Genomic DNA, 54,962 nt, shown 5'->3' on the forward strand with positions numbered 1-54,962 from the left:
CGGCGGGCGGTCAGGGGAGACGGGACCGGACGACCTTGCCGGCCGCGTTGCGGGGCAGGTCGGCGACGAAGACGACCTCGCGGGGCACCTTGAAGCCGGCGAGCCTGCTCCGGCAGTGCGCGATGAGGTCCTCGGGCGTCGCCGCGGCGCCGGGGCGGGCCCGCACGTAGGCCCGTCCCACCTCGCCGAGCCGCCGGTCGGGGATCCCCACCACGACGGCCTCGGCGACCGCCTCGTGCCCGGCGAGCACGTGCTCCACCTCCGCCGGGTACACGTTGAACCCGCCGACGGTGAACATGTCGGTGGACCTGCCGGTCACGGTGAGGTGGCCGCGCGCGTCGAGGCGGCCGCGGTCGCCGGTGGCGAGCCAGCCGTCCCGCACGGCCGCGGCCGTCGCCTCCTCATCGCCGAGATAGCCCTTCATGACGTTGTGGCCGCGGACGAGGATCTCTCCGTCCTCCCCCGGCGGGACCGGCTCGCCACGGCCGTCGACCACGGCGACCTCCACGCCGTCGATCGGGCGTCCTGAGGTGGCGGCCACGGTCGCGTCGTCGTCCCCCACCGAGCAGGACGTGACCGTCCCGCAGGCCTCCGTCAGCCCGTACGCCGTGACGACCTGCGGGAACAGCTCAAACCGCAGGCGCCGGACGAGCTCGATCGGCACGACGGCGGCGCCGGTCACCGCGAGCCGCAGCGAGGACAGGTCGTGACGGTCGCGGCCGGGCGCGTCGAGCAGGGAGACGTAGACCGTGGGCGGCCCGGGCAGGACGGTGATCCTCTCGGCCTCGACGAGCCGCATCGTCTCACCCGCGTCGAACACCTTCTGCAGGACCATCGTGGCCCCGCGCAGCAGGCAGGCGAGGATGCCCGCCTTGTAGCCGAAGCAGTGGAAGAACGGGTTGACCACGAGGTAGCGGTCGCCGCGGCGCAGGCCGGTCCGGTCGCACCACGCCTCGTAGGTCCGCACGTCCTGCGCGTGGGTGCACATCACCCCCTTCGACCTGCCGGTCGTGCCCGAGGTGAACAGCACGTCGGCCACGTCGTCCCCGGTCACCGAGCTCCATCGGGAGCGCGCCTCGTCCTCCGGCACGGCGTGCACGCCCTCCAGGAACCGGGTCCAGCCGATCACCCCCGGGCCCTCCGCCTCGTCGTACGTGATGACCGTCCGGAGGGCCGGCAGTCCCGGCACCCCGGGCGCCTGGGCGGACTCCTCCCCGGTCCCGGCGCCGAGCATCGCCAGGTAGCCGTTGCCGAGGAAGCCGTCCTCGACGAACAGCACGCCCGCCCCGCTCCGGGCGAGGGGCCACCGGGCCTCGTCCCCCTTGTACCGGGTGTTGAGCGGCACCAGCACCGCCCCCGCGCCGAGGGCGCCGAGCGCGGTCAGCACCCAGCGGACGCCGTTCGGCGCCCAGATCGCGACCGGGTCCCCCCGCCCGACGCCGAGGGCGGCGAAGGCCCGCGCCACCGTGCGGACCCGGTCCCGCAGCTCGCCGAAGGTCAGCCGTACCGGCCCGTCCACGACGGCCTCGACGTGGGGGAAGTCGCGCGCGGCGCGGTCCAGGGCGGCCGGAATCGTCGGTGCGTCGATCTCGCTCATCGCTGCCTGCCTGCGGCCGGGGGTGCGTGACGGTCCGGCCATCGTGCCGCCGTACGGCGGCCGGGCGCCGGGGCGGGTCCCGGTCATCGGTACGGCGCGCCCGGCGCCGGGCCGCCGGCCCCTACCCTCCCTGGGGCCGGCCGTCGGAGGGAGCGGGATGGGCATCGACCTCACCGGGCGCGCGGCGCTCGTCACCGGGGGCACCCGGGGCATCGGGTTCGCGATCGCCGAGCGGCTCCTCGCGGCGGGCGCCGAGGTGGTGGTCGGCGGACGGACCGAGCCGGCCGCGCTCCCGAGCGCGGGCGGCAGGACGGCCGGGTTCGTCGCGGCCGACATCCGGGACGCGGCCGCGGCGGCCGGGCTGGTGGAGGCGGCGGCCGCCCGTCTCGGACGGCTCGACGTGCTGGTGAACAACGCGGGCGGGTCCCCTTCCGCCGACGCGGCGGCCGTCTCCCCGCGGTTCGTCGCGAGGATCGTCGACCTCAACCTGCTGGCGCCCTTCTACGTGGCCCAGCCGGCCAACAGGATCATGCAGGCTCAGGAGGGCGGCGGCTCGATCGTCAACATCGGCAGCGTCGCCGCCCACGATCCGCAACCGGGCGTCGCCGCCTACTCCGCCGCCAAGGCGGGGCTGCTCGCGCTGACCCGGGCGCTGGCCCTGGAGTGGGCGCCCCGGGTGCGGGTCAACCACATCACGACCGGCCTCGTCCTCACCGAGGCGGCGGCGGGCGTGTACGGCGAGGACGGCGGCGCCGCGGTCGCCGGGGTCGTCCCCCTGGGCCGGCTCGCCGCTCCCGGCGACGTGGCGGACGCGTGCCTGTTCCTCGCGAGCGACCTCGCGTCGTACGTCACGGGCGCGGACCTGGCCGTGCACGGCGGGGGCGAGGTGCCGGCCCGCTACCTGGTGACGCGCCCGCCACCGGGCTGACGGGGCTCACCGGCCGGCCCCCTCACGGGCGATGGCCGTGAGCGGTCCGCGCGCGGGCGGCGAGCACGGCGCCGAGGCGGTCGAGCCCGGCGGCGGCCCCGCCGAGGGTGCCGGCGATCTGCCTGCCCCACAGCAGGTGGCGGTGCACGGGGTGGGAGACGTCGACCCCCGAGCCGCCGTGGAGGTGCTGCACGCGGTGCACCACGCCGGGCCCGGCCTCGTCGGCCCACCATTTCGCCACGAGGACGGCCGCGTCCGCGTCCCCCTCCTCGATCGCGCACACGGCCTGCCACAGGCACGCCCGCAGGGCCTCGATCTCGATGAAGCAGTCCGCGACCTGGTGCCGCACGGCCTGGAACGCCCCCAGCGGACGGCCGAACTGCACCCGCTCGCGCACGTGGGCGACCGCGTGGTCCAGCGCGCCCTCGGCCACCCCGAGCTGGAGCGCCGCCAGCGCGACCGACGCGACCTCCAGGGTCCGGGCGAGCGCCTCCCCTCCCGGGACGCCGACCGCGGAGGCCGGAGCCCCGGACAGGACGAGGGTGCCCGCCAGGTCGCGGGTCGTGGTCTCGGCCCGCTCCCACGCCGCGCCCTCCGCGCCCGACGCGACCAGAAAGAGCCCGGGGCCCGCCTCCGTACGGGCCGAGACCAGCACGTGGCCGGCCCCGGACGGCGCCGGGACGACGGCCTTGGTCCCGGTGAGCCGCCACCGGCCGCCGTCGTGCTCGGCGCGGCAGGCGGGCGAGCCCGGGTCGTCCGGGCCGAACTCCTCCAGCGCCACGGTAAGCCGCGACGAGCCGTCCGCGAGGGCGGGCAGCAGGCCGCGCCGCTGCTCCTCGTCGCCGTGGCCGGCCACCGCGAGCGCCCCCACGACGGCGGGCCACACCGGCACCGGCGCGACCCGGCGTCCCTGCTCCTCCAGCAGCACGCACAGGCCGGCCGGGCCGAGCCCGGCGCCGCCGTGCCGTCCGGGGAGCGCGACGCCGAGCAGGCCCGTCCTGCCCAGGTCGGCCCACAGGCCGGCGTCGATCCGGTCCGCGGAGGCGTCCACCGCGTCGAGCCGTTCCGGCCGGGTGTGGCCGGCGAAGACCTTCCGGGCCAGGTCGCGCACCGCCTCCAGCTCCTCGCCGAGCGTGAAGTCCACGGTCACCTGTCCGTCCGGGGCAGGCCGAGCCCCTGGGTGGCGATCATGTCGCGGAGGACCTCGTTCACCCCGCCGCCGAACGTGTTCACGACGCCCTGCCGGGACAGCTGCTCGAGCTGCCCGCCCAGCACGGCCCCCGGGGACTCGGGGCGGATCCGCCCGGCGGCCCCGAGCACGCCGGTCAGGACCCTCTGCACGTGGATGTGCGTCTCGGTGCCGTACACCTTGGCAGCGGCGGCGCCGGCGCCGGTCAGCTCGCCGCGGGCGGCCGCGCCGGCCATCTTCCAGTTGAGCAGCCGCATGGCCTCCAGCCGGACGTGGCAGAGGGCGAGCTCGCGCCGGACCCAGGGCAGGTCGAGCCGGCCGTCGGCGACGGCCCAGTCGAGCACGCCCTCCCACAGCTCGATCATGCGGCCGCCGAGCGCCGCGAGGCCGACGCGCTCGTGGTTGAGCTGGGTGGTGATGAGCCGCCAGCCGCCGTTCACCTCGCCGACCACGTCGCGGGCGGGCACGCGCACGCCGCTGTAGTACGTGGCGGTCACGACCGTGCCGCCCACCGTCCTGATGGGGCTCCAGGAGAAGCCGGAAGCGCCTGTGGAGACGATGAGGATCGAGATGCCGCGGTGCCTCGGGGCACCGGGGTCGGTCCGGCAGGCGAGCCAGACGAAGTCGGCGGTGTTCGCGCCGCTCGTGAAGATCTTCGCGCCGTCGACCACGAACTCGTCCCCCTCCCGTACGGCGCGGGTGGTCAGGGACGCCAGGTCGGTGCCCGCGCCGGGCTCGGTGTAGCCGATCGCGAAGACGATCTCCCCGGCGAGGATCCCGGGCAGGAACCGTCGCCTCTGCTCCTCGGTGCCGTGGCTCATCAGCGTCGGGCCGACGGTGTTGACGGTGACGAACGGGAACGGCAGGCCGGCCCGCTGCACCTCGTCGAAGAACACGTACTGGTCCTCCAGGGAGCGTCCCCGGCCGCCGTACTCGACCGGCCACCCGAGCCCGAGCCAGCCGTCCGCGCCGAGCCTGCGGACGATCTCCCGGAACCGGTCGCCGCCCACCCCCGCCTCGCCCGCCCGCCGCCGCTCCTCCTCGGGGAGCAGGTCCGCGAAGTACGCGCGGAGCTCGACGCGCAGGCGCCGCTGGTCCGGGGTCTCCCGCAGGTCCACGTCGCCTCCGCTCAGCCGAAGTTCGCCTGGCCGCCGTCGAGCGGGACGGTGGCGCCGGTCAGGTACCTCAGATCGGGGCCGACCAGCGCGACCACGGCCCGCCCGATGTCCTCCTCGCAGTCGCCGACGTACCCGAGGGGGATCGTCCTGCGGAACTCCTCGGCCCGCGCCGGGTCGGCCTCGGCCCATCGCCTGAGCGACGGCGACAGCGCGTGGGGGGCGACGCAGTTGGCCCGGATGCCGTCCCGGCCCCACTCCGCCGCCGCCGTCCGGGTCAGCGAGCGCAGCGCCTGCTTCGCCGCGGCGTAGGCGCCGTACGTGCTGGGGTCCCAGCGGACCATGGCCGAGGTCACGAGGTTGACGATGCTGCCGCCGCCCCGGGCCTTCATGTGCGGGTGACAGGCCTTCATGAACGCGAACGCCGCGAACGGGCCGCTGAGGAAGCCCCGGCGGAAGTCGGCGTCGCTCATCGACAGCAGCGGCCCGAACGCCCCGGAGTAGGCGTTGTTGACCAGCACGTCCACGCCGCCGAGCCGGGCCGCGACCTCCTCGACCACGGCGGGCACCGCGTCGGTGTCGGCGACGTCGCACAGGAACGGCTCGGCCCGGCCGCCCCGGTCGCGGATCATGCCGCACGTGGCCTCCAGCTTCCGCATGGTGCGGCCGAGGACGGCGACGTCCGCGCCCTCGGCGGCGAGGGCGAGCGCGATGCCCTGCCCCACGCCCTGGCCTGCGCCGGTCACGATCGCGGCCTTCGAGGCGAGCGTTCCCATCGGTCTCCCCTGGCGAGCGGTGCGGTGACGGCCATGATCGGCACGGGGGGCGTGACGCGGAAGGGGCGTCCCGCTCACCGGGAGCCCGCGGCCGGCGGAGGCGGTCCCGATCACCGGGAGACGCACGCCGCGCGGCGGGCGTCGCGGCCGAGAATGGCCCCCGGTGGAGACGGGAGGGGCGCGATGGCCACGTCCACGGATCCGGCGGCGACGGCGGCCGCTGTGATGGCCCGCCTGACCGGGCCCGGCGGGGAGTTCGAGATCGCCGAGGAGGACGTGCTCGGCGCGCGGACGCCCGTCTTCCGGCGCCGCCGCCACCGGAACCTGGGCGAGATCCTGGCCCGGTCCGCCGCGTACGGCGAGCGCGACTACGTCGTCACGGCGTCCGAGCGGCTCAGCTTCGCCGGGCACGCCGCGCTGGTCGCGTCGCTCGCGGCGGCCCTGCGCGACGACTTCGGGGTGCGGCCCGGCGACCGCGTGGCCGTCAACGCGGCCAACTCCCCCGGGTGGATCGCCGCGTTCTGGGCGGCGGTGGCGGCGGGCGCGGTGGCGGTCGGATACAACGCCTGGTGGTCCCGGCGCGAGGTCGGGTACGCGCTCGGCCACACGACGCCCGCGGTCGTCGTGGCCGACGCCGAACGGGCGGAGCGGTCGTCCGGCGCCGCGCGGGTCCTCACGATCGAGGAGGACCTGCCGCGCCTGGCCCGGCGGCACGAGGGGGCGCCGCTGCGGGTGCACGACGCCGGGGAGGACGACCCCGCCGTCATCCTCTACACGAGCGGGACGTCCGGACGGCCGAAGGGGGCGGTCCACTCCCACCGCAACCTCACGTCGGTCGTGGAGTACCACCGGCTGAACGACGCGCTCGCCCGCGGCCTGGGCGACCCGCTGGAGCCGGCCGGCCGCCGCCACCTTCTGGCGCTGCCGCTGTTCCACATCGCGGGCCTGCACAACCTCGCCGTCCCCCGCCTGGCCACCGGCGGCGCCGTCGTCATGCACCAGGGCGCCTTCGACGTGGACGCGGTGCTGGGCCTGATCGAGCGCGAGCGGGTGACGAACTGGGGCGCCGTGCCCACCATGGCCCACCGCCTGGTCGAGCGCGGCGACCTGTCGTCGTACGACCTGTCGTCACTGACCGCGTTCTCGCTGGCGTCGGCGCCGTCCTCGCCCGCGTTCAAGGAGCGGCTGCGGCGGGCGCTCCCGGCCGCCCGTCGTGCGCTCGTGGACAGCTACGGCCTGACCGAGTCGTGCACGGGCATCACGGTGGCCTCTCCGGCCGACCTCGCCGAGGCTCCGGACAGCGTCGGCCGGCCGATCCCGGCCGTTCGGGTGGAGATCCGCGATCCCGAGGGCAGGGCGCTGCCGCCGGGCGAGGAGGGCGAGATCTGCGCCCGCGGCCCGTACACGATGCTCGGCTACTGGGACGACCCCGAGGCCTCGGCCCGGGCCCTCGACGCCGGCCGGTGGCTGCGCACCGGCGACATCGGGACGCTCGACGGGCAGGGGCGGCTGCGGCTGACCAGCCGCAGGACCGACCTCATCCTGCGCGGCGGCGAGAACGTCTACCCGGCCGAGGTGGAGGCCGTGCTGGCCGAGCACCGGGGCGTGCTGGAGTGCGCGGTCGTCGGCGTCCCCCATCCCGACCTCGGCCAGGAGGTCGCCGCGGTGGTGGTGACCGCCCCCGGCCGCCCGGTCGGCGAGGGCGACCTGCGGGCGCACGCCGCGGAGGCGCTCGCGTACTACAAGGTCCCGTCGCGGTGGCGCCTCACGACCGAGCCGCTGCCCCGCAACGCGACCGGCAAGGTGGTGCGTCCCGAGGTGCTGCGGGCGCTGGGCGACCCCGCTCACCGGGACACGCGCTGATCCGGACGGGCCACCCGTACTAGTTTCACCGATCCGGACCATGATCCGGACCATGGGAGCGGGGAGCGAGCCGATGAGCGGACACACCGGCCTGGACGGCAGGGCGGCGATCGTGACCGGCGCGGGCGGCGGCATCGGCCGCGCCGAGGCGCTGGCGCTCGCCGCCAGCGGCGCGGGCGTCGTCGTGAACGACGTGGGCCCGGCGGCGGGCGAGGTCGCGGCCGAGATCGGGAAGCTGGGCGGCACGGCGGTCGCCGTCACCGGGGACGTCGGCGACTGGACCACCGGCGACCTGCTCGTCCGGGCCGCCGTCGACACGTTCGGCCGGCTCGACGTCGTGGTGAACAACGCGGGCGTGCTGCGCGACCGGATGGTGTTCAACCTGGGCGAGGACGACTGGGACACGGTCGTCCGGGTCCACCTCAAGGGACACGCGGCGCTGTCCCGCGCCGCCACGGCGTACTGGCGGGGCGCGAGCAAGGCCGCCGGCGGGCCCGTCTACGGCCGGATCGTCAACACGTCGTCCGAGGCGTTCCTGTTCGGCTCGCCCGGCCAGCCCAACTACGCCGCGGCCAAGGCGGGGATCGTCGCGCTGACGCTCGCGACCGCCCAGAGCACCGCGAAGTACGGCGTGACGGCCAACGCCATCTGCCCGCGGGCGCGCACGGCCATGACGGCCCGCGTGTTCGGCGAGAGCCCCGCGTCCGGCGGCTCCCCCGGGTCCACCGGCGGCACCGAGGGCTCCTCCGGCGGCTCCTCCGGGGGGCTCGACGCCCTCGCCCCGGAACGGGTCGCCACGTTCGTGAGCTACCTCGCCTCCCCCGCCTCGGCCCGGATCACCGGCCAGGTGTTCGTCGTGTACGCCGACCTGGTGGCGCTGATGGCCGCGCCCGCCGTGGAGCGGACCTTCCGGGCGGAGGGCGGGGCGTTCGACGTCGCGGAGATCGACGCGCTGCTCACGCCGTACTTCGGCGGGCGCGACCCCCGGCGCGGGTACGCGGCGCACGCGGTGGCCGCCCTCGACACGACCGGCGTGCCCAACGCCGCCCTCGACGTCACGGGCGTGCCCGGCGCCGCCCTCGACGTCACGGGCGTGCCCGGCGCCGCGCAGGACGGGTGAGCCTCAGCCGGGGACGGCGTTCGAGCGGGGCGCGAGCAGGAGGCGGCACGCCGTGCGGATGTCGTGCTCGGCGTCCTCGATCGGGACCCGGCCGTTCAGGCTCGACTGCAGCAGGCCGTACCAGCACTGCAGGAGCAGCCGCACGAGGGTCAGGTCCTGCGCGGTGGGGGTCTCGATGCCGAGCGTGTCGAGGACGATGCCGCTGAAGGTGGCGTCGATCCTGATCGCGTCGGCCACCGCCGCGGCGTGGGCCGCGCTCATCGACTGGATCATGGCGACGGCCAGCGCGGGGCGGCGCACCAGCTCGCGGCTGGCCCGCACCATCAGGTCGGAGACCGCGTCCTCGGGAGCGGTGCCGGGCCGCGGGCGGGGCGCGCCCTCCCTGAACCTGTCGATCTGCTCGGCCATCACCGCCGTGAACAGGTGGATCTTCGAGGGGAAGTAGCGGTAGAGCGTGGCGATGGCCACACCGGCCTCCTTGGCCACGTCGTGCATCTGGACCCGCTCGAGCCCCTTCTCGGCCCCCATGCGCGCGGCGGCCCTGAGGATGCGCAGGTGCCGGGCCCGCTGCTCCGGCGAGCTGGGCTCGGCCGGCGACCTCGCCTCGGCGATTCTCGGCACTGTCCCCCCTGGTCGTTGCGCGTCTCCACGACGATACACACGGGCCCGGGGCGGCCCGCGAGGCCCGATACCGGTGGCCGGGACCACGTCCGGCTCACACGAGGTTGTCCTCGACCGTCAGGCCGAACTCGCCCCTGCCGTACATCGCGAGGGCCCGCTCGACGTCGTTGGCGACGTGCACGCTGCCCGCGTGCGCGTCCCGCCAGGCCCGTTCGATCGGGTTGCCCCGGCTCAGCGAGTTGCCCCCGGCCGTCTTGAAGAGGATGTCGATGGCCGAAAGGGCCCGCTCGGTCCCGCGCACCTGGTCGCGGCGCACCCGCAGCCGCAGCTCCATCGGGATCCGGTCGCCCCGTACGGCGTGCTCGTACACCTCGCGGACGTTGCGGTCGGTCTGCAGGATCGCCGCGTCGATCTCGGAGGCCGCCCGGGCCACCGCCACCTGCGCGAACTGGTCCTCCGCGAACCGGCCGCCGCCGAGGCTGAGCCGTACGCGCTCGCGCATGGCGGAGATGTACGACCGGTAGCACCCGGCCACCGCCCCGATCACGGGGGCGGTGATGGCCGTCGTGAAGACCGTCGCGAACGGCATCCGGTAGAGCGGGCCCGGGTTGACCTTCTGGCCGGGGCCACGCAGATGGGCCTGGTCGTAGTTGCGCACGACCCGGTGGTCCGGCACGAACGCGCGCTCGACGACGATGTCGTTGCTGGCCGTGCCGCGCAGGCCGATGACGTCCCAGACGTCCTCGATGCGGTAGTCGGCGCGCGGGACGAGCACCGTCATGAAGTCCACCGGGCGGCCCCTGGCGCCGACGACGAGGGCGCCCACCAGCGCCCACGACGCGTGCTCGCAGCCGGAGGAGAACCGCCACCGGCCCGACAGCTCCCAGCCCCCCTCGGCCGGGGCCAGCCGTCCCGCCGGGGCGTAGGAGGACGAGACGAGCGCGCCGGGGTCGCCGCCCCAGACCTCGTCCTGGGCCTCCTCCGCGAACAGCGCGACGTGCCAGGGGTGCACGCCGAGCACCGACGCCACCCAGCCGGTCGAGCCGCAGACGCCGGAGATCTCCCGCACGGCCTCGAAGAACGCCACGGGCTCGCTCTCCGCGCCGCCGTACCTCTTGGGCTGGAGCATCCGGAAGACCCCCGCGGCGGCGAGCTCCCCGATCGACTCGGCGGGCACCCGGGCGCTCTCGTCGGCGAGCGCGGCCCGCTCCGCGATGGCGGGCAGCAGCCTCCGGACGCGCTCCAGGACGTCGTCGCTCATCGTGGGGCCGCTCCGTTCCTCGGGTCCTCGGGTCCTCGGGGGTGCGCCTCCCGGGGGCCGGCGGTCGCCGCTCCCCCGCCCGGGACCGATGGTGCGCCGGCAGGGCCGGCCGCCGCCGGGGACATCCCGGCCACCGGGACTCGCGGTCCCCGGCCGGGCCGACCCGCCTACCGTTGCGCCGGAGGGAACGCGCCTGCGAAGGGACGGGTCGAGGTGACTGCGGTCGATGCGGAGCGCGGCGGAGTCCGCGCCATCGAGGCGGAGGCGGCGCCCACGCGGTTCGCCCGGGGGTGGCACTGCCTGGGGCTGTCGGAGCGGTTCCGGGACGGCCGCCCGCACGCGGTCGACGCCTTCGGGCAGCGGCTGGTGGTGTTCGAGAGCGGCGACGGCCGGCTCAACGTCCTCGACGCCTACTGCCGCCACATGGGCGGCAACCTCGCCGAGGGCACGGTCAAGGGCGACGAGATCGCCTGCCCCTTCCACGACTGGCGGTGGGGCGGCGACGGCCGCTGCAAGAAGATCCCGTACGCGCGCCGGGTCCCGCTGCGGGCCCGTACGGCGTCGTGGACGACCCTCGACCAGGACGGCCTGCTCCTGGTGTGGAACGACCCCGAGGGCAACCCGCCGCCGCCGGAGGTGGCGATCCCCCGGATCGAGGGCGCCACCCGCGACGACTGGACCGACTGGGTGTGGGGTGAGACCGTCGTCCACGCCAACTGCCGCGAGGTCATCGACAACGTGGTCGACATGGCGCACTTCTTCTACGTGCACTACTCGTTCCCGACGTACTTCAAGAACATCTTCGAGGGGCACGTGGCGACGCAGGTGATGCGGGGCGTGCGGCGGCCCGACGTCCGGCCGCCGAAGGCCGGGGAGGGCGGCCGGGTCATGACGGGCAACTCGTCCGTCGCCTCCTACCACGGGCCGTCCTTCATGATCGACGACCTGACGTACCACTACGACACGATGGACGTCGAGTGCGTGCTGATCAACTGCCACTACCCGGTCGACGCGAACTCGTTCGTGCTGCAGTCCGGCATCATCGTGAGGCGCGGGGAGGGCATGGAGGGCACGGCGGCGGACGAGACGGCCGCCAAGCTCGCCAACTTCATCGCGATGGGCTTCGAGCAGGACGTGCGGATCTGGAAGAGCAAGACCCGCATCGACAACCCGCTGCTGTGCGAGGAGGACGGCCCGGTCTACCAGCTGCGCCGCTGGTACGAGCAGTTCTACGTCGACGTGGCGGACGTCCGGCCCGAGATGGTGGAGCGGTTCGAGTTCGAGCTGGACACGTCCCGGACGACCGAGGCGTGGCAGGCCGAGGTCGAGGCGAACATCGCCCGCAGGGCGGCCGGAGGCCGGCCGGCATGACGGTCCGGAGGGACGAGCGCCTGGTCGACGGGCCCGGCATGCGCCCCGTGCGCTGCGACCGGTGCGGCGCGGGCGTCGAGGCGCGCAAGGCGAGCTGGCAGCAGACCAGCGTGCAGTGGACCGCCGCCGCCGCGGCCGCCTGCGCCGAGCGCCGCGCGGCGCTCGGCGACGGCCAGGACAGCGGGCTGTTCCTCGGCTGCGAGGCCCTGCGCGCGTCGATCACACGGGCGGCGCTCGACGGCGCCCTCGTGGTCCCCGACCCCTGACGGGCCGGCGTCAGCTGTGCGAGCCGCCGTCGACGCGCAGCTCGACGCCGTTCAGGTACGCCCCGTCTGACGAGGCGGCGAAGGCGATCGCCCCGGCCACGTCCTCCGGCCTGCCCTGCGCGCCCCACAGCGGGTGGATGCGGGCGAACCACCGGACGTCGATGCCGGCGAAGGTCTGCCTGTCGCGGGTGAGCGGCGTCGCGACGCCGCCGGGCGAGACCGGGACGACCCGGATGCGGCGCGGCGCGAGCTCGGCGGCCAGGCTGATCGAGAACGCCAGCAGCGCGCCCTTCGACGCGGCGTAGCCCGTCATGCCGGGGTGCGCCCGGGTCGCGGCCGTGGAGGTGACGTTCACGATCACCCCGGTGCCCTCCGGGATGTGCGGCAGCAGCTCGCGCACCAGCGTGACGGGGGCGAACAGGTTGACCGCGAGCAGGTCGCGGTAGTCGTCGAGCCGGAGCGTGGCGACCGGGGTGGTCCGCAGGAACCCCGCCACGTTGACCAGGGCGTCGATCCGGCCGAGCGCGGCGACGGCGGCCGCCGCGGCCCCGGCCGCGCCCTCCTCCGACGACAGGTCGGCGACGTGCGCGAGGAGGCGCTTGGGGTCGTCCACGATCTCGCCGGTCGCGGCCAGCCCGGCCTCGTCCCTGTCCACGGCGAACACCGTGGCCCCCTCGGCCACCAGCCGCGCCGCCGTCGCCCGGCCGATGCCCGACCCGGCGCCGGTCACCAGCGCCCGCTTGTCCTCGAAACGGTTCATCGGCCCTCCACTGCCGCCGCCCGGCCGGCTCTCCGGCCGAAGAACGTGCCGTCGCCCAGCGACGTCCCGCTGACGTACCCCTCACCGTGCAGCCCGGCCGCGGTCCGGCCCGCGGCGTACAGCCCGCCGATCGGCCGCCCGGAGTGGCGCAGGACGGCGCCGTCCGGGGTGGTGCGCAGCCCGCCCAGGGTGAAGCCGGACACCCCGGTCCCCCGGCCGGCCGACCAGAACCCGTCCCGGGGGTCCAGGGCGGCGAACGGCGGCGCCAGCGGCCTGAGCCACCGGGCGTCCTTGTGGAAGAGGGGGTCCTCGCCGCGCGCGGCGTGCCGGTTGTACAGCTCGACGGTGGCGGCGAGCGCCCCCGCCGGCATGCCGAGGGCGGACTCCAGCTCGGCGACCGTCCCGGCGACGTGACGGGGGCGGACGCCCCAGCGCTCGGGCTCGGGGACGGCCTCGTAGCCCTCCTCGTCCACGATCGCCCACAGCGGCGCGGGCTGCCGCAGCACGGCCGCGGCGCTCAGCAGGCCGGGGTACACGTCCTCGTTGAGGAACCGCTGGCCGGCGGCGTTGACCAGCATGCCGCGCACGACGACGCCGGGCACCACGGCCAGCGCGACCTCGACGGACGACATGCGCCGGGTGGCCGCCCCGAGGGCCGCCGCCATCCGGATGCCGCCGCCGTCGTCGCCGCCCGACGTCAGCCGGGCGTGACCGAGCAGCGCGGGGGCGTGCTGCTCCAGCATCTCGTCGGAGTCGGCGAAGCCGCCTGTTGCGAGCACGACCCCGCGGCGGGCGCGGTAGGCCACCCGCTCGCCGTACCGGGTGGCCAGGACGCCGGTCACCCGGCCGCCGCCGTCCAGCACCAGGTTCACGGCCTTCGTGCCGGTGTGGCAGGTCGCGCCCGCCGACGTCGCGGCGGCCACGAGGGCGTCCATGAGCAGCCGCCCGGCGAAGCCCGGCGCGGGCGGGCGGTGGCCGCGCGGCGCCGGGCGGGCGAGGGTGCGGTACGGCCAGGCGTTCTCCCCCAGCCACATCAGCCCGTCGTCGGTCGGCGGCATCCAGCAGGGCTCGCCGTACAGCCGCTCGGTGAACGTCACGCCCCGGTCGGTCAACCAGCGGAAGTGCTCCAGGCTGCCGTCGCAGTACAGGCGCAGCTTCTCCTCGTCGGCGTGGGGGCCGAGCGCGGCCCGCAGGTAGGCGAACATGTCGTCCGGCGTGTCGTCGAAGCCGCACGCCTTCTGCACGGAGGTGCCGCCGCCGAGGTAGATCTCTCCGCCGGACAGCGCGGACGTGCCGCCGGGGGCGTCCGCCCGCTCCAGCACGATCACGCGGGCTCCGGAGGCCGCCGCCTCGTACGCCGCCGCCGCGCCGGCGCATCCGAAGCCCACGACGAGCACGTCGCACTCGTGGTCGAACCGCCGGGGGGCCACGACCGGCTCACCCGGGGGGACGTCCGCCGGCGGGGTGGGAGGGCCGGCGGTCACGGGCGCGGGGAGAACGCGGCCAGCGGCTCGGAGCCGGACCAGTCGTGACCCCAGTAGCTGTCGCTGGTGATCTCCTCGGCCGTGTAGTAGGCCTCGTCGACGAGGGCGCCGTCGGTGCCGTACTCGACGTCCCAGCCGCCGGGGGCGCGGACGTAGAAGGACACCATCTTGTCGTTGGTGTGCCGTCCGAGCGTCGAGGAGATCGAGAACCCCAGGTCGCGGACCCGGTCGTAGGCCATGCCCACGGCGTCCAGGGTGTCGACCTCCACCATCAGGTGCACCAGGCCCGGGTCCCCGCCCCGGGGGGCCGGGCAGATGGCCAGGCTGTGGTGGCGGCGGTTCACGCCGAGGAAGCGCACGCGCGGCGCCCGTCCCCGGCCGGCCGCGGGCCGGAACGCGCCGCGCGGCAGGAACCCCAGCACCTCGGTGTAGAAGGCCACGGTCTCGTCGATCGCGGGGGCGGGCAGGACGACGTGGCCCATCCCCTGGACGCCCGTGACGAACCGCTGCCCCCTGCCGGTCAGGACCGGGCGGTGGTCGAGGACGGGCCCGAAGAAGACCTCGACCGGGGTGCCGGCGGGGTCGGCGAAGGCGATGACCTGCTCGGCGTCGCGCTCGGCGGCCTCGGCCTCCGACAGCACCTTCACCGGCGTGCCCGACGCCTCGACCGTGCGGCCGACGGCGGCAAGGGCGAACTGGTCGCGGACCTCCCAGCCCACGGCGAGCACCCGGTCCGCGTCGCCGGGCAGCACGGCGAGCCGGGCCCGCCGCTCGTCCATGCGCAGGTAGAGGCCGTCCGGGTCGGGTCCCGATCCCTCGGCGAACCCGAGCCCGTCGAGGACGAGGTCGCGCCAGCGGGGGAGGTCGCTCGTCTGGATCTTCAGGTAGCCGAGGCCGCGGATCTGCGTCACAGTCGTCCGTCCCATCTTCCGCCCGCCGAGAACGGTCGCACGGGCGCGGAGGCGGGCGCCCGCGGTCTCCCGCTCAGTGAGAGTCCCGCGCGGCCTCTGGGGGACGCCCGCGCCCTCGTAAAGGCGACGGCTTCGGCGGGACGCCCGCGCTCTCGCCTCGGCGCCGGTGATCGAGGGGCGTCACGGGGACGGGGGTTTCGTACCATCGTGTCGTGCCGGGCCTTCTTCGCTCCATGTGGAACGAGCCGCCTCCCCCGCACCCGCCGCGGCGGGTGTGGCGTGACTGGGCGCTCGTGGGCGTTCTCGTGCCGCTCGCGATCCTCGAAGGGGTCCTGCGGCCGGATCTCCCCTGGCGGACGGTCTCGACGGCCGTGACCGCCGCGCTCGTGCCCATGCTGCTGTGGCGCCGGACGCGGCCCCTGCCCATGGTCGCGATCTGCTTCGTCGTCACCGGCCTCGTCCCGCTCCTGCTGGGCGGCGGCCCGCTCGGCAACTACACCCTCGCGTTCCTGCTGCTCCTGCCGTACGCGTTGTTCCGCTGGGGGTCGGGGCGCGACGTGGTGACGGGGACGGCGCTCATGCTCGCCGCGGTCTGCCTGTCGGTGACCGTCGACCACGCCACCGCCGGCGACGTAATTGGCCCGTTCGCCGTGCTGTTCGCGTCCACCGCCCTCGGCGGGGCGTTCCGGTACCGGGCCGGGGAGCGGATGCGCGAGCTCGACCGGATCAAGCTGCTCGAACGGGAGCAGCTCGCCCGCGACCTGCACGACACGGTCGCCCACCACGTGTCGGCCATGGCCGTGCGCGCGCAGGCGGGCCTCGCCATGTCGGCGTCCCGGCCGGACTCGGCGGTGGAGGCGCTGCGGGTGATCGAGGCGGAGGCCGCGCGCGCCCTCGACGAGATGCGCGCCATGGTCCGCGTGCTGCGCAGGAACGAGCCCGCGGAGCTGACGCCCGGCCGGCAGATCGCCGACCTCGGGGAGCTGGCGAACGACGGCCGCTCCGGCCCGCCGGTCGACGTGGAGATCGCGGGCGACCTCGACCGGCTGCCTCCGGCGGTCGGCGCGGCGGTCTACCGCATCGCCCAGGAGTCGGTCACCAACGCGATCCGGCACGCGCGGCACGCCACCCGCATCGAGGTCCGGGTCAGCGCAGGCGAGAGGTCGGTGCGGCTGCGCGTGAGCGACGACGGGGACGGCGGCCTCATCCGCCCGGCCGGGGCGCCGGGGTACGGCATCGCCGGCATGGTCGAACGCGCCGGGCTGCTGGGCGGCACCTGCGTGGCCGGTCCGGACCCGCAGCGGGGGTGGACGGTGAGCGCCGAGCTGCCGCTGACCGGGGGCGCCTCATGACCGTCCGGGTGCTCGTCGCCGACGACCAGGAGATCGTCCGCACCGGGCTCGCGATGATCCTCGACGCCCAGCCGGACATCGAGGTCGTGGGCCAGGCCCCCGACGGGCGGCGGGCGGTGGAGCTCGCCCGCCGGCTGCGGCCCGACGTCTGCCTGTTCGACATCCGCATGCCCGGTCTCGACGGCATCGAGGCCACCCGGCTCCTCGCGGGGCCCGGCGTGCCCGACCCCCTCGCCGTGGTCGTCATCACGACCTTCGACCTCGACGAGTACGTCTACGCCGCGCTGCGGGCGGGCGCCCGGGGCTTCCTGCTCAAGAACGCCGGGGCGCAGATGCTCTCCCAGGCCGTCCACGCCGCGGCCGAGGGCGACGCGCTCATCGCGCCCAGCGTCACCGCGCGGCTGCTCGGGGCCTTCGCCCGCACCGGACCGGCCGCGCCCCCGGCCCACCCCGTGGAGGCGCTGACGTACCGGGAGGAGGAGATCCTGCTCACCGTCGCCCGCGGGCGGACCAACAGCGAGATCGCCGACGAGCTGCACATCTCGCTGAGCACGGTCAAGACCCACATCGCGAGCCTCATGGCCAAGCTCGGCGCCCGCAACCGGGTCGAGATCGCGATGTGGGCCTACGAGACCAACCGCGTCAGGGCCTCCGGATGACCCACTCCGCCACGGCGAGGTTGAGAATCCAGGCGGCGGCCATGAGGAACGCCCGGGTGGTCTCGCCGGGCAGGCCGGCGACGAGGATCCAGGGCAGCTGGGTGAGCGCCTGCGTGCCCGCCCCCTGCCCGATCGCGTAGCCGCGCATCATCCACGCGCGGTGCCGCCGGACGTCCCGCCGCAGGATCGCGACGAGGCCGAGGACGATCGACGCGGCCATGGCCGTGCCGAACACGAGCCGGAACACCTCGGTCAGGTCGCCGTCGCCCACCGGGCGGGGATAGTAGACGGCCATCCACAGGCCGCTCAGCGCCGCCGTGAGCCCGCACGGCACCAGGACCCGCCCGGCGACGCGGTGCCACCCCGGCCTGCGGCGGCGGAAGCCGGGCGCGAACTGGAAGGCGCCCGCCACGGTGTAGAGGGAGGCGCCGACGATGTGCAGCACCACGGGCAGCGGCACGGCGAAGAACCGCGCGTTCTCCGGCGTGACGGCGGCGCCGCCGGCGAGCTGGGTCAGGCGGAAGGCGCCGGCCGCGACGGGCACGGCGCCGAGCGCGATCAGCGCGGCGGGCACGAACCGGGCTCGGGAGCCCTTCGGGTGCGGCGGGACGGGCCGCCGCGTTCGGGGGAGGCGCCGCACGGCGCTCTCGTCGGTCATGCCCCGATCGTGGCGCGCGGCCCGGCCCCGGCTCATCGGGAAGAGGGCCGGACCCGCACCGGCCGATCGACCGGCAAACGGGCGTACTTTCGGCCGATGAGCCCGCGGGTCCCCCCTTCTACGCTCCTGCTCCATCGGCCCCCACCGGATCGGGAGGAACGTGATGAAGGCGTTCGTCTTGCGCTCGTACGGCTCACCGGAGGTCCTGGAGCTCAGGGAGGTGCCCATGCCCGTGCCCCGTCGTGACGAGGTCCTGGTCCGGGTGCGCGCCACCTCCGTCCAGCCCTACGACTGGCACCTCATGCGCGGGCAGCCGTACGTCGCGCGGCTTATGGGCGACCCCGCCGGCGTGCGCGCGCCGCGGCGCCGCGTCCTGGGCGCCGACGTCGCCGGGCAGGTGGAGGAGGTCGGCACGGACGTGACGAGGTACCGGCCCGGCGACGAGGTGTACGCCATGCCGAAGCAGGGCGGCTTCGGCGAGTACGTGTGCGTCCCGGAGAGCGAGCTGGCGCGCAAGCCGCGGAACCTCTCGTTCGAGGAGGCGGCCGCGGTCCCGCTGGCGGCGAACACCGCCCTGCTGGCCCTGCGCGACCGGGGGCGGATCGAGGCGGGCCAGAGCGTGCTCGTCGACGGGGCGTCGGGAGGCGTCGGCACGTTCGCCGTCCAGCTCGCCAAGGCGTTCGGCGCCAAGGTCACCGGCGTGTGCAGCGGACGCAACGCGGACCTGGTCCGGTCGATCGGCGCGGACGAGGTCGTCGACTACACCCGCGAGGACGTCACCGCGTCCGGGCGGCGGCACGACCTGCTGATCGACATCTGGGGCGGCCGCTCCCTGCGGACGTGCCGGCGGGCGCTGGTCCGCGGGGGGACGCACGTCCTGGTCGGCGGGCCGGGCGGCCGGTGGCTGCAGCCCGTCGGCCGCATCGCCGCGGCGCTCGCCACCGCGCCGTTCGCGTCCTGCAGGACGGTGACGGCGAACGTGGTCGGCTGCGCGGAGAACGGGCGCAACCTCGCCACGTTGACCGGGCTCATCGAGGACGGCCTGGTCAGGCCGATCGTCGACCGGTGCCATCGGTTCGAGGAGATCCCGGAGGCCGTGCGGTACCAGGAGGAGGGCCGGTCCCGCGGCAAGGTCGTCGTCACCGTCTGGGACGGCACGCTCCCCTAGCCGCGGCGACGGCCGGACCGGCGGGCGTCAGATCATGGCGCGTCCGGCGCCGGGCGGCGGGTCCATCCCGAGCTGTGCGGACGCGGCGATGTGGAACACCGCGCCGGGCACGTGGATGGCGTGCGCGAGCCCCATGTGGGCGTCCCGCCAGAACCGCTGGATGGGGTTGGCGGACCGCATCGCGTTGCCGCCCGACCGGGCCATGATCTCGTCGACCGCCCGGACCGCCCGCCAGGCGGCCCGCACCTGTGTGCGGCGGCCCACGGCCCGCTCCTCGAACGTGACCTCCCGCCCGGCCGCCACCGCGTCGTACATGCGGCAGGCGTTGTCGAGCAGCGCCGCCCGCGCCGCGCCGATCTCGGCGGCCGCCTCGCTGATCGCGTACAGCGCGTACGGGTCGTCCGCGGCCCGGGTGCCGGTGATCTGCACCCGGTCGCGCTGGTAGGCCAGGTGGTGCGCGAGGGCGCCCTCGGCGATGCCGACGACGGCCGCGGTGATGCCGAGGGGGAAGGCGCAGGAGAACGGCACGTGGTAGAGCGGGTTGGTGAGGCCCGCCTCCCGCGCGGCCGTCCCGTCGGCGACCTTCGCGAACGGGATGACCCGGTAGCCGGGGACGAACGCCCTCGCGACCACGATGTCCTTGCTGCCCGTGCCGCGCAGGCCGACCACGTCCCAGGAGTCCTCCACGATCTCGTAGTCGGACCTCGGGAGGATCAGGTGCAGGGAGGTCGCCGGCTGGACCGGCCGCCCCTCGGCGTCGCCGAGCAGGCCGCCGAGGAAGATCCAGTCGCAGTGGTCGGTCCCGGACGAGAACTGCCAGCGGCCGGTGAGGACGTAGCCCCCGTCGACCGGCCGGGCCACGCCCATCGGCGCGTACGGCGAGGCGACCCAGGTGTCCCGGCTGCCGCCCCAGACCTCCTCCCGGACCCGGGGGTCGGCGAACGCCATCTCCCACGGGTGCACCCCGACGATGCCGGCGACCCACCCGGTCGAGCCGTCCAGGGCGGCCAGGGCCATGACGGCCTCGGCGAACTCCCGGGGGTGGGCCTCGAAGCCGCCGTACGCCGCGGGCTGCAGCAGCCGGACGGCCCCCGACTCCCGCAGAACCTTGGCCGCCTGGTCGTCGAGCCGGCCGAGCGTCTCGTTCACCGGCCCGAGCGCGCGGATCTCCTCCGCCCGCCTGCCGATCGCGTCGAGCACCTCGTGCGCCATGGGCGCCGTCACCTCCCCGCCAGTTCGACGGCGATCTCGATGAGCTGGTCCTCCTGGCCGCCGACGAGCTTGCGCCGCCCGGCCTCGACGAGGATCTCGACGCCGGACACGCCGTACCTGGCGGCCTGCCGCTCGGCGTGCCGGAGGAAGCTGGAGTAGACGCCCGCGTAGCCCATGGTGAGGGCCATGCGGTCGAGCAGGCACTCGCCGTCCATGATCGGGCGGACCACGTCCTCGGCGGCGTCGATGATCTTCACGACGTCGATGCCGGTGCGGATGCCGAGCCGGTCGGCGACCGCGGCGAACGCCTCGACGGGGGTGTTGCCCGCCCCCGCGCCGAACCGGCGGGTCGAGCCGTCGATCTGCAGGGCGCCGGCCCGGACCGCGATGACGGAGTTGGCCACGCCGAGCCCGAGGTTCTCGTGGCCGTGGAAGCCGACCTGGGCGTCGCCGCCGAGTTCGGCCACGAGCGCGGCGACCCGGTCGGCGACCTGGTCCATGACGAGCGCGCCCGCCGAGTCGACGACGTACACGCACTGGCACCCGGCGTCGGCCATGATCCGGGCCTGCCGGGCGAGGGCCTCGGGCGGGCTGCTGTGGGCCATCATGAGGAACCCGACGGTCTCCAGGCCGAGGTCCCGGGCCAGCCCGAAGTGCTGGACCGCGATGTCCGCCTCGGTGCAGTGGGTGGCGATCCGGCAGACGGACGCGCCGTTCCCGGCGGCCTCCCGGATGTCGTCCCGCACGCCGACGCCGGGGAGCATGAGGAAGGCGATCCTCGCCCGCTTCGCGGTCTCGACGGCCGTCCTGATGAGGGTCTGCTCGGGTGTGCGGCTGAAGCCGTACGTGAACGACGAGCCGCCGAGCCCGTCGCCGTGGGCGACCTCGACGACGGGGACGCCGGCGTCGTCGAGGGCGGCGACGACGGCCCGCACGTCCTCGGCGGTGAAGCGGTGCCGCTTGGCGTGCGACCCGTCCCGCAGGGAGGAGTCGGTGACCCGTACGTCGAGGCCGGCGCTGTGGGGCATGGGCAGGTCTCCTGTCATCGGGCGGCGAGCAGGCGGCGGGCGAAGCCCTCGCCGACCCGGGCGGCGGCGGCCGTCATGATGTCGAGGTTGCCCGCGTACGGCGGCAGGAAGTCGCCGGCCCCCTCGACCTCCAGCAGCACGGCCACGCGGGCCGCGCCGCCGGTCGCGGCCGACGGCTCGTCGAACTGGGGCTCGGCGCGCAGCCGGTAGCCCGGCACGTACGCCGCGACGGCGGCGGCCACCTCCTTGATCGAGGCCGCGACCGCCGCCCGGTCGGCGTCCGCGGGGATCGAGCAGAACACGGTGTCCCGCATGATCATGGGCGGCTCCGCCGGGTTGAGGATGATGATGGCCTTGCCCCGGCCCGCTCCCCCGACCGTCTCCAGGCCGCGGCTCGTGGTGAGGGTGAACTCGTCGATGTTGGCCCGCGTCCCCGGGCCCGCCGACGGCGAGGCGACGCTGGCGACGATCTCGGCGTACGCGACCTCGGTCACCCGGGAGACGGCGTGCACCATCGGGATCGTGGCCTGTCCGCCGCAGCTGACGAGGCTGACGTTCGGCTCGTCGAGGTGGGCGCCGAGGTTGACCGCGGGCACGACCGGCGGCCCGAGCGCGGCCGGGGTGAGGTCGACGGCCCGGATGCCGAGCGCGGCGTAACGCGGCGCGTTCTCCCGGTGCACCCGCGCCGAGGTGGCCTCGAAGACGATGTCGGGACGCTCGTCCAGCCCGAGCAGCCAGTCGACGCCCCCGGCGGAGACGGCCAGCCCGGCGGCCGCGGCCCGGGCGAGTCCCGGGCTCTCGGGGTCGGCCCCGGCCATCCAGCGCGGCTCGACGAGGTCGGAGCGCAGCAGTTTGCACATCAGGTCGGTGCCGATGTTCCCCGAGCCGACGATGGCCGCGGTCGCCTTGCCCACCTGTGGTCCCCTCACTCGAAACGCGCGGTCACGGAGCCGAGCCCGGCGAACTCGGCGTGGAAGACGTCCCCCGGGCGGACGTCCACCGCCCGGGTGCAGGACCCGGGGAGGATCAGGTGCCCGGCCTCCAGCTTCACGCCGAACGCCGCCACCTTCCCGGCGAGCCAGGCCACCGCGGTCGTCGGGTTCCCCAGCACCGCGCTGGTGTTCCCCCGGGCGGCCTCCTCGCCGTTGCGGCGCAGGACGGCCTCGATGCCGGCGAGGTCGAGGGCGTCCGGCCGCACGCGGGCCGCGCCGAGGACGACGCCCGCCGACGACGCGTTGTCGGCGATCGTGTCGGCGAGGGCGATCCGCCAGTCCCTGATCCGGCTGTCGATCAGCTCGATGCTCGGCACGACGTACTCGGTGGCGGCGAGCACGTCCGCCTCGGTGCAGCCTTCGCCGGGCAGGCTCGCCCCGAGGACGTAGCCGACCTCCACCTCGACGCGGGGGTGGCAGTACGCGGCCGCCGGGACGGGCACGTCCTCCCGCAGCAGCATCGTGTCGAGCAGGTGGCCGTAGTCGGGCTCGTCCACGCCCATCATCCGCTGCATGACGGGGGACGACAGGCCGACCTTGTGCCCCAGCACCCGGGCGCCCGCGGCGAGGCGGCGCCGGATGTTGATGAGCTGGATCTCGTACGCCTCGCCGGCGCCGAGGCCGGGCTCGGCCGCGGTCAGCGGCTCGATCGGCGCGCGGTCGCGCTCGGCGGCCCGCAGCCGGCCGGCCGCCTCCTCCAGCACGGCCGCCCGCCGCGCCTCCTCCAGCATCCGGACCTCCTCCGTTCGGCTCCACGCTCCCAGTGGCCCCGGCCCCGCGCGCCGGGCCTCCCGCTGAGTGGGAGCCGTCCGCGCAGGCGGGGTCAGCCGTCGTAGGTGACCCTGACCCGCTCGCTGACCGGGAGCGCCTGGCAGGCGAGCAGCAGGCCGTCGGCCACGTCCCGCCGGTCGAGCACCTGGTTGTGCTCCATCGCCGCCTCGCCCTCGACGAGCACGCAGGCGCACGCCGCGCAGGAGCCCTCGCGGCAGGAGTACGGCGCGTCCAGCCCGGCCGCGAGGAGCACGTCGAGGAGGCGCCGGTTCCTGGGCCAGGGAAGGGTCGTGGTCTCGCCGTCGAGCACCACCTCGACCTCGGCCGCTGCGGCGGACCCCCCGTCCGGCTCCTCGTCCGGCTCCTCCCCGGGCGGCGCGGCGAACGGGTCGCCCTCCAGCGTGGTGAACCGCTCCAGGCGCACGCGCGGCGCGCCGAGCCCGGCGAGCACCCCGCTCGCGAGGTCCGTGAACGGCTCCGGGCCGCAGACGAACGCCTCGCGGCCGGCGTACGGGCGGGCCAGCGCCGCCAGGCCCGCCGCGCTCGGCAACCCCTGCACCGACTCCAGCCAGTGGACCACGCTCAGCCGCTCCCCGTGCCGGCCGGCCAGGGCCGCCAGCTCGTCGCGGAAGATGACCGAGCGCTCGTCGCGGTTGGCGTACACGAGCACCAGCGAGCCCGTCCCCGCCGCGAGGCACGACTTCACGATCGACATGACCGGGGTGATGCCGCTGCCCGCGGCGAGCAGCAGGAGGTCCGCGTCGAGCGAGCCCGGCGTGAAGGCGCCCGCGGGCCGCAGGACCTCCAGCACATCTCCCTCCGCCACGGTGTCGCACAGCCAGCTCGACCCGGGCCCCGCGCGCTTCACCGTCACCTTCATCGGCTCGTCGCAGTGCGGTGAGCTGCTGAGGGAGTAGCAGCGCGCGAGGCCGGGGCCGAGGGGCACGCGGAGGGTGAGGAACTGGCCCGGCCGGTAGCGGAACGCCTCCCGGTCGCCGGCCGCGGGTTCGAGCACGAACGAGCGGGCGTCCGCCGTCTCGGCGACCACGCCGGCGACGCGCACCTTGTACGGACCCCGCACGGCCGCCTCCCGGGACGCCGGTCAGGCCGGCCGCTCGGCTGCCCGCTCCCGGGCCCGCGCCGCCGCGTGGCGGGCGGCGACGTACCCGAAGACGATGGACGGCCCGATGGTCGCGCCGGGACCGGCGTACTCGTTGCCCATGACCGACGCCGAGGTGTTCCCGGTGGCGTAAAGGCCCTCGATCGCCGAGCCGTCGGCGCGCAGGACGCGGCTGTGCTCGTCGCAGACGAGGCCTCCCTTGGTGCCGAGGTCGCCGACCTCCAGCCGGAAGGCGTGGAACGGCGGGCGGTCGATGACGTCGAGGTTGGGGTTCGGCAGCGTGGGATCGCCGTAGTAGCGGTCGTACGCGCTGTCGCCCCGGCCGAAGTCCTCGTCGCGGCCGGCCCGGGCGAAGCCGTTGAACCGCTCGACCGTCTCCTCCAGCGCCGCCGGCGGGACGCCGATCAGGGCGGCCAGCTCCGCGAGCGTGTCCGCGCGGAAGGCGAGCCCCGCGGCGTAGAACTCGTCCGGCACGGGCGCGCCGGGCAGGATCCGCGCGAACGGGTAGCGGGCGCGCGCCTTGGCGTCCATGACGACCCAGGCCGGCACGTGGCCGCCCGCGAGCTGGTCGTGCACGAAGTTCACGTACGGCGACGACTCGTTGGCGAACCTCCTGCCGTCCCCGGACACGATGATCGACGGCGGGATGCACCGCTCAGACACGAGCGGGATGGTGGCTCCCGCGGGGTGCCGGACGGCGGGCATCCACCAGGCGTCGTCCATCAGGTCGAGGGCGGCGCCGGCCCGTTCGCCCGCGAGGATGCCGTCGCCGGTGTTCTCCCGCGCGCCCATGCTGAAGTCTGCCCGCCCGCCCTCCGGCAGGTGGGCGGCCCGCAGCGCCGGGTTGTGGTCGAAGCCCCCGGTGGCGAGCAGCACCCCGTGCCTGCCGCGGATCCGCAGCGTCCGCCCCTCGCGCTCGGCGAAGACGCCGCGCACCCGCCCGTCGGCGTCGAGGACGAGGTCGGTCATGGCGGTGCGCAGCCACACCGGGACGCCGGCGTCCCTGAGCGCCATCCGCAGCCGGGCGACCAGCGCCCGGCCCCCCGTGGACATGTGGCGGCGTCGGACGAGGTTGGACGAGACCCGCCACGCCGACACGACGGTGGCCCAGCGGCCCCGCCAGGTGCGCCTGGCCATCGCCAGGTCGTGGTAGTCCTTGGCCGTGATCCACAGGCCGAGCGGGCCCGCCATGCCGTTCGGGCGCTGGTGGCGCTCGTCCGGGCCCAGCGCCCGGGTGTCGAACGGCGCCGCCTCGATCGAGCGGCCCATCGGGCTGCCGCCCTCCAGCTCCGGGTGGTAGTCGGGGTAGCCCTTCGTCCAGAGGAAGCGCATCCACCTGCTGCGGCACAGCAGTTCCATCGCGGCGGGGCCGTTGTCCACGAACGCGTCGAGCCGCGCGGCGGGCACCCGGCCGCCGGTGATCAGGTCGAGGTAGCGCCTCACCTCCCGCGGGTCGTCGTGGACCCCGCTCGCGCGCAGCGCCGGGTTGCCGGGGATCCAGATCCCGCCGCCCGAGATGGCGGTGCTGCCGCCGAACCTCTTGCCCTTCTCCAGCACGACCGCCGTGAGGCCCGCGTCGGCCGCGGTGAGCGCCGCCGCCATGCCGCCGCCCCCGCTTCCCACCACGACGAAGTCGAACTCCTCGTCCCACGGGGTCTCCGTCATGCCGGGTCCTTCCTGGTCAGGAACGCGAGCACGACGCTCTCCCAGGCGGCCCTCTGCTCGATCATCACCCAGTGCCCGCAGTCGGGGAACACGTGCAGCTCGGCGCCGGGGATCGTGCGCATCGGCACGATGGCCATGTCGAGCGGGCTGACCCGGTCGTCGCGGCCCCACGTGATCAGCGTCGGCGCCTGGATCCGGTGCAGCGTCGCCCAGTACGGCGACCGGTCCGAGGCAGCCGCGGCGGCGGCCCGGGCGGCGACCGCGGCCCTGCCGTACATCCTGCGGGCGCTCGCGAGGGCGGCCTCGTCGGTGGCCTGGGCCCAGCGCTCCTCGACGAGCTCCTCGGTGACGAGGGCCGGGTCGTACACCATGGAGTGGAGCCACCGGACGAGCGCCTCCCGGCTGGGCCGCTCGGCGAACTCCGTCAGCAATGTGATCCCCTCGCCCGGCGAGGGGCTGAAGAGGCCGACCCCGATCCCGCCGACCGTGACCAGCCGCCGGACCCGCTCCGGATGGGCGGCCGCCACCTGGGCGGCCACGATGCCGCCCATCGAGTTGCCGACCACGTCCACCTGGTGGAGCCCGAGCCCGTCGAGGAGGCGGAGCACGGCTGCGGGGGCCGCGGCCATCGGGTGGCCGTCCACCGGGTCGCTCACCCCGAACCCCGGGAACTCCAGGATCAGGCAGCGGAAGCGCTCGGCGAAGGCGGGCAGGTTGCCGCCGAAGTTGCGCCAGCCGGTGACGCCGGGCCCGGAGCCGTGCAGGAACAGCAGCGGGGGGCCGTCGCCCGCCTCGTGGTAGCGCAGCACGCCTTCGCCGGTCGCGAGCTCGCGCGCCGTCGAGTCGTGCGTGGGCCGCGTCGTCATCGTCCGCCCCCGTCCTGAAGGAGTGCCGGCTCGTCGGACCGTAGTCAAGGGGCGGGCCGGGCGGCGGCGGCCTCCCGATCAGCGGGACGCGCCCACACACCGGCGCCCACTCAAGGGCCCACGCAACGGCCCACGCAACGGCCCACTCAACGGGACCGGGCGGGCCGGGCCGCCCCCCGGGCGCCTAGCGTCGGAGGCCGGTCGCGGGACCCTCGGACGTCCGGGCCCGTGCGACCCGCAGAGCCGAGCTGAGCCGAGGTGAGGTGAGCCCATGACGGCCGATCCCGTCCGTACGGCGGCCCGGCCTGCCGCGCCGGGGCCGCTGGAGTTCCGCCGGGCGATGGGGCTGTTCGCCAGCGGGGTGACCGTGGTCACCGGCAGCGACGGCGGGGAGCCGGTCGGGTTCGCCTGCCAGGCCTTCGCCTCGGTGTCCCTGGACCCTCCGCTCGTGCTGTTCTGCGCCGACAGGGGCGGACGGGCCTGGCCGAGGATCAGGAGATCGGGCCGGTTCTGCGTCAACGTGCTGGGCGAGGACCAGGTCGAGATGTGCGCCCGGTTCGGGTCGAGCACCGGCAGGAAGTTCGACGGGCTGGAGTGGGACCCCTCTCCGTGGGGCGTGCCCGCGCTGCGCGACGTGCTGCTGCGGGTGCACGCCGAGATCGAGGACGTGCACCCTGCCGGGGACCACGACGTGGTCGTCGGCCGGGTCGTGCTGCTGGAGGCGGGCGCCGGCGAGCGCCGGCCGATGATCTTCTACGGGGGACGGTTCGGCGTGGACCCCGGCGAGCCCCAGGCGGCCGGCCTCTGGGGCTGGGGCGACCACTGGGGCTGACACCGGAGCTTATCCCTGAGGCTGACCGTGCCCCGGCTACAGCCAGTCGCCGTTCTGGCCGGCGGCGAGGAGCCGGTTCATGGTCTCGGCCGACCAGGCGCCGTCTGGGACGGGCCGCACGAACCGTGCGCGCCGGGCGCCCTCCGGGCCGGGGAACAGGTCGAGCGCGACCTGGCGCGCCGCGTCGGCCACGAGCGGGGCCACCCGCTCCAGCGGCGTCCGCGCGTCGCCCACGAGGGAGATGCTCGCCACCGGCCCCTCCCTGCCGCGGACCGCGGCCGCGACGCACGCGATGCCGGGGAAGCACTCCCCCCGCTCGTACGCGACCCCGTGCCGCCGCCGGATACGGTCGAGCTCCTGGTGGAGCACGCCGAGCTCGCCGATGGTGCGGTCGGTGAGCCGGCTGGGCGAGCCGCCGACCAGGGCGTCCACCCGCTCGGGCGCCAGCCAGGCGAGCATCGACTTGCCGAGGGCGGTGCAGTGGGCCGGCGCCCGGCCGCCCACCCGCGAGGGCACCGACAGCGCGAACCGCCCGCCCACCTTGTCGAGGTAGAAGACGTCGGCGGTGTCGAGCACGGCCAGGTGGACGACCATCCCGGTGCGCATCTGCAGGCCGTGCAGCAGGGGGGCGGCGGCCTCGCGGATCTCGCCGTACCCGCCGTCGCGGCCCCCGAGGCCGAGCGCGCGCTGTCCCAGGCTGTAGCCGAACGACGTGTGCTCCAGCCAGCGCAGGCGGACGAGCTGGTCGAGGATCCTGTGCGCCGTCGACCGCGGCAGGTGCGTGCGGCGGGCCACGTCCTCCAGCGTGAGCCGGGTCGACCGGCCCGGGAACGCGTCCATGATCAGGGTCATCCGCTCCACCATGGACGGCGGCAGGTCGCCCCGCTCGGGGGCGGCCGGCTCCGGCGACGGGCTGACGGCGGCCATCGCACCCTCCCACCAGAATTGAAATCAATTCTCGTTCTGGAATCTAACAACGGGAGCCGCCTTCGGGAAGGGCCGCCCGCCGTCTCGCTCCAGGGGTTCTCAGCCGCGCGGCTCCCTCGGCAGCCCGAGCACCCGTTCGGCGATTATCTGCCGCTGGATCTCGTTCGAGCCCGCGTAGATGGTGTCCGCCCTGGAGAACAGGAAGAGCCGCTGCCACTCCCCCAGCTCGTACGGCGGGCCCTCGGCGACCGTGCCGGCCGCGCCCAGCACGTCCATGGCCAGCTCGCCCAGCTCCTGGTGCCAGGTGGCCCACGAGATCTTGGATATGGACGACTCGGGCCCGGGCGCCCCCGCGGCGACGCCGGCCATCGTGCGGACCGCGTTCAGCCGGAGGACCTGCAGGCCGATCCACGCCCGGACGATCCGGTCGCGCAGCAGCGGGTCGTCGACGGCCCCGGTCCGCCGGGCGAGCCGCACCAAGCCCTCGAACTCCCTGCGGAAGCCGACCTGCTGGCCGAGCGTCGCCACGCCGCGCTCGAAGCCGAGGGTGGCCGTCGCGATCCGCCAGCCGTCGCCCGGGGCCCCCACGATGTTGGCGGCGTCGGTCACCGCGCCGTCGAAGAACACCTCGTTGAACTCGGAGGTGCCGGTGATCTGGGTGATGGGCCGCACCTCCACCCCGTCCTGCCGCATCGGCACGAGCAGGAACGACAGGCCGCGGCTGCGGGACGAGCCCGGCTCGGTGCGGCAGAGCGCGAAGCACCAGTCGGCCTCCAGCGCGAGCGAGGTCCACACCTTCTGCCCGTCGACACGCCACCGGCCGCCGTCGAGCCGGGCCCGGGTCCGCACGCCGGCCAGGTCGGACCCGGCGTCGGGCTCCGAGTACCCCTGGCACCACAGCTCCCGTACGGCCGCGATCTCCGGCAGGAACCGCCTCCGCTGCTCCTGCGTGCCGTACGCGATGAGCGTCGGGCCGAGCAGGTTCTCGCCGATGTGGTTGACCCGGGCGGGGGCGTCCGCGAGCGCGTACTCCTCGTGGAAGGCGACCTGCCGCTCCACGCTCGCGCCGCGCCCTCCGTGAAGTTCGGGCCAGCCGACGCAGGTCCAGCCGGCCGCGGCCATGTGCCGCTCCCACGCCAGCCTCAGGCCGAACGCCTCGTGCTCGCGGCCGGGCCCGCCCAGCCCGCGGGCGTCCGCGAACTCCCCGGTCAGGTTGTCCTCCAGCCAAGCCCGCACCTCGGCGCGGAAGGCCTCGTCCGGCTCCACACCCCGGGACCCTACCAAACGCTTGGTGGAAAGAAAGAGGCCGAGCACTCCCGGAGAGCGGGAGGGGACAGGCGCGGACGCCGGGACCGGCCTACCCTCGCATCGCCGACAGCGGAGGGACGGGTGACCGAGGAGCGGGAGGAACTGCGCCGGACGGTGCGGGCCGTGCTGGGGCGCGCCCCCGCGCCGCGCCCCGCGCCCGACGCCCCTGCGCCGTACGACGAGGCGGCCCGGCGGTTGCTGGCCGGGCAGGTGGGGGCGTTCGGGCTTGCGGTGCCGGAGGAGCACGGCGGGGCCGGCGCCACCCTGGCCGAGGCCCTCGTCGTGTGCGAGGAGCTGGGACGGGCGCTGACCCCCCTGCCGTACCTCGGCTCGGCCGTGCTCGCCACGCAGTCCCTGCTCGCCTGCGGGGTGACGGAGTGGCTGCCCGCGCTGGCGGACGGCGCCCTCGTCGGCGCGCTCGCCTGGGCGGAGGGCGGCTCCTGGGACCCGGCCGCCGTACGGTGCCGCGCCGAGGGCGGCCGGCTGACGGGGGTGAAGGAGCACGTGCTGGACGGCGAGGCGGCCGGCCTGCTCGTGGTCCCGGCCCGGGCGGACGGCGGGGACCTGGGCGTGTACGCCGTCGACCCGGCGGCCCCCGGAGTGCGGGTCGAGCCACTGGCCACCCTCGACCGCACCCGGCCGCAGGCCCGCGTCCGCCTGGCCGGGGCCCCGGCGCGGCTCCTGTCCGCGGACGGGGAGCGGGTGCTCGGCCGGCTGCTCGCGGTGGCGGCCGCCGCGCTCGCCGCGGAGCAGGTGGGCGGCGCGCGGCGGTGCCTGGAGATGACGCTGACGCACGTGACGACCCGGCGGCAGTTCGGCCGGCCGATCGGGTCCTTCCAGGCCGTCAAGCACCGGCTGGCCGACCTCTACGTGCTCGTCGAGTCGGCCGCGTCGCTGGGCGACGACGCCGCCCGCGCGCTTGCCGAGGAGGCGCCCGGCCTGGAGGTGCGGGCCGCGGCCGCCCAGGCGTACTGCTCGGAGGCCTACCGGGCGGCGGCCGCGGAGACCCTCCAGCTCCACGGCGGGATCGGCTTCACCTGGGAGCACGAGGCCCACCTGCACCTCAAGCGCGCCCACGCGGCGGCCGAGCTGTTCGGGGACGCGGCCTGGCAGCGCGCCCGGCTGGCCCCCACGGTGCTCGGCCTCGCGAAATGAGAGAAATGGAAATGTGATTCACCGGAAATCGAAAAGATTTATATGGCTGATATGATTGCGTTTGGTTAAGATATTTTCTCCGGCATGGACAGCAATGGAGAGCCGAGCCAGACCGCGATGACCGCGGCGGCCGCCCGCGCGGCGCACCTGATCGTCGACGACGAGCCCCTGATCTTCCGCGACACCCTGGCGTACCGGCTGCTGGGCGACCTGGCCGAGACGCTGGTGGGCTACCACCGCTCACAGGGCACGCACCCGGTGCTCGTGGGCGCGCGAGCGGCGGTGGTGACGCGGAGCCGCTACACGGAGGACCTCCTGGAGGAGGGCGGGTTCACCCAGTACGTGATCCTCGGCGCGGGCCTGGACACCTTCGCCTACCGGTCGCCGCTCGCCGGGCGCGTCCGGGTGTTCGAGGTCGACCACCCGTCGAGCCAGCGGTGGAAGCGCGGCCTGCTGGAGGCGGCCGGCGTGCCGGTGCCGCCCTCGCTGGCGTTCGTCCCCGCGGACCTCGAGGCGGGATCGCCGCTGGAGGCCCTGGTCGCCGGCGGGTTCGACCCCGCCGTCCCGGCCCTCGTGGGCTGGCTGGGCGTCACGATGTACCTGACCCAGGAGGCGATCGGGCGGACCCTCGACATGGTGGCCGGACTCGCCCCGGGCACGGAGATCGTCCTGGACTACATGCTCCCCGAGGGGCTGCGCGACGCCGCCGGCCAGGCGTACGTCGAGGGCGTCGCGCCGGTGGCGGCGGAACGCGGCGAGCCCTGGCTGACGTTCCTCAGCCCCGAGGAGATGTCGTCCCTGCTCCGCGAGCACGGCCTGGAGGTCGTCCGGCACTCGGGCCAGCGCGACAGCGTCGACCCGGCGCTGTGGGACAGGTCGGACGCTCTGCGCCCGTCGCACCTGTCCGTCCACGCCCGCGCCCGGGTCCCCGGGGCCTGAGCCTCCCGGCCCCGTCAGCCCGCGACGGCCGGGGTGGGCGTCAGGGCGACGGCGGCCTCGGACGTGTGCACGAGGAAGGTCAGCGTCTCCTGGAAGTACAGCTCGACGCTGCCGGCGTCGTGGGACAGGTAGCCGATCGACAGGTCCTGGCCGATGCACAGCTCGAAGTCGCCGCCGCGGCTGGACACCAGGAAGGCGCCGTCGATGGCCGGCGCCCAGATGATCTTCCCGCTGAGCAGCCGGGCGATGTGCTCGTGGACGGGGTAGCCGTACACGCTGGTCTCGTTCACTGCGGTGTAGGCGTCGGCGCTGAGGACCAGGTCGTACGGCCCGCCGACGCCGGCCAGGCGCAGGGCGGAGACGGCCTGGCTGATGGCGTCGGGGTAGTCGCCCGCCTCGGCCGGGAGCGGCAGGGCGGGGTTCGAGGAGGCGTCGCGGATTCCGGCGATGCCCGCCGCGGCGTACCCCTCGAACACCGCCCGGTCCTCGGCGAACGCGATCCGCTTGGCCGCGTCCTTCACCGGCTGCCAGTCGGCGTCCCTGGCGCCCCGCTCGACGTCGTCCACCTGCCGGCGGTCGACCGTGAACGGCACCCGCAGCTCGAGGATCGGCTGCGAGCGGCGGGTGTGGGCGACGACGCCGGGGGCGGGCGGCTCCACGGAGTCGAGGTGGCCGGTGGAGACGGCGGACAGCGCGAGGCCGGCCGGCTCGGGGACGTCGACCACGCGACGACCGGCCACGTGCCGTTTGAACGTGCGCCGCGCCTCCTCCTCGAGGTCGGCCCACGCCGCATCCGAGATGGGCGCCAGCTCGCGGTGCAGGTTGTTCATGACGAGGTGCTCCTCTTCAGGTCGCCGATGCCGAGGGACCCGTCGCGCCGGGCCGGGGCATCGGTGGTCGTACCGGCCGCGGCCGTGCCGCCGGCGCCCGGAGGGTCGGGAAGGTCGTCGAGGAAGTCGACGGTGGGGACGAAGAACAGCGTCCCGGTCACCGGGGTGGAGAAGTCGAGGATCCTGTCGGTGGTGCCGGGCGGGTCGCCCAGGAACATGTTCTCCAGCATCGTCTCGGTGACCTGCGGGGTGCGGGCGTACCCGATGAAGTAGGTGCCGAACTCGCCCCTGCCCACGTTGCCGAACGGCATGTTGTCGCGCAGGATCCGCCGTTCCGTCCCGTCGGGGTCGGTGATCGTGGTGAGCGCGACGTGCGAGTCGGCGGGCTTGACGTCGTCGTCCAGCTCGATGTTCGACAGCTTGGTCCGCCCGATCACCTTCTCCTGCTCGTCGACGGTCAGGGCATTCCACGCCTGGAGGTCGTGCAGGTACTTCTGCACGATCACGTAGCTGCCGCCGGCGAACTCCGGGTCCTCCCCACCGATGAGGACGGCCTCGTCGGCGACCGGGCCGACCGGGTTCTCCGTCCCGTCGACGAAGCCGAGCAGGTCGCGCATGTCGAAGTACACGAAGCCCTGGACCTCGTCCCGGACGACGACCGCGCCGCGGAGCCGTTCCATGATCTGCGAGGCCAGCTCGAAGCACAGGTCGAGGCGCGTGGCCCGGATGTGGAAGAGCAGGTCGCCGGGTGTGGACACCGCGTGGTGGACGGGCCCCCGCAGCTCGCGGAACTCGTGCAGCTCGGCCGGGCGCGGCCCGGCGAACAGCCGGTCCCAGGCGGCGGAGCCGATGCCGGCCACGCAGCTCAGCCTGCCCTCCGGCACCCGGAAGCCCACGGACCGCTGGAGCGCCGGCAGGTCGGTCAGCAGCTCCCGCGCGATCGGCTCGCCTCCGGCGTCGACGGTGACGACCAGGAAGACCGCCGCGGTGGTCAGCGGGCTCAGCACCGGCTGCGGCACCGGCGGCCGCCCGGGTCCCCCGTCAGGCACCTGCTGCGTCATCGTCACGTCCTCCCCCGCGGTCGCGCTCTGGAGGACAAGCCTGTCAGGCCGCGACCACGGGTCCGCAGCGGGGTCGCCCACGCGCCGTGCAGGGCTTTCTCGCGGGCCGGGCCGGCCGTGACGGGGCCGCTCGCCTCGCGGGGCCGGCCCGGCCGGGCAGGACGGGGGTCAGCCGCGCAGCTCGGGGAACTGGTCGTCGCGCCACTCCCCCTCGGGCGAGCCGCCCGCTCCGGCCACGTCGTTCTCGCGGGCCCGCAGCTCCACCCGGCGGATCTTGCCGGAGATCGTCTTGGGCAGGTCGGCGAACTCGATCCGGCGCACCCGCTGGTAGGGCGCGAGGTTCTCCCTCGCGTGCCGCAGGATCGCCGCCGCCGTCTCCCTGCCGGGCTCCCAGCCCGCCGCCAGCACCACGTACGCCTTGGGGACGGCGAGGCGGATCGGGTCGGGAGCCGGCACGACGGCCGCCTCGGCCACGGCCGGGTGCTCGATGAGCACGCTCTCCAGCTCGAACGGCGAGATCTTGTAGTCGGACGCCTTGAACACGTCGTCGGTCCGCCCGACGAACGTGATGTGGCCGTCCGCGTCCCGGACCGCCACGTCGCCGGTGTGGTACAGCCCGTCCGCCATGACCTCCTCGTGCCGCGCCGGGTCGCCGAGGTAGCCCGTCATGAGGTTGGCCGGCCGCGCGGCGAGGTCGAGGCAGATCTCCCCCTCGTCGCCGCGGCGTCCGGTCACCGGGTCGACGATCACCACGGGCACGCCGGGCAGCGGACGGCCCATCGAGCCGGGCGTGAGCGGCGCCCCCGGCGTGTTGGCCACCAGAGCGGTCGTCTCCGTCTGGCCGTAGCCGTCGCGGACGGTCAGCCCCCAGGCCTCCTGGACCCGCGCGATCACCTCGGGGTTCAGCGGCTCGCCCGCGGCGACGGCCTCGCGCAGCGTCCCCGGCCCGCCGGACAGGTCGGCCTGGATCAGCATGCGCCACACGGTCGGCGGGGCGCAGAACGTGGTGATCCCGGCCTGCCGCATCCGGCCCAGCAGGGCGGCGGCGTCGAAGCGGGAGTAGTTGTACACGAACACCGTGGCCTCGGCGTTCCACGGCGCGAAGAAGCAACTCCAGGCGTGCTTGGCCCAGCCGGGCGAGCTGATGTTGAGGTGCACGTCGCCGGGGCGCAGGCCGATGAAGTACATGGTGGTCAGGTGGCCCACCGGATAGGACACCTGCGTGTGGCCCACGAGCTTGGGCCGGCTGGTCGTGCCCGAGGTGAAGTAGAGGAGCAGCGGGTCGCCGGGCCGCGTGCGGGCCTCGTAGGTCCGCGGCTCGGCCACCTCGTAGGCGTCGGCGTACCGCAGCCAGCCGCCGGCCTCGCCGCCCACGCAGACGCGGCCGTAGTCGCCCTCGATGTCGGCGAACTTGGCGGTGTCGGCGGCGTTGGCGATCACGTGCCGGGCCCCGCCCCGCACGACGCGGTCGGCGAGGTCGGCGCCGCCCAGGGCCGTGGTCGCGGGCATGATGACCGCGCCGAGCTTCATCACGGCCAGCATCGACTCCCACAGCTCGACCTGGTTGCCGAGCATCATCAGCACGTGGTCGCCCCTGCCGACGCCGTTCGACTCCAGCCAGGTGGCCACCTGGTCGGAGCGGCGGGCCATCTCGTCGAACGAGTACCGGCGCTCGGAGCCGTCCTCCTCCACGATCCACAGAGCGGTGCGGTCGTTGCCCCGGGCGATGGCGTCGAACCAGTCGGTGGCCCAGTTGAACGACTCCCCGAAGGACGGCCAGGAGAACGAGGCGAGCGCCCGGTCGTAGTCGCCGTACAGGCCGAGCAGCAGGTCGCGGGCGTCACGGAAGACGGTGGTGCTGGTGGTCACGCGGGGAACTCCTCGTCGGGTCGGTACGGCACGGCAGCAGGCCGGCGAGGCGGGCCCGCGCTCCTGGTGGGTCTGTGCGGCCACACCCGACTTTCTCCCATTTCCCGCTCTCCCTGCCACCCCCCGCCGCCTCGGCTCGGCCCCCCACCCTCCGGACGGCTCAATTTTCATTTCTTATGAATAGTTATTGACGACGCGCGGGCGGGGGTGCGAGGGTGTGCTTCGGCTTGGCCGACCCTTACCCCCTGGTCCCACCGGAGGCCACCCTTGAGTCACCCCACTGTGAGCCGCCGCGGCTTCCTGGCCGGCGTCGGCGGGCTCGGCGTCGCGTCGGCGCTGAGCGCGTGCGCGACGAGCACCCCGGCCGCTCCGGCCGCCACCGGATCCGGCTCGTCGAAGGCCCTGCTGCTGAAGTCCCGCGAGACCAGCGACAAGAGCCGCAAGGCGATGCAGGCGCTGCTCGACGAGTTCGTGAAGGCCAACCCGCAGTACAAGCCGACGCTGAACACGATGGAGGCGGCGGCCTTCCAGCAGCAGATCCGCGCCGACCTCACGCTCTCGACACCGCCCGACGTGCTGACCTGGTTCGCCGGGGAGATCGCGAGCAACTTCGCCAAGCAGGGGCTCCTGCTCGACGCGACCTCCGCGTTCCCCGCGCAGGGGTACAGCGACCAGTTCACGAAGCTGTCCGCGGACGCCTCGGGCAAGAAGATCTTCATCCCGACCAACTACTACTGGTGGGGCATGTTCTACCGGACGTCCCAGTTCGAGAAGTGGGGCGTGTCCGAGCCGAAGACCTGGGACGAGTTCGTCGCCCTCTGCAAGACGCTGCAGGGCAAGGGCGTCAGCCCGCTCGCCCTGCCGCTGGCCGACGCCGCGTGGCTCACCGCGTCGTGGTTCGACTACCTCAACCTCCGGATCAACGGCGCGACCTTCCACCGCGCCCTGCTGGCCGGTCAGGAGAGCTACACCGATCCCCGGGTGGCCAAGGTCCTGGACGTCTGGCGGGAGGTGCTGCCGTACCTCGACCCGGCGGGCAAGGGCCTGTCCTTCCAGGAGGGCTCGGCGAAGTGGCAGCAGGGCAAGGACGCGATGTTCCTGTGCGGCCCCTTCCTCGCCGACTCGATGCCGGACGACGTGAAGGCCGACATCAGCTTCTTCCAGTTCCCCATCGTCGACCCGGCCGTCCCGGTGGCCGAGGAGGCGCCGTTGGACGGGTTCATCGCGAGCGCCCGCAGCGCCGACCCCGACGGCGCGCTGGCGTTCCTGAAGTACGCGGCCACGCCGGCGGCCCAGGAGCTCTACCTGAAGATCTCGCAGAACACGGTCATCCCGGCCAACAGCCAGGCGAAGTCCCCCTACTCCACGCCGTTGCTGGAGAAGGGCCGGGCGATGGTGGCGGCCGCGGCCGACGTGACGCAGTTCTTCAACCGCGACTCCAACGACGACCAGCTCAACGCGCTCACGACGGCCCTGGTGAAGTTCATCGACAAGCCCGGGGACGCCGCCGGCATCCTCGCCCAGTGGCAGGACGACTCCGCCAAGGCGCGTGGTAACTGACCATGACCGCCCTTCCCGAGGCCGTCTCACGCGGCTCCCGCGGCACCGGCGCCCCGTCCCGGGGCGGCCGGAGGGGGTCGCGTGAGGCGGCCGTCCTCCTCGCGTTCGTGCTCGTGCCGTTCGCCGTCGAGATGTTCTGGACCTTCTGGCCGGCGCTGAACAGCGTCTACATCTCCCTGACCCGCTGGGACGGCATCTCGCCGCCGGTGTTCGTCGGGCTCGGCAACTACACCCGGATGTGGTCCGACGAGACGTTCCGGACGGCGCTCCGCAACACCGTCGTCTGGCTCGTGCTGTTCGGCGGGCTGTCGGTGCTGGGCGGGCTGGGGCTGGCGCTGCTGCTCGACCGGCCGCGGCGGGGGATCGGGATCTACCGGGCCGTGTTCTTCCTGCCGGTGGTCTTCTCCATGGTGGTCTCCGCGCTGGTCTGGCGGATGATCTACCAGCCGGACGGCGTGGTCAACGGCCTGCTCACCGCGGCGGGGCTGAAGGACCAGGCGCGGATCTGGCTGGGCGACCCGGACACGGCCCTGTACGCCCTCATCGTGCCCGCGCTGTGGCGCCAGGTGGGCTACATCATGGTGCTGTTCCTGGCCGGGTTGAAGACGGTGGACCCGCTGCTGCACGAGGCGGCCAAGACCGACGGCGCGGGCGCGCTCGCGCGGTTCCGGCACATCACGCTCCCGCAGCTGCGGCCGGTCAGCACGGTCGTCCTCGCGGTGACCGTGATCGACGCCCTGCGCTCGTTCGACATCGTCTGGGCGCTGACGAAGGGCGGGCCGTACCACTCCTCGGAGCTGCTGAGCACCTACCAGTTCTCCACCGGCGTGCTGGGCTCCCAGCTCGGCTACGGTTCGGCCCTCGCCGTCGTGATCTTCCTGCTGACCGTGGCCACGATCGTCGTCTACCTGGTCCGGAGCCTGCGCGATGAGGAGGCCGCATGAGAACCGCGAACGCCCGGCTCCGGCCCTGGCTGTTCCACGGCGGGATGGGCCTGCTGGCCGCGCTGTGGCTGCTCCCGCTGGCGCTGGTCCTGGTCACCTCGCTGCGCACGTTCGACGACCTCGCCGCGAAGGGGCTGGCGAGCCTGCCCGCGGGCCTCACCCTCGAGCCGTACGGGCAGGCCCTCGCCAACGGGGAGCTGCGGGCGGTCGGCAACAGCCTGCTCATCACGGTCCCCGTCGTCGTCGCGACGCTCGTCCTCGCCTCGATGGCGGCGTACGGCCTGGCCAGGTACCGCATCCCGTTCCGCAGGACGCTGCTGCTGCTCATGCTGGCCGGCAACCTGCTGCCCGCCCAGCTGCTGCTGATCCCGGTGCTGAAGCTGACCGAGCGGTTCGGCGTGTTCGACAGCCGCATCGGCATGATCGTGGTGCTTACCGCGGTCGGGCTCGGCTTCTACACGTTCGTGCTGCACGGCTTCATGCGGGGCATCCCGCAGGAGGTCACCCAGGCCGCCAGGATCGACGGCGCCTCCGCCGCCGGCGTCTACCTGCGCATCGTGCTCCCGCTGACCAAGCCGGCGATGGCCGCCCTGGGGTCGCTCGCCTTCACCTGGACGTTCAACGACCTGCTGTGGGCGATCACGCTCCTGCGCGACGAGACCAAGCTGCCGGTGACCCCGGCCATCCTCGGCATGCAGGGGCAGTACTTCTCCTCGTGGAACGTCATCGCCGCCGCCACGGTCGTCGCGGCCGTCCCGACGGTGGTCGTGTTCCTGCGCTTCCAGCGCTACTTCATCTCCGGCCTGCTGATCGGATCCTCCCGATGACCGGCACGACGGCCGGCCCGGCCGGGCCGGCCGCCGGCACCCGGTGGACGCTGCGCACCGCCACGACCGTCTACCAGGTGCGCCTGGCGCCGGGCGGCGGCTGGGCCGAGCTCGCCTACTGGGGCCCGGCCCTCGACGACCCCCCGGTCCCCGGCCCCCTGGAGTACGCAGGGCCCACGCCGTACTCGACGCCCGCGGACGCCGCGGCCTGCGAGTACGCGCCGCTGGGCGTGCGGCACTTCGCGCAGCTGGACCTGGTCGCCGAACGGCCGGCCCCCGGTGGGGAGGGCCTGCGCGGGACGGTCTGGCGGCACACGGGCGACGAGCTGACGGACAAGGACGGCGGGACCGAGCTGCGCGTCCACTTCGCCGACGACCTGCAGCGGCTCACCGCCACCCTCTGCTACCGCGTGCATCCCGGCCACGACGTCATCGAGCGGTGGGCCGAGATCGGCAACGAGGGCGACACCCCGCTCCGGCTGGAGCGCGTCAGGTCGGCCGGCTTCACGGTCCCGACGCCCGGCGGGGCCCTTCTGCACCACCTGCACGGCCGCTGGGCCCAGGAGTTCCAGGCCGACCGGGTCGAGCTGCGCCACGGCCGGTTCACGCTGGAGAGCCGTCTCGGCCTGACCGGGCTGTCGCACTCCCCCTGGGTCGCGGTGCAGCCCCTCGCCGAGCCCGACGGCCCGACCTGGAGCGCCGCGCTGGCCTGGAGCGGCTCGTGGACGATCGACGTGGACGCCGACGCGGCCGCCGGGACGACCAGGGTCGGCCTGGGCCGGCTGCCGAACGAGACGGCGATCGTGCTGGCCCCCGGCGAGACGCTCGCCACGCCTCCCGCGTGCGGGGTGTACAGCGGGGACGGCCTGCAGGGCGTCGCCCGGGCCTGGCACGCCTACCAGCGGACGCTCCGCCGTCCGGTCACCCCGCCCATCGTCTACAACTCGTGGTTCGCCACCGGGTTCGACGTGCGGGCCGACCGGCAGCTGGAGCTGGCGAGGACCGCCGCCGCCATCGGGGTCGAGACGTTCGTGGTGGACGACGGCTGGTTCACCGGCCGCGACGACGACCGCGGGGGGCTCGGCGACTGGGAGCCGGATCCGGCGAAGTTCCCCGGCGGGTTCGCCGAGTTCGTCGCCGGGGTGCGGGCGCTCGGTCTCGGGTTCGGCCTGTGGATCGAGCCGGAGGGCGTGAGTCCCCGGTCGCGCCTGTTCGCGGAGCACCCGGACTGGGTCTACCGGATCCCGGGACGGCCGATGACGACGATCCGCAACCAGTACGTGCTCGACCTCGGCCGCGACGACGCCGCCGCCTGGGTGTGGGAGACCGTCGACGGCCTGCTGCGGCGCTACGACATCACCTACCTGAAGTGGGACATGAACCGCCCGATGACCGAACGCGGGCCGGGGCCCGACCGCGACGGGCGGCACGTCGCGAACTTCCACCGGATCCTTGAGCGGCTCCGCCGCGACCACCCGCACGTGGTCGTCGAGGGCTGCGCGGCGGGCGGCGGACGGGTCGACCTGGCCACCGCGGCCCGCTGCGACGTGCTGTGGCCGAGCGACAACACCGGCCCGCTCGACCGCCTCGCCGTCCAGGACGGCTTCCTGCACGGCTACGCGCCCCATCTGATGAGCTCGTGGGTGACCGACGACCCCGGCCTGTTCGACACCGCGCCGCGGAGCCTCGCCTTCCGGTTCGCCGTGGCGATGTCCGGCGCCCTCGGCATCGGCGCCGACATCGGGGCGTGGGGGGAGGCCGAGCGGGCCGAGGCCGCCCGGTGGGTCGCCCTGTACAGGTCGATCAGGCACGTCATCCGGGACGGGGAGGTGCACCGGCACGGCGACCCGTCCCTGCCGGTGTACGCGGTCGAGTACGCGCTGGAGGACACCGTGGTCCTGCTGGCCTGGCGCACGGGACCGGCCCGCGGGTCGGGCACCCACACCGGGCGTCCCGTCCGCGTCCGGCTCCGCGGCGTGGACCCCGCGGCTGCGTACCGGTTGAGGGACGACGGCGGTGGACACGACGGTGGACACGACGGTGGACAGGGCAGACGAGACGGCGGGCGACACGGCGGGGCGGCCCTGGCGGCGACCGGCCTGGTCCCGCTGCCGGACGACGCCGCCGACGCGGCCGTCATCGTGCTGGACAGGGAGTAGGGGATGGGACGGGAATCGCTGACCGGCAGGGTGGCCGTGGTGACCGGCGCCGCGTCCGGGATCGGGGCCGCGGTCGTCGACCGGTTCCTCGCCGAGGGCGCGCACGTGATCGCGGTCGACGTGACGGACCCGGCGACCGGCCGCGGCGAGGCGCTGGGGGTCACCGGCGACGTGTCCGCGGCCGCCACGTGGGAACGCGTCGAGGCTCTGGCCCGGGCGGAGTTCGGCCGGCTCGACGTGCTGCACTCCAACGCCAGCGTGGTCGTCCGGGCCCCGGCCCACGAGCTGGCCGAGGACGACTGGGACCGCCAGATCGCCGTCAACCTCAAGGCGGCCTACCTCGCCGTGCGCGCGTGCATGGGCCTTCTGGAAGCCGGGTTCCCCGAGCGGGGGGCGGGCTCTGTCGTGCTGAGCTCCTCCGTCCACGCCCTCGCGGGGCTGCCGGGGCATCCGGCGTACGCCGCCGCCAAGGGCGGGCTCGTCTCGCTCGGCCGCCAGCTCGCGGTCGAGTACGGCCCCCGGGTGCGTGTCAACGCCGTGCTCCCCGGCCCGATCCTCACGCCCGCCTGGGACGGCATCGGCGAGGAGGACCGCCGCCGCAGCGCGGCCGGCACCGCCGCCGGGCGCCTCGGACGGCCGGAGGAGGTGGCCGCCGCGGTCGCCTTCCTCGCCTCCGAGGAGAGCTCCTACATCACCGGGGCGTGCCTGCTGGTGGACGGCGGGTGGACGGCGGTGAAAGATTCCGCATGATCACAAATTCCCGACCACGAGGACGGCGAAATTGAGCGTCTATCCGGGCCGCGGCGTACACGGGCAGGTCGTCGAGGCGATCGGCAGGCGGATCATCACGGGCCAGGAGGCGCCGGGCGCCACGCTCGACCTGGACGCGCTGGAGATCACCTACGACGTCAGCAAGACGGTCGTGCGTGAGGCGCTCAAGGTGCTCGCGGCCAAGGGACTCGTGGACGCCCGGCCCAAGCGCGGCACGTTCGTCCGGCCTCGTTCGGAGTGGAGCCTGCTCGACCCCGACCTGCTGCGCTGGCAGTTCGAGGACCCGGCGGGGTCGGGGATGCTCGACGACCTCTACGAGGTGCGGATCATCGTCGAGCCGGCGGGTGCCCGGCTGGCCGCGGCCCGCCGTACGGACGAGGACGTCGCGCGGCTCACGGCCACGCTCGACGCGGTCGGTCCGGGCGCGGGCGCGAAGGAGATCGTCGAGGCGGACCTCGCCTTCCACCGCCAGTTGCTGGAGGCGTCGCACAACGAGCTGCTGATCCGCATGGAGTACATCATCGAGGTCGGGCTGCGGGCCCGCGACCTGCTCGTCCACGGCGAAGGCCACCAGGACGACTTCCTGCCTCCCCACCGGGCCGTGCTCGACGCCGTGCGCGCCGCGGACGCCGACGGGGCCGAGCGGGCGATGCGGGCCCTGCTGGAGCAGGCGGCCAAGGACGAGCAGGAGATCAAGAACCGGGGGCGACAATGAAGATCGTCAAGGTCGAGACGTTCCTCGTGCCTCCACGCTGGCTGTTCTGCCGGGTGGAGACCGACGAGGGGCTGATCGGCTGGGGCGAGCCGGTGGTGGAGGGCCGCGCCGAGGCGGTGCGGTCGGCCGTCGGCATCATGGCGGAGTACCTGATCGGACAGGATCCGCTGCGCGTGGAGGACCACTGGCAGGTCCTGGCCAACGGCGGCTTCTACCGCGGCGGGCCGGTGCTGTCGAGCGCCCTGGCCGGCCTCGACCAGGCGCTGTGGGACATCGCGGGCAAGACGTACGGCGCGCCCGTGCACGCGCTGCTCGGCGGACCGGTCCGCGACCGGGTCCGCATGTACGCGTGGGTCGGCGGTGACGACCCCGGCGAGCTGGCCGAGAGCATCGCCGCCCGGGTGGACGCGGGCTTCACCGCGGTCAAGATGAACGCGGCGGGGCGCATGCCCGCGCTCGCGACCGCGGCCGACATCGGCGCGGTGGTCGACCGGGTGGCGCTGGCCAGGGACGTCCTCGGGCCGGCCCGCGACGTGGCCGTCGACTTCCACGGCAGGACCAGCGCGGCCGACGCCCGGCGGATCCTGCCGCTCATCGCCGGGCTGCAGCCGATGTTCGCCGAGGAGCCGGTCCTGCCCGACCGGCCCCACCTGCTGCGCGACGTCGTGACGGCCAGCAGCGTGCCGATCGCCACCGGCGAGCGGCTGTACTCGCGGTGGGACTTCCGGCAGGTGCTGGAGGCCGGGGTCGCGGTCGTGCAGCCGGACCTGTCCCACGCGTGCGGCATCTCCGAGACCCGCAGGATCGCCGCCCTCGCCGAGGTGTGGGACGCCAAGCTCGCCCCGCACTGCCCGCTCGGCCCGATAGCGCTCGCCGCCAGCCTCCAGGTCGCCTTCGCCACGCCGAACTTCCTGATCCAGGAGCACTCGATCGGCATCCACTACAACGAGGGCGCCGACCTGCTCGACTACGTGCTCGACCCCGAGGTGTTCCGCTTCGTCGACGGCTACGCCTCCCGTTCGGAGGCCCCGGGGCTGGGCGTGGAGGTCGACGAGGCCGCGGTACGGCGGGCGGACCGCACGGGGCACGCCTGGCGCAACCCCGTCTGGCGGCACGACGACGGCGGGCTGGCGGAGTGGTGAAACCGATCCCGCTCGCCGCCCGCCTGGACCTGGCGCGCGGCGGCCGATGGACCTCGCTCAGCGGGGGCGGCCGCGAGTGGCTGTGGTCCCGCCCCGACCCCGCCCGGACGGGCGTCGTCCCCGGTTCCGGCTTCGTGGACGCGGGGGGCCTGGAGGAGTGCGTCCCCACCGTCCGCGGCCTGCCCGACCACGGCGACGCCTGGAGCCGGCCCTGGTCGGGCTCCCCCGCCGCGGCGGTCGTCACCTGCGACGACTTCGAGCTGGCGCGCGAGGTGGGCGAGGAGGGCGGCGCCCTGGTCGCGGCCTACCGGCTGTCGGCCGACCCCGGGTACCGCTTCGTCTGGGCCGCGCACGCGCTGCTCCACCTGGGGGCGGAGGCGAGGCTGGAGGCGCCCGCCGGCGCCGCCGTACGGGTCTTCCCCGAGGCCGCGCCGCTGATCGGCCGCCCGTGGCCGGACGGCGCCCCCTTCCTGGAGGGCGTGTGGCCGACGCCGCTCGGTCTGCCGCTCGACCGGCTCGGGCCGGACGACGGGACGGCCGTGGGCGCGGTGATCCGCTGCCCGGCGGTCCGGGTCGTCGACGGCGCCGACGCCCTCGTCCTGCGCGTGGAGGCGCCGCCGGAGGTCCCGGTCTCCACCGCTCTCTGGCGCAACCTGGGTGGGTTCCCCGCCCACGCGCCGTATCGGAGCCTGGGCGTGGAGCCCATGCTCGGCGCGGTGTTCGACCTCGCGGACGCGGGTCCCGGCGACGCCGCCGCGGTCCCCGCCTCCGGCGAGCTGACCTGGCGGCTGGTCCTGGCCGCGGAACGGATGGACGATGACTGAGGGCGAGCGGTTCCTGGAGACCCTGGCCGAGCGGCGGCTGCTGGCCATCGTGCGCGGCGCCGATCCCGAGGCGGCGCTGCGCGCCGTGACGACGCTGGCGGAGGAGGGCGTCGATCTGGTCGAGGTCTCCCTGGTCACACCCGACGCGCTGTCGGTGATCGCCCGCGCCCGCCGGGAACTGGGCGACGCCGCCCTCCTGGGAGCCGGGACGGTCCTCACCGCCGACGACGCCCGGCGGGCGGCCGACGCGGGCGCCGCCTACCTCGTCACGCCCGCCGTGAGCGAGGCGGTGGCCGCCGGGCACGCGCTCGGCCTCCCTGTCCTGGCGGGCGCCCTCACGCCGACCGAGGTCGTGGCCGCGCTCGCCGCGGGGGCGACGGCGGTCAAGCTGTTCCCCGCGTCCCTCGGCGGCGTGCCGTACCTGCGCGCGCTGCGCGACCCCTTCCCGGCCGTGCCGTTCGTGCCGGTGGGCGGGGTGTCGGCCGAGGACGCGGTGGCCTACCTGCGGGCGGGGGCCGTGGCGGTCGGCGTTGGCTCACCCCTGGTGGGCGACGCGGCGGCCGGCGGGAACCTCGAAGCGCTGAGGTCCCGCGCCGCGGCCTTCCGGGAGGCGCTGTGACCGGGGAGACGCCGTGATCGACGTCGCCACCTTCGGGGAGACGATGGCCGCCCTGCGGGCGATCGACCCGATCCGGCTGGGCGGCGCCCTGCGCCTGTCGGCCGCGGGCGCCGAGTCGACCGTGGCCATCGGCCTCGCCCGGCTGGGTCACACCGTCCGGTGGACCGGGCTCGTCGGCGACGACGAGACGGGGGCGCTCGTCGTGCGCACCCTCCGGGCCGAGGGCGTGGACGTCTCACACGTGCGGGCGGACGACCGGGGGCCGACCGGGCTGATGCTCCGGGAGCGCCGGGTGGGCGACGTCGCCCGGGTGATCTACCACCGCTCCGGGTCGGCGGCGTCGTTCCTGACGCCCGCCGACGTCCTGCCCGCGCTCGCCCCCGCGCCGAGGATCCTGCACGTCACCGGCATCACGCCCGCGCTCGGCCCGGGTCCGGCCGCGGCGGTCAGCGCGGCGGTCGAGGCCGCGGCCTCCACCCCCGGCGTCCGGGTCTGCCTGGACGTCAACCACCGCTCACGGCTGTGGGACCGGGAGCGGGCGGCCGGCGCGCTGCGCCCGCTGGCGCGGCTGCTGGACGTGGTCGTCGCCTCGGACGACGAGCTGGACCTGGTCGCGCCCGCAGCCGCGACCACCGAGCGCGACCGCGTCGAGGCCCTGCTGGACGCCGGCGTGGCCGAGGTCGTCGTCAAGCGGGGCGCCGACGGCGCCGACGCGCACACCCGCGCGGGGTCGGCGCACGCTCCGGCGCGCCGGGTCGGCGTGCGGGACGTCGTCGGGGCCGGCGACGCCTTCGTGGCCGGATACCTGTCCGGGCTGCTCGACTCCCTCGACCTGGCCGGCCGGCTGGACCGCGCCGTGACGACGGGAGCCTTCGCCGTGGCCTCCGAGGGCGACTGGGAGGGCCTGCCCACCCGCGCCGAGCTCGCCCTGCTCGACTCCCCGCCCGGATCCACCCTGCGCTGACGAGGTGAGGAACACGTGAACGTCTGGAGCCCGACCTCCTGCGAGCTCGGCGAGGGCGCCCGGTGGGTCGACGGGCGGCTCGTCTTCGTCGACATCCTCGCCGGGCGGCTGCTCGCCGCCCCGGCCGACCGTCCCGGCCCGGCCGAGGTCCTGGCCACGGTGGGGACGCCGCTCGGCGCGGTCGCCCCGCTGGCCGGCGCTCCCGGCCGCTGGCTGGCCGCCGCCGGACAGGGGTTCGCCCTGCTCGACGAGGCGTCCGGCGCGCTCGACTGGATCGCGCGGCCGCTGCCCCCCACCTCGCGCATGAACGACGGCGTCTGCGACCCCGCCGGCCGCTTCTGGGCCGGGTCCATGGCGTACGACGCGGCGCGGGGGGCCGGGGCGCTGTACCGGGTCGGTCCCGATCTCTCCGTCACCGTCGTCAGGACCGGCCTGACGATCCCGAACGGCCCGGCGTTCACCGCCGACGGCCGCACCATGTACCTCGCCGACAGCGCCGCTGGCCGGATCGACCGTCACCCGGTCGACCCGGACACCGGCGACCTCGGCGAGCCGTCCGTCTTCGCCACGATCGCGGACGGCGATCCGGACGGGATGACGGTGGACGACGACGACCATCTGTGGGTCGCGGTGTGGGGCGGGTCGGCCGTCCACCGCTACGCCCCGGACGGCCGTCTCGTCCGCGTCGTCCCGCTGCCCACCCCCCAGCCGACCAGCGTCTGCCTCGCCGGCGGCCGTCTGCTCGTCACGTCGGCCGCGTACGGCCTCGACCCGGCGCCGCCCGGCGCGGGCGCGGTGTACGCGGTGGACGGGGTCGCGCCCGGCCGCCCCGCGAGCCGCTTCGCCATCGGCTGACCCTTCCCCCGGAGGTTCACCCACATGGTGGACAGCGGGCTCGCCGCGGCCGGGTACACGATCGCCTGGATCGACGGCGGGTGGAACCTGGCCGCGGACCAGTCGGGCGGCGACCCCGTGTCCCACTCCATGGGCCGCGACGCGCGGGGCGACCTGCGCTACGACCCCGAGCGGTGGCGCTTCGACCCGGCGCGGCCGGCCGACGCGGAGACCAACGGCCTGCGGCAGCTCACCGGCTACCCGCTGCCCGGCCACGGCCTGACGTTCGAGGAGGGGCGCGCCCAGTTCGGCATGTTCGCCATCATGGCGGCCCCGCTCGTCATCGGCACCGACGTCACCGCGTTCGACGCCGCCACCACGCAGATGCTGTCCAACCCCGAGGTCATCGCGGTCGACCGCGACCCGCTCGGGATCCAGGGGGTCCGGGTGGCGTCGCCGGGCGACGGCCTGGAGGTGTGGAGCAAGCGCCTGTCGGCGCGGCACGCGGGCGGTCGCCCTGCTCAACGCGTCGGAGTCCGACGCGTCCATGACCCTGAACTTCTCCGACACCGGCCTCGGCGGCCCGGTCCGGGTGCGCCGCCTCTGGGAGCGCCAGGACGCCGGGACCTTCACGACCTCCTACACGACCACGGTGCCGCGGCACGGCGTCGTCCTGGTCACGCTGACCGGAGCGGAGTCGGTCCTCGGGACGGACCTCGGCGGCGACGCCACGGCCAGCCCGGCGTTCGCCTGGCAGGACGCGACCCACGCCGTCGCGTTCGTCCGGGGCACCGACAACGCCGTGTGGCAGCGCACGTACACGGGCGGGAAGTGGGGCCGCTGGCTGCGTGATCCGGTGCGCCCGCCGCGCCGGATCACGCCGCGCCGGATCACGCCGACGGCTCAGGCGGCGAGGTGACGGCCGAGGAAGGCGAGCTGGGCGGGGAGGCGGCCGCGCCAGAACGCGTAGTCGTGGCAGCCCTCGCCCATGCCCCCCTCGGGCCGGAGCCGTTCCAGCAGGCGGCGCGCCATCGGGGCGAACGGGTCGCTCGCCCCGCAGTCGACCCGCACGGGCACGCCGCCGAGCGCGTCCAGCCGCGCGAAGACGTCGTTGCGGGCGAAGTCGGCGGCGTCGTCGAACGCCAGCCCGTTGGCCGCGCGGGCGTCGGCGTAGCCGGAGAACAGGGCCGGTGAGGACGCCACGACGGCGGCCGCCCGCGGCCCGCCGCCGCCCGCGAGCGTCTGGGCCAGCAGCAGGGCGCCGTACCCGCCCATGGACCAGCCGATGACGCCGACGCGGCGGGTGAGCGCGCCCTGCCCGCGCAGCCACGGCAGGATCTCGGCGCGGATCATCCCGAGGGGGTCGTCCCCGTTCGCGCGGCGGTGCCAGTACCCGGCGGCGCCGCCGTCCACCGCGACCAGCGCGTACGGCGGGACGCCGCCGCGGGCCACGGCCTCGGTCAGGTAGTGGTCGAGCGCGAGGGACCGCACCACCGACGAGGCCGTGGCGCCGTAGCCGTGCAGCGCCAGGGCGACGCCCAGGCCGCGCACCGACGAGACCCCCGCGGGGAGCACGGTCACGACGGTGACGTCCGTCCCGCGCCGGCGGGAGGCGAACGTGCGGGTCCGCAGGACGCCGGGGGGCGGAGGCGCGGACGGGAGCGTCCCGCAGCGCCCCAGGGTGCGGTCGAGCCAGACCCTCCCCGGCAGCACCTCCGCCTCGACCAGCGCCGCGCCCGCGCCGCCCGTCAGGACGAGCGCCCCGAGCGCGCCCAGCCCTCCGGCCAGCACTCCCCGCCTGGTGACCATCCGGTCCCCTCCTCGTGTCGTGGACACGAGGTTGGACGACACGATCACCGGGGCGGTTCACGCCCGGGGCGGCGGCGGTCAGATCACCCGGCGGGACACGATGCCGTTCCCGACGTCGTGGCCGCACCACAGGCGGAAGCGCAGGCCGGGCCGCAGGTAGTCGGCCGCGTCGTCGTCGTTGGTCGCGATGGTGACCACGTGCAGCCGCTCACCGGGAACCAGGGGCTCCTCGTCGTCCGCCGTGATGGCCGCCTGGAACGGCCGGTCGAGCTCCCTGCCCTCCCGCGCCGTGTGCGCGCAGATCACCAGGGACTGCGTGCGGAAGGGCAGCTCGTGGGTGAGGCCGCCCTTGTCCGGCGGATAGAGGGTGATGAGCGCTTTGGCCCTGACGGTCATCGCGACCACGACCTTTCAGAGACGATGTCCGCATTCTCCTCCATTGTCGCTTTCATACCGATTCCGGCCCCCGGCGAAGGCGGTCAGGAGGGGCACAGCAGGCACGCGAGCGCCCGTTCGAGGGCCGCGGGGGTGGCGGCGAGAGCGGGCCAGGGGACCCGGACCAGACCGTCCTCCCCCATCCGGATGGTGGCGCCGTACCGGTCGAGCTCCCAGAGCCAAGCGTCGCCCACCCGCTCACCGGTCAGCCGCGCGACGGTCCCGGCCAGCTGTTCGCGGTGGGCCTCGTTCACGTGGCGCACCATCCGCTCCGCCGCGTCGAGCAGCGGGTCGGGGGCCGCGGCGAGGTAGTCCTCGGCGTCGAGGACGCCGGACTCCCCGCCGGTCAGGTAGACCACCTGGCACACGTCGACCCGGACGAGCTCCGGCCCGCCGCCCTCGACGACCGCGAACAGATCCTCGTCGGGGCACCTCTCGGCGATCGCGACGGCGGTGGCGCGCACCTCGGCCGCCGGGACCGGCTGCGTCCACCCCCGCACCTTGAGCAGCCCTCTCGGCCGCTCCTCCCCGCCGTACGCGCGGACGGCGGTGAGGTCGACGGTGACGAGCGTCTCCGGAGGGAGGCCGTGCAGGACCTCGTCGGGCCCGACCAGCAGCACGGGGCGGCCGGCGGCGTCGACCCCGCCACGGGCGGCGGACGCCGGGATGCCGCTGCCGGCGACGGACACGTGGGTCGGCGCCGCGAGGGCGGCGAGGGTCCGCACGCGCTCGGGTACGGGCGGAGCCGTGACGGGGTGCTGCATGGCGCTCCTTGAGCCTCGAAGTCAGTTAGGTTAGCCTTACCTTAATAAGGTCACCTTACTTGGAAAGGCGGAACCATGCGCTACACCGGACCGAAGGTGCGGCTGTCCCGGCGGGCGGGCGTCCCCCTGACCCGCAAGGCGGTCAGGTACGTCGAGGCCCGGCCCTACCCGCCCGGCCAGCACGGCCGGGCGGCCGACCGGCGCAAGGCAGGCGACTACGGCGTGCGCCTGCTGGAGAAGCAGAAGCTCCGCTGGTACTACGACGTGTCGGAACGCCAGCTGCGGCGCTACTGGGACCTGGCCGTGCGCCGCCCGGGACGGTCGGGCGAGGAACTGCTCGCGCTCCTGGAGACCCGCCTCGCGTCGCTCGTGCTGAGGGCCGGCCTCGCGCCCTCGATCTACGCCGCCCGGCAGTACGTGAACCACGGCCACATCACGGTCGACGGACGCAAGGTCGACATCCCCAGCTATCGGGTGCGGCCGGGGCAGTCGGTCGGCGTCGGGGACAGGTCGCGCCGGATGCAGCCCTTCGTGGCCGCGTCGGAGGGCGTGTACGCCGACGACCGGATCGCCCCCTACCTCGACGTGGACCACGGCGGCCTGCGCTTCACGCTGCTGCGGCGGCCCGCGCGCGAGGAGATCGCCGTCCCCGTCGACGAGCAGCTGGTCGTCGAGCACTACTCCCGCTGAAACCCCCCGCGGCTATCATCGGGGTCAGGCCGCCGCGACCGCCGCCGCCGCCGTTCGCCTAGCAGCGGGAAGCTCTTGATGGCAGATCCCACCACAGTCGACGCGCTCTCCCTCGGCGACCACGTCTGCTGGACCTTCGACGACCACGAGTGGCACCTGGAGGCTTTGGCCCGGTTCGTCCGTGCCGGGCTGGCCCAGGACCAGAAGGTGCTGTACCTCACCGACACCTTCCTGCCGGCGGCGTTCCTGGCCGCCGTCGAGGCGTACGGCGTGGACGCGGACGACGCCCGGCGCTCCGGCCGGCTGGTCGTGAGCACGGCCGACGAGTCCTACCTGGCCCTGGGCGCCTTCGACCCCGAACTGGCGCTGCGGGGGTGGACGACGGCCGTGGAGGAGGCCAAGCGGCAGGGGTACGCCGGGCTGCGGGTGGCGGCCGACATGGGATGGACCGTGCGGCCGATCCCCGGCATCGACCGGCTGGCGTGGTACGAGGCCCAGGCCAACCGCATCTTCTCCCAGGGCGACGCGCTCGCCCTGTGCTGCTACGACCGCCGGCTGTTCACGGCCAGAGAGCTGGAACGCGTCGGCATGGCCCACCCCGGCACGGCGCAGGCGGGCGCCGGCTCCCACGAGGAGTGGCGGCCGCTGCTGCGCATGCGCCGGACCCCCACGGGGCTGTCGCTGCGCGGCGAGGCCGACATGACCAACCGCGACGCGCTCGCGGCCGTCCTCCGCCACCTGCTCGACGACGTCCCCGCCGGGAACGGTCCGGTCGTCGTCGACGTGTCCGGGCTGACCTTCGCCGACCTCGGCGCCGCCCGGGCGCTCGCGAGCGCCGTCGAGGCCTCCGGCGGCCGGATGCGGCTGGAGGGCGTGGGCCCCTTCCTGGTCGACCTCCTGGCCTTCCTCGACCAGCCCGGCGAAGAGGCGCCCACGGCGGACGGGAGGGTCGCGTGAGCGCCGCGGCGTCGCCCGCCCTTCCCGGGGCGGACCCGTTCGAGCACATCGGCCTGCTGTACTCCGCGCCCGGCGAGTACGCCGAGGGGTGCGAGGCGTTCGCCCGGCGGGGACTGGAGGCGGGCGACCCGGTCCTGGTCGCCGTCCCCGGCGGCAACGGGAGCCTGATCAGGGAGCGTCTGGGCGACCGGGCCGCGGAGGTCCGCTTCGCCGACATGGCGGTCGCCGGCCGCAACCCCGGGCGGATCATCCCCCGGGTGCTGCTCGACTTCGCCCGCCGGAACGCGGGCCGCCGGGTGTGGATCATCGGCGAGCCGATCTGGCCCGGCAGGAGCGCGGTCGAGTACCCCGCCTGCGCGGCGCACGAGGCGCTCATCAACGCGGCCTTCTCCGGGCGCGAGGCGGCCATCCTGTGCCCGTACGACACCACCGGGCTGGACCCGGACGCCGTGCGCGACTCCCACCGGACGCACCCGATCATGTCGGACGGCACGACGAGCTGGGAGAGCCCGCACTACACCGACCCGGCGGAGGCCGCCGCCCTGTTCGACCGGCCCCTCCCGCCGCCGCCCCCCGGCGCCCACCGGGAGGGATTCGCGAGCCTCGGGGACCTGGCGGCGCTGCGCGCGACCCTCGCCCGGCACGCCCGCGCCGCCGGGCTCGCCCCCGAGCGGGTGGCCGAGGTCCTGATGGCGGTCAACGAGCTGGCGGCCAACGCGGTCGAGCACACCGGGGCCGGGGGCACGCTCACCGTCTGGGCCGAGCCCGGCGCGCTGGTCTGCCAGATCGACGACACCGGCCACATCCGCGACCCGCTGGCCGGGCGCGTCCCGCCCGAGCGGTCCCATGAGCGCGGCCACGGCCTGGTCCTGGTCAACGAGCTGGCCGACCTGGTGCGCCGGCACGACCACGCCGGCGGCACCACGACCCGCCTGTACGTCACCCGCCCGTAGCCGCCGTCCCGCCGGCCGTTCTCACTCCACGACGGCCGTCACCGGAGAGGCCGGCGGGCCGCCCGGCCCGGCGAACGCCCTCCGCGCGTGCCCGAGGAACGCCCGCACGGCCGGCCCGGACGGGCTGCGCCAGACCAGGGCGAGCAGGGCGGGCGTCTCGACGTCCTCGATCACGGACGCGGTGAGCCGGTCGCGGTGGAGGGAGGCCATCGACTCGCTGAGGACGGCGACCGCGAGGCCCCGGGCGGCGAGGTCGGCGACGGCGTCGGCCGCGCCCGCCTCCAGGGCGACCGTCGGCCGCAGTCCCCGCGCCTCGCACGCCTGGTCGAGCACGGCGCGCAGGCCGGTGCCGCGCGGCATGCACACGAGCGGATGGTCCAGCAGGTCGGGCAGGGTCACCCGATCCAGCGCGGCCAGCGGATGCCCCGGGGGAGCCGCCGCGACGAGCCGCTCGCTGACGATCGTCAGCGCCTCCAGCCCCTCCGGTGTCGCCGCCGCCGTCCCCACCAGGGCGAGGTCGGCCGTCCCTGCGCGCACGGCGTCGACGAGCCGGTCGGAGTCGCCCTCCGTCAGCGCGATCTCCACGCCGGGATGGGCGCGGTGGAACGCGGCCAGGGCGTCGAACAGCGGTGTGATCGTGCAGCCGACGACCATCCCGACGGTCAGCCGTCCCCGGATGAGGCCGGTCACCTCCCCCACCGCCTGAGCGAGGGCGCCGGCCGCGGCCAGCGCGGCGCGGGCGTGCTCCAGCGCGGCCTTTCCCGCGACCGTGAGCGTGGCCGTGCGCGCCGACCGGTCGAACAGCTCGGCGCCGAGCTCGCGCTCCAGGTGCCGGATCTGGGCGCTCACGCCCGACTGGCTGATGTGCACCCGCTGGGCCGCGCGGGTGAAGCCGCCCTCCTCCGCCACCGCCACGAAGTACTCGAGCTGCCGCAGTTCCATAACTGCTGATTCTAGTTTCCATCAGAACCATCTGTTGGACTTCTGGACGCCGGTCGACCAGGGTGGGTGTGGACGAGATCCACCGAGGAGGAACCCATGACGGAATACGAGAAGGCCTGGCGGCCCGAGGACATCACCCGCCTGTTCGTCGAGCGGTCGAACGCCGGGGACGCGGAGGGGGTCGCCGCGCTCTACGAGGAGGACGCGGTGCTGGCCTACCCGCCGGGTTCGCAAACCGTGGGCCGCGAGGCCATCCGCGCACTGTGGGAGAAGGTGCTGGCCAACAGGCCCCGGTTCGAGCCGGAGGAGCCGTTGCCGACGCTGGTCCACGAGGACATCGCCCTCACCTCGACCCCGCCCAAGGACGGCGCGGGCGCCCGGGCCCAGATCGTCCGCCGCCAGCCGGACGGGAGCTGGCTGCGCCTGATCGACCAGCCCGAGTTCGCCCCGCCCACCCGCTGACCGCCGCCGCGCCGTGTTCAGGGCGGGGACGCCGGCGCGGCGACGGCCGGAAGGATCACCGCCGCTCGGGGTCACCGCCGCTCGGTGTCGCCTCGGGGTCGCCTCGGGGTCGCCTCGGGGTCACCGCCGCTCGGGGTCGGGCCGCTCGGACCGGCCCTGTTCCGACTTGGCCAGGAACGGCGACCTGCCGAGGACCACGATGCCGGCCACGAGCGCGATCAGGCCGAGGACCTCGCCGGCCAGGGCGTCCGGGGCGACGCGCAGCCGCTCGCCGAGGATCGCCACGCCGAGCACGATGCCGGTGATCGGCTCGGCCGCGGTGGTCGCGGGCAGCGAGATCCGCAGCGGGGCCGCGTCGAACGCGCTCTGGTTCAGCAGGATCCCGGCCGCCGCGATCAGCGGCACCAGGTACGGCTGCCAGGTCGTGAACAGCGCCGCCGGCCCCTCCCGGAGCGACAGCAGGGACCCCCGGGTCAGCACGTCCTGCAGCCCGTACAGCACTCCGGCCGCCGCGGCCAGCAGCATCGCCTTGGTCTGCAGGGCGACCCGCAAGGCCACCGCGACCAGCACCGCCGCCACCGCCAGCACGGCCAGCACGCCGAACCACACCAGGGAGGCGGGACCCGGCAGCCCTCCCCCGTGCGGCTGCGCCGACAGCAGGAACCCGGCCACGCCGCCGCTCACCAGGATGGCGCCCAGCCACTCCCCCGGGCCCAGCCGCTCCTGGTACACGACGGCCGCCGTCCCCAGCGCGAACAGCAGGTTGGTGGCCAGCAGCGGCTCGACGCGCGTGACGTCGGCCTCCCGTAGGGCCAGCGCGCCCAGCACCTGCCCGCCGACCATGGCCGCCAAGCCGCCCAGCCACAACCGCTTGTGGATCAGGTCGGCCAGCAGGCTGAGGTGCAGCATCCGCCGCA

The 54,962-nt window shown here is 75.1% G+C and carries 53 protein-coding genes and 1 pseudogene (1 of these 54 only partly in view); 27 read left to right on the forward strand and 27 right to left on the reverse strand.

Going from position 1 to position 54,962, the window contains the following annotated elements; all coding sequences use genetic code 11:
- Window positions 1–10: 10 nt before the first annotated feature.
- Window positions 11–1,597, reverse strand: coding sequence for a FadD3 family acyl-CoA ligase (locus MPTA5024_RS05810; RefSeq protein ID WP_036320533.1), 1,587 nt, complete (start codon window positions 1,595–1,597; stop codon window positions 11–13).
- Window positions 1,598–1,754: 157 nt separating this feature from the next.
- Between MPTA5024_RS05810 and MPTA5024_RS05815 the strand changes: the two genes are divergently transcribed.
- Window positions 1,755–2,525 (forward strand): SDR family oxidoreductase, encoded by a 771-nt coding sequence (locus MPTA5024_RS05815; protein WP_036320535.1) that lies wholly within the window; start codon window positions 1,755–1,757, stop codon window positions 2,523–2,525.
- Window positions 2,526–2,547: 22 nt separating this feature from the next.
- Here the strand turns inward: MPTA5024_RS05815 and MPTA5024_RS05820 are convergent, their stop codons facing one another.
- The 3 genes from MPTA5024_RS05820 to MPTA5024_RS05830 are packed head-to-tail and all read right to left on the reverse strand — an operon-like array spanning window position 2,548 to window position 5,605.
- On the reverse strand, window positions 2,548–3,675 hold the full coding sequence (locus MPTA5024_RS05820; protein ID WP_232326234.1) for an acyl-CoA dehydrogenase family protein: 1,128 nt from the start codon (window positions 3,673–3,675) through the stop codon (window positions 2,548–2,550).
- Window positions 3,672–4,832 carry an acyl-CoA dehydrogenase family protein gene (locus MPTA5024_RS05825; RefSeq protein WP_036320537.1) on the reverse strand — a complete coding sequence of 387 codons (1,161 nt, stop codon included), beginning with the start codon at window positions 4,830–4,832 and terminating at the stop codon, window positions 3,672–3,674. The genes MPTA5024_RS05820 and MPTA5024_RS05825 overlap by 4 nt, the downstream gene beginning before the upstream one ends.
- An 11-nt stretch (window positions 4,833–4,843) precedes the next feature.
- Window positions 4,844–5,605, reverse strand: a complete 762-nt coding sequence (locus MPTA5024_RS05830) for an SDR family NAD(P)-dependent oxidoreductase (RefSeq protein ID WP_036320539.1) — start codon at window positions 5,603–5,605, stop codon at window positions 4,844–4,846.
- A gap of 183 nt (window positions 5,606–5,788) precedes the next feature.
- Between MPTA5024_RS05830 and MPTA5024_RS05835 the strand changes: the two genes are divergently transcribed.
- Together MPTA5024_RS05835 and MPTA5024_RS05840 are read left to right on the forward strand one after the other, a co-directional pair.
- Window positions 5,789–7,468 carry a class I adenylate-forming enzyme family protein gene (locus tag MPTA5024_RS05835; RefSeq protein ID WP_051457742.1) on the forward strand — a complete coding sequence of 560 codons (1,680 nt, stop codon included), beginning with the start codon at window positions 5,789–5,791 and terminating at the stop codon, window positions 7,466–7,468.
- A 73-nt stretch (window positions 7,469–7,541) separates the two neighbouring features.
- Window positions 7,542–8,588 (forward strand): SDR family NAD(P)-dependent oxidoreductase, encoded by a 1,047-nt coding sequence (locus MPTA5024_RS05840; protein WP_084369438.1) that lies wholly within the window; start codon window positions 7,542–7,544, stop codon window positions 8,586–8,588.
- 3 nt (window positions 8,589–8,591) lie between these two features.
- Here MPTA5024_RS05840 and MPTA5024_RS05845 read toward each other — a convergent pair whose 3' ends face one another.
- Entirely contained in the window at window positions 8,592–9,209 is a 618-nt protein-coding gene (locus MPTA5024_RS05845; protein WP_036320541.1) for a TetR/AcrR family transcriptional regulator, read from the reverse strand.
- A gap of 94 nt (window positions 9,210–9,303) precedes the next feature.
- Window positions 9,304–10,470 carry a 3-hydroxy-9,10-secoandrosta-1,3,5(10)-triene-9,17-dione monooxygenase oxygenase subunit gene (gene hsaA / locus MPTA5024_RS05850; RefSeq protein ID WP_036320543.1) on the reverse strand — a complete coding sequence of 389 codons (1,167 nt, stop codon included), beginning with the start codon at window positions 10,468–10,470 and terminating at the stop codon, window positions 9,304–9,306.
- 213 nt (window positions 10,471–10,683) lie between these two features.
- Between hsaA and MPTA5024_RS05855 the strand changes: the two genes are divergently transcribed.
- Both MPTA5024_RS05855 and MPTA5024_RS05860 read left to right on the forward strand, forming a co-directional pair.
- Window positions 10,684–11,841, forward strand: a complete 1,158-nt coding sequence (locus tag MPTA5024_RS05855; protein ID WP_036320545.1) for a Rieske 2Fe-2S domain-containing protein — start codon at window positions 10,684–10,686, stop codon at window positions 11,839–11,841.
- Window positions 11,838–12,107: a hypothetical protein gene (locus tag MPTA5024_RS05860; protein WP_036320548.1), complete on the forward strand. Its 270-nt coding sequence runs from the start codon at window positions 11,838–11,840 to the stop codon at window positions 12,105–12,107. Before MPTA5024_RS05855 ends, MPTA5024_RS05860 begins: the two co-directional genes overlap by 4 nt.
- A 10-nt stretch (window positions 12,108–12,117) precedes the next feature.
- Here the strand turns inward: MPTA5024_RS05860 and MPTA5024_RS05865 are convergent, their stop codons facing one another.
- Genes MPTA5024_RS05865 through bphC form a run of 3 tightly spaced genes read right to left on the reverse strand, consistent with a single transcriptional unit; the run spans window position 12,118 to window position 15,262 of the window.
- On the reverse strand, window positions 12,118–12,867 hold the full coding sequence (locus tag MPTA5024_RS05865; protein WP_036320551.1) for an SDR family NAD(P)-dependent oxidoreductase: 750 nt from the start codon (window positions 12,865–12,867) through the stop codon (window positions 12,118–12,120).
- A complete protein-coding gene (locus MPTA5024_RS05870) occupies window positions 12,864–14,297 on the reverse strand; it encodes an FAD-dependent oxidoreductase (protein ID WP_036320553.1) in 1,434 nt (477 codons plus the stop codon). Before MPTA5024_RS05870 ends, MPTA5024_RS05865 begins: the two co-directional genes overlap by 4 nt.
- 50 nt (window positions 14,298–14,347) lie before the next feature.
- A complete protein-coding gene (gene bphC, locus MPTA5024_RS05875) occupies window positions 14,348–15,262 on the reverse strand; it encodes a biphenyl-2,3-diol 1,2-dioxygenase (RefSeq protein ID WP_036320556.1) in 915 nt (304 codons plus the stop codon).
- A 212-nt stretch (window positions 15,263–15,474) separates the two neighbouring features.
- On the opposite strand from bphC, the gene MPTA5024_RS05880 reads away from it, so the two are divergent.
- Both MPTA5024_RS05880 and MPTA5024_RS05885 read left to right on the forward strand, forming a co-directional pair.
- Window positions 15,475–16,614, forward strand: coding sequence for a sensor histidine kinase (locus tag MPTA5024_RS05880; RefSeq protein WP_036320558.1), 1,140 nt, complete (start codon window positions 15,475–15,477; stop codon window positions 16,612–16,614).
- Window positions 16,611–17,273: a response regulator gene (locus tag MPTA5024_RS05885; protein ID WP_036320560.1), complete on the forward strand. Its 663-nt coding sequence runs from the start codon at window positions 16,611–16,613 to the stop codon at window positions 17,271–17,273. Before MPTA5024_RS05880 ends, MPTA5024_RS05885 begins: the two co-directional genes overlap by 4 nt.
- Here MPTA5024_RS05885 and MPTA5024_RS05890 read toward each other — a convergent pair.
- Window positions 17,257–17,931: a DUF2306 domain-containing protein gene (locus tag MPTA5024_RS05890; RefSeq protein ID WP_084369439.1), complete on the reverse strand. Its 675-nt coding sequence runs from the start codon at window positions 17,929–17,931 to the stop codon at window positions 17,257–17,259. The genes MPTA5024_RS05885 and MPTA5024_RS05890 overlap by 17 nt on opposite strands.
- 163 nt (window positions 17,932–18,094) lie before the next feature.
- Between MPTA5024_RS05890 and MPTA5024_RS05895 the strand changes: the two genes are divergently transcribed.
- Window positions 18,095–19,099: an NAD(P)-dependent alcohol dehydrogenase gene (locus MPTA5024_RS05895; protein ID WP_036320562.1), complete on the forward strand. Its 1,005-nt coding sequence runs from the start codon at window positions 18,095–18,097 to the stop codon at window positions 19,097–19,099.
- 27 nt (window positions 19,100–19,126) lie between these two features.
- Here the strand turns inward: MPTA5024_RS05895 and MPTA5024_RS05900 are convergent, their stop codons facing one another.
- The 7 genes from MPTA5024_RS05900 to MPTA5024_RS05930 all read right to left on the reverse strand — a co-directional run bounded on the left by MPTA5024_RS05900 (window position 19,127) and on the right by MPTA5024_RS05930 (window position 26,753).
- The gene (locus tag MPTA5024_RS05900) at window positions 19,127–20,311 is read right to left on the reverse strand and encodes an acyl-CoA dehydrogenase family protein (RefSeq protein ID WP_036320565.1); all 1,185 of its coding nucleotides are present in this window, start codon (window positions 20,309–20,311) and stop codon (window positions 19,127–19,129) included.
- An 8-nt stretch (window positions 20,312–20,319) separates the two neighbouring features.
- Window positions 20,320–21,339 carry a 4-hydroxy-2-oxovalerate aldolase gene (gene dmpG, locus MPTA5024_RS05905; RefSeq protein WP_036320567.1) on the reverse strand — a complete coding sequence of 340 codons (1,020 nt, stop codon included), beginning with the start codon at window positions 21,337–21,339 and terminating at the stop codon, window positions 20,320–20,322.
- A gap of 14 nt (window positions 21,340–21,353) precedes the next feature.
- Complete coding sequence (locus MPTA5024_RS05910) at window positions 21,354–22,253, reverse strand: acetaldehyde dehydrogenase (acetylating) (RefSeq protein ID WP_036320569.1); 900 nt, start codon at window positions 22,251–22,253, stop codon at window positions 21,354–21,356.
- Between the two features lie 11 nt (window positions 22,254–22,264).
- A complete protein-coding gene (locus tag MPTA5024_RS05915; RefSeq protein WP_036320570.1) occupies window positions 22,265–23,062 on the reverse strand; it encodes a 2-keto-4-pentenoate hydratase in 798 nt (265 codons plus the stop codon).
- A gap of 92 nt (window positions 23,063–23,154) precedes the next feature.
- A complete protein-coding gene (locus MPTA5024_RS05920) occupies window positions 23,155–24,183 on the reverse strand; it encodes a ferredoxin--NADP reductase (RefSeq protein WP_036320572.1) in 1,029 nt (342 codons plus the stop codon).
- Window positions 24,184–24,204: 21 nt separating this feature from the next.
- Window positions 24,205–25,887, reverse strand: a complete 1,683-nt coding sequence (locus MPTA5024_RS05925) for an FAD-binding protein (protein ID WP_036320574.1) — start codon at window positions 25,885–25,887, stop codon at window positions 24,205–24,207.
- Window positions 25,884–26,753 (reverse strand): alpha/beta fold hydrolase, encoded by an 870-nt coding sequence (locus MPTA5024_RS05930; RefSeq protein ID WP_036320576.1) that lies wholly within the window; start codon window positions 26,751–26,753, stop codon window positions 25,884–25,886. The genes MPTA5024_RS05925 and MPTA5024_RS05930 overlap by 4 nt, the downstream gene beginning before the upstream one ends.
- A gap of 271 nt (window positions 26,754–27,024) precedes the next feature.
- On the opposite strand from MPTA5024_RS05930, the gene MPTA5024_RS05935 reads away from it, so the two are divergent.
- The gene (locus MPTA5024_RS05935; protein WP_036320579.1) at window positions 27,025–27,585 is read left to right on the forward strand and encodes a flavin reductase family protein; all 561 of its coding nucleotides are present in this window, start codon (window positions 27,025–27,027) and stop codon (window positions 27,583–27,585) included.
- Window positions 27,586–27,621: 36 nt separating this feature from the next.
- On the opposite strand, the gene MPTA5024_RS05940 is transcribed toward MPTA5024_RS05935, so the two are convergent.
- Together MPTA5024_RS05940 and MPTA5024_RS05945 are read right to left on the reverse strand one after the other, a co-directional pair.
- Entirely contained in the window at window positions 27,622–28,512 is an 891-nt protein-coding gene (locus MPTA5024_RS05940) for an IclR family transcriptional regulator (protein ID WP_036320582.1), read from the reverse strand.
- A gap of 99 nt (window positions 28,513–28,611) precedes the next feature.
- Entirely contained in the window at window positions 28,612–29,778 is a 1,167-nt protein-coding gene (locus MPTA5024_RS05945) for an acyl-CoA dehydrogenase family protein (RefSeq protein ID WP_036320584.1), read from the reverse strand.
- 123 nt (window positions 29,779–29,901) lie between these two features.
- On the opposite strand from MPTA5024_RS05945, the gene MPTA5024_RS05950 reads away from it, so the two are divergent.
- Together MPTA5024_RS05950 and MPTA5024_RS05955 are read left to right on the forward strand one after the other, a co-directional pair.
- Complete coding sequence (locus tag MPTA5024_RS05950; protein ID WP_036320587.1) at window positions 29,902–30,975, forward strand: acyl-CoA dehydrogenase family protein; 1,074 nt, start codon at window positions 29,902–29,904, stop codon at window positions 30,973–30,975.
- Between the two features lie 84 nt (window positions 30,976–31,059).
- The gene (locus tag MPTA5024_RS05955) at window positions 31,060–31,914 is read left to right on the forward strand and encodes a class I SAM-dependent methyltransferase (RefSeq protein WP_084369441.1); all 855 of its coding nucleotides are present in this window, start codon (window positions 31,060–31,062) and stop codon (window positions 31,912–31,914) included.
- A 14-nt stretch (window positions 31,915–31,928) separates the two neighbouring features.
- On the opposite strand, the gene MPTA5024_RS05960 is transcribed toward MPTA5024_RS05955, so the two are convergent.
- From MPTA5024_RS05960 to MPTA5024_RS05970, 3 genes are all read right to left on the reverse strand, one after another.
- Window positions 31,929–32,744, reverse strand: coding sequence for a family 1 encapsulin nanocompartment shell protein (locus tag MPTA5024_RS05960; protein WP_036320589.1), 816 nt, complete (start codon window positions 32,742–32,744; stop codon window positions 31,929–31,931).
- Entirely contained in the window at window positions 32,741–33,805 is a 1,065-nt protein-coding gene (locus tag MPTA5024_RS05965; RefSeq protein ID WP_036320590.1) for a Dyp-type peroxidase, read from the reverse strand. Before MPTA5024_RS05965 ends, MPTA5024_RS05960 begins: the two co-directional genes overlap by 4 nt.
- A 168-nt stretch (window positions 33,806–33,973) precedes the next feature.
- Window positions 33,974–35,674, reverse strand: a complete 1,701-nt coding sequence (locus tag MPTA5024_RS05970; RefSeq protein WP_036320594.1) for an AMP-binding protein — start codon at window positions 35,672–35,674, stop codon at window positions 33,974–33,976.
- Between the two features lie 267 nt (window positions 35,675–35,941).
- On the opposite strand from MPTA5024_RS05970, the gene MPTA5024_RS05975 reads away from it, so the two are divergent.
- The 12 genes and pseudogenes from MPTA5024_RS05975 to MPTA5024_RS41890 all read left to right on the forward strand — a co-directional run.
- Window positions 35,942–37,234, forward strand: coding sequence for an ABC transporter substrate-binding protein (locus MPTA5024_RS05975; protein WP_036320597.1), 1,293 nt, complete (start codon window positions 35,942–35,944; stop codon window positions 37,232–37,234).
- Between the two features lie 2 nt (window positions 37,235–37,236).
- On the forward strand, window positions 37,237–38,178 hold the full coding sequence (locus MPTA5024_RS05980) for a carbohydrate ABC transporter permease (protein WP_051457744.1): 942 nt from the start codon (window positions 37,237–37,239) through the stop codon (window positions 38,176–38,178).
- On the forward strand, window positions 38,175–39,005 hold the full coding sequence (locus MPTA5024_RS05985) for a carbohydrate ABC transporter permease (RefSeq protein WP_036320600.1): 831 nt from the start codon (window positions 38,175–38,177) through the stop codon (window positions 39,003–39,005). The genes MPTA5024_RS05980 and MPTA5024_RS05985 overlap by 4 nt, the downstream gene beginning before the upstream one ends.
- Window positions 39,002–41,164, forward strand: a complete 2,163-nt coding sequence (locus MPTA5024_RS05990) for an alpha-galactosidase (protein WP_051457745.1) — start codon at window positions 39,002–39,004, stop codon at window positions 41,162–41,164. Before MPTA5024_RS05985 ends, MPTA5024_RS05990 begins: the two co-directional genes overlap by 4 nt.
- 3 nt (window positions 41,165–41,167) lie before the next feature.
- A complete protein-coding gene (locus MPTA5024_RS05995; protein ID WP_036320603.1) occupies window positions 41,168–41,914 on the forward strand; it encodes an SDR family NAD(P)-dependent oxidoreductase in 747 nt (248 codons plus the stop codon).
- Between the two features lie 31 nt (window positions 41,915–41,945).
- Window positions 41,946–42,650, forward strand: a complete 705-nt coding sequence (locus MPTA5024_RS06000; RefSeq protein ID WP_036320605.1) for a FadR/GntR family transcriptional regulator — start codon at window positions 41,946–41,948, stop codon at window positions 42,648–42,650.
- Window positions 42,647–43,792, forward strand: a complete 1,146-nt coding sequence (gene dgoD, locus MPTA5024_RS06005; protein ID WP_036320607.1) for a galactonate dehydratase — start codon at window positions 42,647–42,649, stop codon at window positions 43,790–43,792. The genes MPTA5024_RS06000 and dgoD overlap by 4 nt, the downstream gene beginning before the upstream one ends.
- On the forward strand, window positions 43,789–44,616 hold the full coding sequence (locus tag MPTA5024_RS06010) for a hypothetical protein (RefSeq protein WP_198166962.1): 828 nt from the start codon (window positions 43,789–43,791) through the stop codon (window positions 44,614–44,616). Before dgoD ends, MPTA5024_RS06010 begins: the two co-directional genes overlap by 4 nt.
- Window positions 44,609–45,235, forward strand: a complete 627-nt coding sequence (locus tag MPTA5024_RS06015; protein ID WP_036320610.1) for a bifunctional 4-hydroxy-2-oxoglutarate aldolase/2-dehydro-3-deoxy-phosphogluconate aldolase — start codon at window positions 44,609–44,611, stop codon at window positions 45,233–45,235. The genes MPTA5024_RS06010 and MPTA5024_RS06015 overlap by 8 nt, the downstream gene beginning before the upstream one ends.
- A gap of 13 nt (window positions 45,236–45,248) precedes the next feature.
- Complete coding sequence (locus tag MPTA5024_RS06020) at window positions 45,249–46,199, forward strand: sugar kinase (RefSeq protein WP_036320612.1); 951 nt, start codon at window positions 45,249–45,251, stop codon at window positions 46,197–46,199.
- A gap of 15 nt (window positions 46,200–46,214) precedes the next feature.
- Window positions 46,215–47,054: an SMP-30/gluconolactonase/LRE family protein gene (locus MPTA5024_RS06025; RefSeq protein ID WP_051457746.1), complete on the forward strand. Its 840-nt coding sequence runs from the start codon at window positions 46,215–46,217 to the stop codon at window positions 47,052–47,054.
- A gap of 487 nt (window positions 47,055–47,541) precedes the next feature.
- A pseudogene (locus MPTA5024_RS41890) lies at window positions 47,542–47,952 on the forward strand (hypothetical protein); the annotation flags it as partial.
- On the opposite strand, the gene MPTA5024_RS06035 reads toward MPTA5024_RS41890, so the two are convergent.
- The 3 genes from MPTA5024_RS06035 to MPTA5024_RS06045 all read right to left on the reverse strand — a co-directional run bounded on the left by MPTA5024_RS06035 (window position 47,937) and on the right by MPTA5024_RS06045 (window position 50,041).
- Window positions 47,937–48,842 carry an alpha/beta hydrolase gene (locus tag MPTA5024_RS06035; protein WP_036320616.1) on the reverse strand — a complete coding sequence of 302 codons (906 nt, stop codon included), beginning with the start codon at window positions 48,840–48,842 and terminating at the stop codon, window positions 47,937–47,939. The pseudogene MPTA5024_RS41890 and the gene MPTA5024_RS06035 sit on opposite strands and share 16 nt — an antisense overlap.
- A 78-nt stretch (window positions 48,843–48,920) precedes the next feature.
- Window positions 48,921–49,238, reverse strand: a complete 318-nt coding sequence (locus MPTA5024_RS06040) for a hypothetical protein (protein WP_157099302.1) — start codon at window positions 49,236–49,238, stop codon at window positions 48,921–48,923.
- Window positions 49,239–49,321: 83 nt separating this feature from the next.
- Window positions 49,322–50,041 carry a DUF2470 domain-containing protein gene (locus MPTA5024_RS06045; protein ID WP_036320619.1) on the reverse strand — a complete coding sequence of 240 codons (720 nt, stop codon included), beginning with the start codon at window positions 50,039–50,041 and terminating at the stop codon, window positions 49,322–49,324.
- 75 nt (window positions 50,042–50,116) lie between these two features.
- Between MPTA5024_RS06045 and rpsD the strand changes: the two genes are divergently transcribed.
- From rpsD to MPTA5024_RS06060, 3 genes are all read left to right on the forward strand, one after another.
- Window positions 50,117–50,731, forward strand: coding sequence for a 30S ribosomal protein S4 (gene rpsD / locus MPTA5024_RS06050; protein WP_036320621.1), 615 nt, complete (start codon window positions 50,117–50,119; stop codon window positions 50,729–50,731).
- A 78-nt stretch (window positions 50,732–50,809) separates the two neighbouring features.
- The gene (locus MPTA5024_RS06055; protein WP_051457747.1) at window positions 50,810–51,688 is read left to right on the forward strand and encodes an MEDS domain-containing protein; all 879 of its coding nucleotides are present in this window, start codon (window positions 50,810–50,812) and stop codon (window positions 51,686–51,688) included.
- Entirely contained in the window at window positions 51,685–52,641 is a 957-nt protein-coding gene (locus MPTA5024_RS06060; protein ID WP_036320624.1) for a sensor histidine kinase, read from the forward strand. Before MPTA5024_RS06055 ends, MPTA5024_RS06060 begins: the two co-directional genes overlap by 4 nt.
- A gap of 21 nt (window positions 52,642–52,662) precedes the next feature.
- Here the strand turns inward: MPTA5024_RS06060 and MPTA5024_RS06065 are convergent, their stop codons facing one another.
- A complete protein-coding gene (locus tag MPTA5024_RS06065; protein ID WP_051457748.1) occupies window positions 52,663–53,583 on the reverse strand; it encodes a LysR family transcriptional regulator in 921 nt (306 codons plus the stop codon).
- Window positions 53,584–53,679: 96 nt separating this feature from the next.
- Here MPTA5024_RS06065 and MPTA5024_RS06070 point away from each other — a divergent pair, with 96 nt between their 5' ends.
- Entirely contained in the window at window positions 53,680–54,045 is a 366-nt protein-coding gene (locus tag MPTA5024_RS06070) for a YybH family protein (RefSeq protein WP_036320627.1), read from the forward strand.
- Between the two features lie 120 nt (window positions 54,046–54,165).
- On the opposite strand, the gene MPTA5024_RS06075 is transcribed toward MPTA5024_RS06070, so the two are convergent.
- On the reverse strand, window positions 54,166–54,962 hold the 3' portion of the coding sequence (locus tag MPTA5024_RS06075) for a DMT family transporter (protein ID WP_198166963.1). 91 nt of this gene lie beyond the right edge of the window; only the last 797 of its 888 coding nucleotides appear in the window; the start codon falls outside the window, past its right edge — the gene reads right to left on this strand; its stop codon occupies window positions 54,166–54,168.

The sequence above is a fragment of the Microbispora sp. ATCC PTA-5024 genome (assembly GCF_000511135.2).
Lineage (GTDB): Bacteria > Actinomycetota > Actinomycetes > Streptosporangiales > Streptosporangiaceae > Microbispora > Microbispora corallina.

Bases quoted from the DNA above. Each gene is read 5' to 3' on its own strand.
- MPTA5024_RS05810 (WP_036320533.1), bottom strand. From the start codon at position 1,597: ATGAGCGAGATCGACGCACCGACGATTCCGGCCGCCCTGGACCGCGCC.
- MPTA5024_RS05815 (WP_036320535.1), top strand. From the start codon at position 1,755: ATGGGCATCGACCTCACCGGGCGCGCGGCGCTCGTCACCGGGGGCACC.
- MPTA5024_RS05830 (WP_036320539.1), bottom strand. From the start codon at position 5,605: ATGGGAACGCTCGCCTCGAAGGCCGCGATCGTGACCGGCGCAGGCCAG.
- MPTA5024_RS05835 (WP_051457742.1), top strand. From the start codon at position 5,789: ATGGCCACGTCCACGGATCCGGCGGCGACGGCGGCCGCTGTGATGGCC.
- MPTA5024_RS05840 (WP_084369438.1), top strand. From the start codon at position 7,542: ATGAGCGGACACACCGGCCTGGACGGCAGGGCGGCGATCGTGACCGGC.
- hsaA (WP_036320543.1), bottom strand. From the start codon at position 10,470: ATGAGCGACGACGTCCTGGAGCGCGTCCGGAGGCTGCTGCCCGCCATC.
- MPTA5024_RS05860 (WP_036320548.1), top strand. From the start codon at position 11,838: ATGACGGTCCGGAGGGACGAGCGCCTGGTCGACGGGCCCGGCATGCGC.
- MPTA5024_RS05865 (WP_036320551.1), bottom strand. From the start codon at position 12,867: ATGAACCGTTTCGAGGACAAGCGGGCGCTGGTGACCGGCGCCGGGTCG.
- MPTA5024_RS05885 (WP_036320560.1), top strand. From the start codon at position 16,611: ATGACCGTCCGGGTGCTCGTCGCCGACGACCAGGAGATCGTCCGCACC.
- MPTA5024_RS05890 (WP_084369439.1), bottom strand. From the start codon at position 17,931: ATGACCGACGAGAGCGCCGTGCGGCGCCTCCCCCGAACGCGGCGGCCC.
- MPTA5024_RS05895 (WP_036320562.1), top strand. From the start codon at position 18,095: ATGAAGGCGTTCGTCTTGCGCTCGTACGGCTCACCGGAGGTCCTGGAG.
- MPTA5024_RS05900 (WP_036320565.1), bottom strand. From the start codon at position 20,311: ATGGCGCACGAGGTGCTCGACGCGATCGGCAGGCGGGCGGAGGAGATC.
- dmpG (WP_036320567.1), bottom strand. From the start codon at position 21,339: ATGCCCCACAGCGCCGGCCTCGACGTACGGGTCACCGACTCCTCCCTG.
- MPTA5024_RS05915 (WP_036320570.1), bottom strand. From the start codon at position 23,062: ATGCTGGAGGAGGCGCGGCGGGCGGCCGTGCTGGAGGAGGCGGCCGGC.
- MPTA5024_RS05925 (WP_036320574.1), bottom strand. From the start codon at position 25,887: ATGACGGAGACCCCGTGGGACGAGGAGTTCGACTTCGTCGTGGTGGGA.
- MPTA5024_RS05930 (WP_036320576.1), bottom strand. From the start codon at position 26,753: ATGACGACGCGGCCCACGCACGACTCGACGGCGCGCGAGCTCGCGACC.
- MPTA5024_RS05935 (WP_036320579.1), top strand. From the start codon at position 27,025: ATGACGGCCGATCCCGTCCGTACGGCGGCCCGGCCTGCCGCGCCGGGG.
- MPTA5024_RS05940 (WP_036320582.1), bottom strand. From the start codon at position 28,512: ATGGCCGCCGTCAGCCCGTCGCCGGAGCCGGCCGCCCCCGAGCGGGGC.
- MPTA5024_RS05955 (WP_084369441.1), top strand. From the start codon at position 31,060: ATGGACAGCAATGGAGAGCCGAGCCAGACCGCGATGACCGCGGCGGCC.
- MPTA5024_RS05960 (WP_036320589.1), bottom strand. From the start codon at position 32,744: ATGAACAACCTGCACCGCGAGCTGGCGCCCATCTCGGATGCGGCGTGG.
- MPTA5024_RS05965 (WP_036320590.1), bottom strand. From the start codon at position 33,805: ATGACGCAGCAGGTGCCTGACGGGGGACCCGGGCGGCCGCCGGTGCCG.
- MPTA5024_RS05980 (WP_051457744.1), top strand. From the start codon at position 37,237: ATGACCGCCCTTCCCGAGGCCGTCTCACGCGGCTCCCGCGGCACCGGC.
- MPTA5024_RS05985 (WP_036320600.1), top strand. From the start codon at position 38,175: ATGAGAACCGCGAACGCCCGGCTCCGGCCCTGGCTGTTCCACGGCGGG.
- MPTA5024_RS05990 (WP_051457745.1), top strand. From the start codon at position 39,002: ATGACCGGCACGACGGCCGGCCCGGCCGGGCCGGCCGCCGGCACCCGG.
- MPTA5024_RS05995 (WP_036320603.1), top strand. From the start codon at position 41,168: ATGGGACGGGAATCGCTGACCGGCAGGGTGGCCGTGGTGACCGGCGCC.
- dgoD (WP_036320607.1), top strand. From the start codon at position 42,647: ATGAAGATCGTCAAGGTCGAGACGTTCCTCGTGCCTCCACGCTGGCTG.
- MPTA5024_RS06015 (WP_036320610.1), top strand. From the start codon at position 44,609: ATGACTGAGGGCGAGCGGTTCCTGGAGACCCTGGCCGAGCGGCGGCTG.
- MPTA5024_RS06035 (WP_036320616.1), bottom strand. From the start codon at position 48,842: ATGGTCACCAGGCGGGGAGTGCTGGCCGGAGGGCTGGGCGCGCTCGGG.
- MPTA5024_RS06040 (WP_157099302.1), bottom strand. From the start codon at position 49,238: ATGACCGTCAGGGCCAAAGCGCTCATCACCCTCTATCCGCCGGACAAG.
- MPTA5024_RS06045 (WP_036320619.1), bottom strand. From the start codon at position 50,041: ATGCAGCACCCCGTCACGGCTCCGCCCGTACCCGAGCGCGTGCGGACC.
- rpsD (WP_036320621.1), top strand. From the start codon at position 50,117: ATGCGCTACACCGGACCGAAGGTGCGGCTGTCCCGGCGGGCGGGCGTC.
- MPTA5024_RS06055 (WP_051457747.1), top strand. From the start codon at position 50,810: ATGGCAGATCCCACCACAGTCGACGCGCTCTCCCTCGGCGACCACGTC.
- MPTA5024_RS06065 (WP_051457748.1), bottom strand. From the start codon at position 53,583: ATGGAACTGCGGCAGCTCGAGTACTTCGTGGCGGTGGCGGAGGAGGGC.
- MPTA5024_RS06070 (WP_036320627.1), top strand. From the start codon at position 53,680: ATGACGGAATACGAGAAGGCCTGGCGGCCCGAGGACATCACCCGCCTG.